Origin of the sequence: Paracoccus onubensis (assembly GCF_003591515.1) — a bacterium.
Taxonomy (GTDB): Bacteria; Pseudomonadota; Alphaproteobacteria; order Rhodobacterales; family Rhodobacteraceae; genus Paracoccus; species Paracoccus onubensis.
In genome coordinates this window covers 1-55,189 of record NZ_QZCG01000003.1, presented here as the reverse complement: position 1 = coordinate 55,189, position 55,189 = coordinate 1, and the positions used below count along the sequence as shown (strand labels likewise).

Annotated in this window: 60 protein-coding genes, 1 tRNA gene and 1 other RNA gene; 8 read left to right on the top strand and 54 right to left on the bottom strand. The window is 59.2% G+C overall.

The features are described from left to right. The first annotated feature begins 93 nt into the window (after positions 1 to 93). Positions 94 to 2,457 (top strand): heavy metal translocating P-type ATPase, encoded by a 2,364-nt coding sequence (locus D3P04_RS05195; protein ID WP_010400325.1) that lies wholly within the window; start codon positions 94 to 96, stop codon positions 2,455 to 2,457. 429 nt (positions 2,458 to 2,886) lie between these two features. Here the strand turns inward: D3P04_RS05195 and D3P04_RS05190 are convergent, their stop codons facing one another. The 49 genes from D3P04_RS05190 to D3P04_RS04965 form a co-directional block, all read right to left on the bottom strand. Beyond that, positions 2,887 to 3,969 carry a S1 family peptidase gene (locus tag D3P04_RS05190; RefSeq protein ID WP_119746643.1) on the bottom strand — a complete coding sequence of 361 codons (1,083 nt, stop codon included), beginning with the start codon at positions 3,967 to 3,969 and terminating at the stop codon, positions 2,887 to 2,889. 90 nt (positions 3,970 to 4,059) lie between these two features. Beyond that, on the bottom strand, positions 4,060 to 5,046 hold the full coding sequence (locus tag D3P04_RS23060; protein ID WP_147391889.1) for a hypothetical protein: 987 nt from the start codon (positions 5,044 to 5,046) through the stop codon (positions 4,060 to 4,062). A 79-nt stretch (positions 5,047 to 5,125) separates the two neighbouring features. After that, on the bottom strand, positions 5,126 to 7,285 hold the full coding sequence (locus D3P04_RS05185) for a sulfatase-like hydrolase/transferase (protein WP_182912743.1): 2,160 nt from the start codon (positions 7,283 to 7,285) through the stop codon (positions 5,126 to 5,128). Beyond that, the gene (locus D3P04_RS05180) at positions 7,278 to 8,066 is read right to left on the bottom strand and encodes a hypothetical protein (RefSeq protein ID WP_119746639.1); all 789 of its coding nucleotides are present in this window, start codon (positions 8,064 to 8,066) and stop codon (positions 7,278 to 7,280) included. Before D3P04_RS05180 ends, D3P04_RS05185 begins: the two co-directional genes overlap by 8 nt. A 10-nt stretch (positions 8,067 to 8,076) precedes the next feature. Continuing rightward, positions 8,077 to 10,680, bottom strand: coding sequence for a hypothetical protein (locus D3P04_RS05175; RefSeq protein WP_119746637.1), 2,604 nt, complete (start codon positions 10,678 to 10,680; stop codon positions 8,077 to 8,079). Further along, positions 10,680 to 14,018 (bottom strand): host specificity factor TipJ family phage tail protein, encoded by a 3,339-nt coding sequence (locus tag D3P04_RS05170; protein WP_182912742.1) that lies wholly within the window; start codon positions 14,016 to 14,018, stop codon positions 10,680 to 10,682. Before D3P04_RS05170 ends, D3P04_RS05175 begins: the two co-directional genes overlap by 1 nt. Further along, positions 14,015 to 14,461 carry an NlpC/P60 family protein gene (locus D3P04_RS05165; protein ID WP_119746635.1) on the bottom strand — a complete coding sequence of 149 codons (447 nt, stop codon included), beginning with the start codon at positions 14,459 to 14,461 and terminating at the stop codon, positions 14,015 to 14,017. Before D3P04_RS05165 ends, D3P04_RS05170 begins: the two co-directional genes overlap by 4 nt. Further along, a complete protein-coding gene (locus tag D3P04_RS05160; RefSeq protein WP_119746633.1) occupies positions 14,458 to 14,982 on the bottom strand; it encodes a hypothetical protein in 525 nt (174 codons plus the stop codon). The genes D3P04_RS05165 and D3P04_RS05160 overlap by 4 nt, the downstream gene beginning before the upstream one ends. Beyond that, entirely contained in the window at positions 14,979 to 15,404 is a 426-nt protein-coding gene (locus tag D3P04_RS05155; protein ID WP_119746631.1) for a hypothetical protein, read from the bottom strand. The genes D3P04_RS05160 and D3P04_RS05155 overlap by 4 nt, the downstream gene beginning before the upstream one ends. After that, complete coding sequence (locus tag D3P04_RS05150; RefSeq protein ID WP_119746629.1) at positions 15,401 to 18,508, bottom strand: phage tail tape measure C-terminal domain-containing protein; 3,108 nt, start codon at positions 18,506 to 18,508, stop codon at positions 15,401 to 15,403. Before D3P04_RS05150 ends, D3P04_RS05155 begins: the two co-directional genes overlap by 4 nt. Next, the gene (locus D3P04_RS05145) at positions 18,505 to 18,792 is read right to left on the bottom strand and encodes a hypothetical protein (RefSeq protein ID WP_147391888.1); all 288 of its coding nucleotides are present in this window, start codon (positions 18,790 to 18,792) and stop codon (positions 18,505 to 18,507) included. Before D3P04_RS05145 ends, D3P04_RS05150 begins: the two co-directional genes overlap by 4 nt. Positions 18,793 to 18,866: 74 nt before the next feature. Further along, positions 18,867 to 19,217, bottom strand: coding sequence for a hypothetical protein (locus D3P04_RS05140; protein ID WP_119746625.1), 351 nt, complete (start codon positions 19,215 to 19,217; stop codon positions 18,867 to 18,869). Between the two features lie 21 nt (positions 19,218 to 19,238). Next, positions 19,239 to 20,168 carry a phage tail tube protein gene (locus tag D3P04_RS05135; RefSeq protein WP_119746623.1) on the bottom strand — a complete coding sequence of 310 codons (930 nt, stop codon included), beginning with the start codon at positions 20,166 to 20,168 and terminating at the stop codon, positions 19,239 to 19,241. An 11-nt stretch (positions 20,169 to 20,179) separates the two neighbouring features. Then, on the bottom strand, positions 20,180 to 20,626 hold the full coding sequence (locus D3P04_RS05130; protein ID WP_119746621.1) for a phage tail terminator protein: 447 nt from the start codon (positions 20,624 to 20,626) through the stop codon (positions 20,180 to 20,182). Then, positions 20,626 to 21,135 carry a phage virion morphogenesis protein gene (locus D3P04_RS05125; RefSeq protein ID WP_119746619.1) on the bottom strand — a complete coding sequence of 170 codons (510 nt, stop codon included), beginning with the start codon at positions 21,133 to 21,135 and terminating at the stop codon, positions 20,626 to 20,628. The genes D3P04_RS05130 and D3P04_RS05125 overlap by 1 nt, the downstream gene beginning before the upstream one ends. Position 21,136: 1 nt before the next feature. Then, positions 21,137 to 21,565, bottom strand: a complete 429-nt coding sequence (locus D3P04_RS05120) for a gp436 family protein (RefSeq protein ID WP_182912741.1) — start codon at positions 21,563 to 21,565, stop codon at positions 21,137 to 21,139. A 5-nt stretch (positions 21,566 to 21,570) separates the two neighbouring features. Further along, positions 21,571 to 22,113: a hypothetical protein gene (locus D3P04_RS23275; RefSeq protein ID WP_182912740.1), complete on the bottom strand. Its 543-nt coding sequence runs from the start codon at positions 22,111 to 22,113 to the stop codon at positions 21,571 to 21,573. A 62-nt stretch (positions 22,114 to 22,175) separates the two neighbouring features. Next, positions 22,176 to 23,075 carry a Mu-like prophage major head subunit gpT family protein gene (locus D3P04_RS05115; protein ID WP_119746615.1) on the bottom strand — a complete coding sequence of 300 codons (900 nt, stop codon included), beginning with the start codon at positions 23,073 to 23,075 and terminating at the stop codon, positions 22,176 to 22,178. A gap of 13 nt (positions 23,076 to 23,088) precedes the next feature. After that, positions 23,089 to 23,478: a hypothetical protein gene (locus D3P04_RS05110; protein ID WP_119746613.1), complete on the bottom strand. Its 390-nt coding sequence runs from the start codon at positions 23,476 to 23,478 to the stop codon at positions 23,089 to 23,091. A 3-nt stretch (positions 23,479 to 23,481) separates the two neighbouring features. Next, the gene (locus D3P04_RS05105) at positions 23,482 to 24,513 is read right to left on the bottom strand and encodes a phage protease (RefSeq protein WP_119746611.1); all 1,032 of its coding nucleotides are present in this window, start codon (positions 24,511 to 24,513) and stop codon (positions 23,482 to 23,484) included. 341 nt (positions 24,514 to 24,854) lie between these two features. After that, complete coding sequence (locus tag D3P04_RS05100; RefSeq protein WP_119746609.1) at positions 24,855 to 26,147, bottom strand: phage head morphogenesis protein; 1,293 nt, start codon at positions 26,145 to 26,147, stop codon at positions 24,855 to 24,857. Between the two features lie 2 nt (positions 26,148 to 26,149). After that, on the bottom strand, positions 26,150 to 27,733 hold the full coding sequence (locus D3P04_RS05095) for a DUF935 domain-containing protein (RefSeq protein ID WP_182912739.1): 1,584 nt from the start codon (positions 27,731 to 27,733) through the stop codon (positions 26,150 to 26,152). Further along, positions 27,733 to 29,193 carry a phage terminase large subunit family protein gene (locus tag D3P04_RS05090; RefSeq protein WP_119746605.1) on the bottom strand — a complete coding sequence of 487 codons (1,461 nt, stop codon included), beginning with the start codon at positions 29,191 to 29,193 and terminating at the stop codon, positions 27,733 to 27,735. The genes D3P04_RS05095 and D3P04_RS05090 overlap by 1 nt, the downstream gene beginning before the upstream one ends. Continuing rightward, positions 29,190 to 29,354, bottom strand: coding sequence for a hypothetical protein (locus D3P04_RS23270; protein WP_182912738.1), 165 nt, complete (start codon positions 29,352 to 29,354; stop codon positions 29,190 to 29,192). Before D3P04_RS23270 ends, D3P04_RS05090 begins: the two co-directional genes overlap by 4 nt. Before the next feature lie 100 nt (positions 29,355 to 29,454). Then, complete coding sequence (locus D3P04_RS05085) at positions 29,455 to 29,994, bottom strand: phage protein Gp27 family protein (RefSeq protein ID WP_119746603.1); 540 nt, start codon at positions 29,992 to 29,994, stop codon at positions 29,455 to 29,457. A gap of 1 nt (position 29,995) precedes the next feature. Continuing rightward, the gene (locus tag D3P04_RS05080) at positions 29,996 to 30,292 is read right to left on the bottom strand and encodes a VpaChn25_0724 family phage protein (RefSeq protein ID WP_119746601.1); all 297 of its coding nucleotides are present in this window, start codon (positions 30,290 to 30,292) and stop codon (positions 29,996 to 29,998) included. A 3-nt stretch (positions 30,293 to 30,295) separates the two neighbouring features. Further along, the gene (locus tag D3P04_RS05075) at positions 30,296 to 30,631 is read right to left on the bottom strand and encodes a DUF2730 family protein (protein WP_119746599.1); all 336 of its coding nucleotides are present in this window, start codon (positions 30,629 to 30,631) and stop codon (positions 30,296 to 30,298) included. Continuing rightward, positions 30,628 to 30,978 (bottom strand): hypothetical protein, encoded by a 351-nt coding sequence (locus D3P04_RS05070; RefSeq protein ID WP_119746597.1) that lies wholly within the window; start codon positions 30,976 to 30,978, stop codon positions 30,628 to 30,630. The genes D3P04_RS05075 and D3P04_RS05070 overlap by 4 nt, the downstream gene beginning before the upstream one ends. 9 nt (positions 30,979 to 30,987) lie before the next feature. Next, positions 30,988 to 31,842 carry an N-acetylmuramoyl-L-alanine amidase gene (locus D3P04_RS05065; RefSeq protein WP_119746595.1) on the bottom strand — a complete coding sequence of 285 codons (855 nt, stop codon included), beginning with the start codon at positions 31,840 to 31,842 and terminating at the stop codon, positions 30,988 to 30,990. 94 nt (positions 31,843 to 31,936) lie between these two features. Beyond that, positions 31,937 to 32,554 carry a hypothetical protein gene (locus tag D3P04_RS05060; protein WP_232844893.1) on the bottom strand — a complete coding sequence of 206 codons (618 nt, stop codon included), beginning with the start codon at positions 32,552 to 32,554 and terminating at the stop codon, positions 31,937 to 31,939. Between the two features lie 82 nt (positions 32,555 to 32,636). Beyond that, positions 32,637 to 33,155 (bottom strand): DUF488 domain-containing protein, encoded by a 519-nt coding sequence (locus D3P04_RS05055; protein WP_119746593.1) that lies wholly within the window; start codon positions 33,153 to 33,155, stop codon positions 32,637 to 32,639. Positions 33,156 to 33,264: 109 nt separating this feature from the next. Further along, positions 33,265 to 33,705 carry a hypothetical protein gene (locus D3P04_RS05050; protein ID WP_119746591.1) on the bottom strand — a complete coding sequence of 147 codons (441 nt, stop codon included), beginning with the start codon at positions 33,703 to 33,705 and terminating at the stop codon, positions 33,265 to 33,267. Beyond that, complete coding sequence (locus tag D3P04_RS05045) at positions 33,702 to 34,298, bottom strand: MT-A70 family methyltransferase (RefSeq protein WP_220475271.1); 597 nt, start codon at positions 34,296 to 34,298, stop codon at positions 33,702 to 33,704. The genes D3P04_RS05050 and D3P04_RS05045 overlap by 4 nt, the downstream gene beginning before the upstream one ends. Continuing rightward, positions 34,295 to 34,555, bottom strand: a complete 261-nt coding sequence (locus D3P04_RS05040) for a hypothetical protein (protein ID WP_119746589.1) — start codon at positions 34,553 to 34,555, stop codon at positions 34,295 to 34,297. The genes D3P04_RS05045 and D3P04_RS05040 overlap by 4 nt, the downstream gene beginning before the upstream one ends. After that, positions 34,552 to 35,001, bottom strand: a complete 450-nt coding sequence (locus D3P04_RS05035) for a regulatory protein GemA (RefSeq protein ID WP_119746587.1) — start codon at positions 34,999 to 35,001, stop codon at positions 34,552 to 34,554. Before D3P04_RS05035 ends, D3P04_RS05040 begins: the two co-directional genes overlap by 4 nt. Next, positions 34,998 to 35,216 (bottom strand): hypothetical protein, encoded by a 219-nt coding sequence (locus D3P04_RS05030; protein ID WP_119746585.1) that lies wholly within the window; start codon positions 35,214 to 35,216, stop codon positions 34,998 to 35,000. The genes D3P04_RS05035 and D3P04_RS05030 overlap by 4 nt, the downstream gene beginning before the upstream one ends. 7 nt (positions 35,217 to 35,223) lie before the next feature. Continuing rightward, positions 35,224 to 35,297: hammerhead ribozyme type II (locus D3P04_RS05025), an RNA gene on the bottom strand. A gap of 1 nt (position 35,298) precedes the next feature. Beyond that, positions 35,299 to 35,925: a DUF3164 family protein gene (locus tag D3P04_RS05020; protein ID WP_119746583.1), complete on the bottom strand. Its 627-nt coding sequence runs from the start codon at positions 35,923 to 35,925 to the stop codon at positions 35,299 to 35,301. Then, the gene (locus tag D3P04_RS05015) at positions 35,922 to 36,128 is read right to left on the bottom strand and encodes a hypothetical protein (RefSeq protein WP_119746581.1); all 207 of its coding nucleotides are present in this window, start codon (positions 36,126 to 36,128) and stop codon (positions 35,922 to 35,924) included. Before D3P04_RS05015 ends, D3P04_RS05020 begins: the two co-directional genes overlap by 4 nt. Beyond that, positions 36,109 to 36,621: a helix-turn-helix domain-containing protein gene (locus tag D3P04_RS05010; RefSeq protein ID WP_119746579.1), complete on the bottom strand. Its 513-nt coding sequence runs from the start codon at positions 36,619 to 36,621 to the stop codon at positions 36,109 to 36,111. Before D3P04_RS05010 ends, D3P04_RS05015 begins: the two co-directional genes overlap by 20 nt. Continuing rightward, the gene (locus D3P04_RS05005; RefSeq protein WP_119746577.1) at positions 36,618 to 36,863 is read right to left on the bottom strand and encodes a hypothetical protein; all 246 of its coding nucleotides are present in this window, start codon (positions 36,861 to 36,863) and stop codon (positions 36,618 to 36,620) included. The genes D3P04_RS05010 and D3P04_RS05005 overlap by 4 nt, the downstream gene beginning before the upstream one ends. Continuing rightward, a complete protein-coding gene (locus D3P04_RS05000) occupies positions 36,856 to 37,227 on the bottom strand; it encodes a hypothetical protein (RefSeq protein WP_119746575.1) in 372 nt (123 codons plus the stop codon). The genes D3P04_RS05005 and D3P04_RS05000 overlap by 8 nt, the downstream gene beginning before the upstream one ends. After that, on the bottom strand, positions 37,224 to 37,799 hold the full coding sequence (locus tag D3P04_RS04995) for an MDR/zinc-dependent alcohol dehydrogenase-like family protein (protein ID WP_182912737.1): 576 nt from the start codon (positions 37,797 to 37,799) through the stop codon (positions 37,224 to 37,226). Before D3P04_RS04995 ends, D3P04_RS05000 begins: the two co-directional genes overlap by 4 nt. Continuing rightward, positions 37,796 to 38,539, bottom strand: a complete 744-nt coding sequence (locus D3P04_RS04990; RefSeq protein WP_119746573.1) for an AAA family ATPase — start codon at positions 38,537 to 38,539, stop codon at positions 37,796 to 37,798. The genes D3P04_RS04995 and D3P04_RS04990 overlap by 4 nt, the downstream gene beginning before the upstream one ends. A gap of 58 nt (positions 38,540 to 38,597) precedes the next feature. Further along, entirely contained in the window at positions 38,598 to 40,736 is a 2,139-nt protein-coding gene (locus tag D3P04_RS04985; RefSeq protein ID WP_119746571.1) for a transposase domain-containing protein, read from the bottom strand. Further along, complete coding sequence (locus tag D3P04_RS04980) at positions 40,733 to 41,644, bottom strand: ParB/RepB/Spo0J family partition protein (RefSeq protein WP_119746569.1); 912 nt, start codon at positions 41,642 to 41,644, stop codon at positions 40,733 to 40,735. Before D3P04_RS04980 ends, D3P04_RS04985 begins: the two co-directional genes overlap by 4 nt. Before the next feature lie 28 nt (positions 41,645 to 41,672). Then, complete coding sequence (locus tag D3P04_RS23265; RefSeq protein ID WP_182912736.1) at positions 41,673 to 42,017, bottom strand: hypothetical protein; 345 nt, start codon at positions 42,015 to 42,017, stop codon at positions 41,673 to 41,675. A gap of 87 nt (positions 42,018 to 42,104) precedes the next feature. Then, on the bottom strand, positions 42,105 to 42,590 hold the full coding sequence (locus D3P04_RS04970; protein WP_119746565.1) for a hypothetical protein: 486 nt from the start codon (positions 42,588 to 42,590) through the stop codon (positions 42,105 to 42,107). Beyond that, the gene (locus D3P04_RS04965; protein ID WP_119746563.1) at positions 42,590 to 42,832 is read right to left on the bottom strand and encodes a hypothetical protein; all 243 of its coding nucleotides are present in this window, start codon (positions 42,830 to 42,832) and stop codon (positions 42,590 to 42,592) included. Before D3P04_RS04965 ends, D3P04_RS04970 begins: the two co-directional genes overlap by 1 nt. A gap of 49 nt (positions 42,833 to 42,881) precedes the next feature. Here D3P04_RS04965 and D3P04_RS04960 point away from each other — a divergent pair, with 49 nt between their 5' ends. The 3 genes from D3P04_RS04960 (at position 42,882) to D3P04_RS04950 (ending at position 44,916) form a co-directional block, all read left to right on the top strand. Continuing rightward, positions 42,882 to 43,622, top strand: a complete 741-nt coding sequence (locus D3P04_RS04960) for a S24 family peptidase (RefSeq protein WP_232844892.1) — start codon at positions 42,882 to 42,884, stop codon at positions 43,620 to 43,622. A 24-nt stretch (positions 43,623 to 43,646) separates the two neighbouring features. Further along, positions 43,647 to 44,027: a hypothetical protein gene (locus D3P04_RS04955; RefSeq protein ID WP_119746562.1), complete on the top strand. Its 381-nt coding sequence runs from the start codon at positions 43,647 to 43,649 to the stop codon at positions 44,025 to 44,027. Between the two features lie 85 nt (positions 44,028 to 44,112). Further along, entirely contained in the window at positions 44,113 to 44,916 is an 804-nt protein-coding gene (locus D3P04_RS04950; RefSeq protein WP_119746560.1) for a DNA adenine methylase, read from the top strand. 942 nt (positions 44,917 to 45,858) lie between these two features. Here D3P04_RS04950 and D3P04_RS04945 read toward each other — a convergent pair. From D3P04_RS04945 to D3P04_RS04935, 3 genes are read right to left on the bottom strand one after another with little or no spacing between them, the layout of a single operon-like run. Further along, positions 45,859 to 46,245, bottom strand: a complete 387-nt coding sequence (locus D3P04_RS04945) for a GtrA family protein (protein ID WP_119746558.1) — start codon at positions 46,243 to 46,245, stop codon at positions 45,859 to 45,861. Further along, complete coding sequence (locus D3P04_RS04940) at positions 46,239 to 47,243, bottom strand: glycosyltransferase family 2 protein (protein WP_220475270.1); 1,005 nt, start codon at positions 47,241 to 47,243, stop codon at positions 46,239 to 46,241. Before D3P04_RS04940 ends, D3P04_RS04945 begins: the two co-directional genes overlap by 7 nt. Before the next feature lie 8 nt (positions 47,244 to 47,251). Further along, positions 47,252 to 48,781, bottom strand: coding sequence for an ArnT family glycosyltransferase (locus tag D3P04_RS04935; protein WP_232844891.1), 1,530 nt, complete (start codon positions 48,779 to 48,781; stop codon positions 47,252 to 47,254). Between the two features lie 165 nt (positions 48,782 to 48,946). Between D3P04_RS04935 and D3P04_RS04930 the strand changes: the two genes are divergently transcribed. Together D3P04_RS04930 and D3P04_RS04925 are read left to right on the top strand one after the other, a co-directional pair. Next, positions 48,947 to 49,618 carry a winged helix-turn-helix domain-containing protein gene (locus D3P04_RS04930; RefSeq protein ID WP_119746555.1) on the top strand — a complete coding sequence of 224 codons (672 nt, stop codon included), beginning with the start codon at positions 48,947 to 48,949 and terminating at the stop codon, positions 49,616 to 49,618. 10 nt (positions 49,619 to 49,628) lie between these two features. After that, positions 49,629 to 51,020: a HAMP domain-containing sensor histidine kinase gene (locus tag D3P04_RS04925; protein ID WP_119746553.1), complete on the top strand. Its 1,392-nt coding sequence runs from the start codon at positions 49,629 to 49,631 to the stop codon at positions 51,018 to 51,020. Positions 51,021 to 51,328: 308 nt separating this feature from the next. Here D3P04_RS04925 and D3P04_RS04920 read toward each other — a convergent pair whose 3' ends face one another. After that, positions 51,329 to 52,891, bottom strand: coding sequence for an MFS transporter (locus D3P04_RS04920; protein ID WP_119746551.1), 1,563 nt, complete (start codon positions 52,889 to 52,891; stop codon positions 51,329 to 51,331). A 340-nt stretch (positions 52,892 to 53,231) separates the two neighbouring features. Between D3P04_RS04920 and D3P04_RS04915 the strand changes: the two genes are divergently transcribed. Both D3P04_RS04915 and D3P04_RS04910 read left to right on the top strand, forming a co-directional pair. Next, the gene (locus D3P04_RS04915; RefSeq protein WP_119746549.1) at positions 53,232 to 53,417 is read left to right on the top strand and encodes a hypothetical protein; all 186 of its coding nucleotides are present in this window, start codon (positions 53,232 to 53,234) and stop codon (positions 53,415 to 53,417) included. Between the two features lie 19 nt (positions 53,418 to 53,436). Next, a complete protein-coding gene (locus D3P04_RS04910) occupies positions 53,437 to 55,107 on the top strand; it encodes a recombinase family protein (RefSeq protein ID WP_119747093.1) in 1,671 nt (556 codons plus the stop codon). Here D3P04_RS04910 and D3P04_RS04905 read toward each other — a convergent pair. Continuing rightward, a tRNA-Met gene (locus D3P04_RS04905) sits at positions 55,064 to 55,140 on the bottom strand. The genes D3P04_RS04910 and D3P04_RS04905 overlap by 44 nt on opposite strands. Between the last annotated feature and the right edge of the window lie 49 nt (positions 55,141 to 55,189).

The following is a 55,189-nucleotide window of genomic DNA, read 5'->3' as shown; positions in this document are numbered from 1 at the left end:
TCCGAACTTCAACATCTGAGGCTTGTGCTATACCCTCAAGGGGTATAGAGCAAGTCTGATATACCCCCTATAGGTATTTGCCGGGAGAGAGTCATGGACCACAATCACGATCATTCGCATGGGCATCACGATCACGGGACACACGGTGGTGCACCGGCACAGGCTGATCCCGGCAAGGCCATCGACCCGGTTTGCGGCATGCAGGTGACGATCAAGCCCGAGGCCCGGCACCGCGACTATGAGGGACAGACCTTCTATTTCTGCTCGGACGGTTGCCAGTCGAAGTTCGACGGCGATCCGTGGTTCTACGCCTCGGGCGCGGCGGCCAAGGTCGAAAAATCCGCCCCGGCAGGCACGCAATGGACCTGCCCGATGCATCCCGAAATCGTCCGCGACGAACCCGGCGCCTGCCCGATCTGCGGCATGGCTTTGGAGCCGATGATTCCCTCGGATGAACCCAGCCATGAACTGACTGATTTCACCCGGCGGCTCTGGGTCAGCGTGGCCGCTGCGGTGCCGTTGTTGATCCTGACGATGGGCGAGATGGTGGGCATTCCGGTCCGTGACTGGATCGGGCACCGCACCGCCGTCTGGCTGGAGTTCCTGCTGGCCACGCCCATCGTGCTCTGGGCGGCGCGGCCCTTCTTTCAGCGCGGGTTGGATTCCTTCAAAAACCGCTCACCGAACATGTGGACGCTGATCTCGCTGGGTGTCGGCGCGGCCTATCTCTATTCGCTCTTCGCCACCTTCCTGCCGGGCATCTTTCCCGAGGAATACCGAATGGGCGGCATCGTCGGCACCTATTACGAGGCTGCGGTTGTGATCGTCGCCCTGGTCTTTGTCGGGCAGGTGCTGGAACTGCGGGCGCGGGAGCGCACCGGCGATGCTATCCGGGCGCTGATGGATCTCGCGCCCAAGACCGCTCGGCGCATCCTGCCCGATGGCACGGAATATGACGCGCCGCTGGAAAACATCACGGCAGGCGATCTCTTGCGCGTGCGGCCGGGCGACAGCGTGCCGGTCGATAGCGAGGTGGTCGAGGGCCGTTCTTCCGTCGATGAAAGCATGATCACGGGCGAGCCGGTGCCGGTCGAGAAGGTGCAGGGCGACCGCGTGACCGGCGGCACGATTAATAAGAACGGCACGCTGGCGATCCGCGCCACCGATGTCGGCGCCGATACGGTGCTGTCGCAGATCGTCCAGATGGTCGCCGGCGCGCGACGCTCCAAAGCGCCTATTCAGGGGCTGGCCGACCGGGTTTCGGCGATCTTCGTGCCTGCGGTGGTGGTGATCGCCATTCTGGCCTTTGTCGTCTGGCTGATCTTTGGCCCCAGCCCGTCCTATGTCTTCGCCATTGCCTCGGCGGTTTCGGTGCTGATCATCGCTTGTCCCTGTGCGCTTGGGCTGGCGACGCCGATTTCCATCACCACGGCAGCGGGGCGCGGCGCGCAGGCCGGCGTACTGGTCAAGAATGCTGAGGCACTGGAACTGATGGCCGATGTGGACACGCTGATCGTCGACAAGACCGGCACGCTGACCGAAGGCAAGCCCGCGCTGACCGATGTGACCAGCTTCGGCGACGTGGCCGAGGATGAGTTGCTGGCCGCAGCCGCCGCACTGGAACGCGCATCCGAACACCCGCTGGCCGAGGCGATCGTCGAGGGCGCCAAGGCGCGTGGGCTCAGCCTTGGCAATGGCGAGGAGTTCGAGGCCGTCACCGGCAAGGGTGTGATCGGCAAGGTCGATGGCCGCGATGTGGCGCTTGGCAACAACGCCATGATGACCTCGCTTGGTATCGACTGCGACACCGGCGAGGAGACTGCGGACCGCCTGCGCGGCGATGGCAAGACCGCCATGTTCGTGGCGCTGGATGGCAGGCTGGCGGGGCTGGTCGCCGTGGCCGACCCGATCAAGTCCACCGCCGAGGCGGCGATCCATGACCTGCACGATCTGGGCATCAAGGTGATCATGGCAACCGGCGACAATGAACGCACGGCGCAGGCCGTGGCATCAAGACTGGGCATCGACGAAGTCCGCGCCGGGATGCTGCCCGAGGGCAAGAAGGATCTGGTCGACGGGCTGCGCGCCAATGGCCGCAAGGTCGCCATGGCCGGCGACGGGGTGAATGACGCGCCGGCGCTGGCGGCGGCGGATGTGGGCATCGCCATGGGCACGGGCGCCGATGTGGCGGTCGAAAGCGCCGGGCTGACCCTGCTGGGCGGCGACCTGACCGGCATTGTCCGCGCCCGCAAGCTCGCCGTGGCCACCATGCGCAATATCCGACAGAACCTGTTCTTTGCTTTCATCTATAACGCAGCCGGGATCCCGGTGGCGGCAGGGCTGCTCTATCCGGTCTTTGGCCTGCTGCTATCGCCGATGATCGCGGCGGCGGCGATGTCGCTGTCCTCGGTCTCGGTCATCGCCAATGCGCTGCGGCTGAAACGGGTGAAGCTATAGGGTTGAGGAAGCGGCGTGTGGGTTTGAAGTTTCGGTTTCAGCCCGATCAGGGTAGTCCAAAACAGATGACGCGGCTTTCCATCTGGGCGACGAAATTAATGACGACCGTTGTCAATGTGAGTTTTCTTCTCAGCGAGCCCTCTCTTGCTGGCAACGCATGGGCCGCACTTTTGTTGGCGGACTTACGATGCTGGAAAAATCATCTACCTCAACGCCACCTCAATCCTTGGCTGCAGTTTTCGTGCAGGTTGTTCCGTCGGATGTCGCTCACTGCTGTAGCGTGACGCGAGGTTTTGCAGGCTGTGACAACGGAACTTGCAGCAGATAACGTAGAGCGCAAAGGACGGCACGGAACCCTCAACTGACGGTCGTGCTTTCAGCTACAATGCCTACGGATTATGGAGTGCAACATGTCATTCGCTTATGCAATCAGGCGTTCAATCGGATGTGTTCTCGAGTTCCGGGATTGAAGCTAACAAATCGAATCGCTGAACCGGGAATCTCTTTAATTAAATCTTCACACGCTGATCTTTTTGGCGAGAACAACCGAACTTCGCCATATTTATCGATCACCGCGTATCCAAGAAATCTTCCCGGATTAACAGGATCGACAGTGGGAAATTGCCATTCGGGTATAGTCCAACCGCCAAACCAAGTCGCAGTGCTGACAGAACCCATACCTGCACTAACCAAGCCGATAACGTTCCCAGCTTCATTGAACACTGGCCCGCCGCTCATTCCGCCTGGCCAATCTGCATTGACGTGGAGCTTGGGCCATGGCTGCGAACTATCCCCATTTGCATGGACGATGTCGATGACTTCGCCTAGTGACGCATAAATGCATTGCTTCAATGGCCGGTGATCACCAACGCCCTCTAGATCGAGGTCGAGTCCAGCGTACCCCATCGCCAAGACTCGGTCCCCAATTTGGGGAACCCAAGTCAAATGAGTGCTCAAGAACGGTATCGAGTTGCTGGGAACGGCCGGGGTCAGAACCAGCGAAGTGAGTTCGCTTGCGTTCCATATTTGAGCCTCCTGCAACGGGCGACGTTCTATGCCCGCACACACGGAAGAAATACCGGAAAGTGGCCGCCACCAGTCTTGAGGAATACTTACCTCGCCGAAGATTATAGCCGGCATCTCCAATGCTGCGAGAAAGTTGTCAGGCTCAATTTCTATCGTCGCTCCATCAATAGAAGGCGTGATCAGGTCTTCGATCACATGAAAGGCTGTTGCACAGGTTCCAAATGGGTCAATGCGGAAGCACGTTCCGATCCCTTGCCATCGCTCCTCTGGTGTCGAGCGCTTACCGCCAAATATTGGCAGGATTCTATCTCTAAGAGCTACATCGTCCACCACAGCGAGGTTCTGTCCGTCCGCGAAAAGCTTAATATCGATGGGAAATGGCATTGATTCCGTCTCAGAACCTTCTTCTATTTCACGGTGATCAGTACGGCGTAACTTAGCAACTCCATTTAGCGGTGCGCCAGCTTCTGGACGAGTATATTGCATCGGGATGCTCTGGTGGGGCGCTGATCCTGACAAATTGTGCGCCGTTACAGCACCGATTGAAATCAGGGACTTCTTTGGTGCGGCGATGGATCAACGATACCGTTCTTTAGACGCCACATAAGCGTGGTATGAACACAGGCTGTGATCCTCCCAGTCTACATTTCCAACTCCTAATCGTTCGCCACAAACGCTGCATGCGCCGTCTACTTCGTATCCACAATATAGGCAGGTATTCACCTCGGAGTTAGCGATATAGAGCGAATGTCCGCACTCAGGGCAATCGTAAATTGGTCCGTTTGCTCCATCTCGGGCTGCCCTAAAGGCTTCTCCACCAAACGCGCCTTCCACAAGAACTGCAATCGCCTGATAATCATCTTTCTCGGACCCACACGAGAGGCATCTCAGTTTTATCATGACCGGGTCAGAGTTCGCTGGGTTCTTCTGAGCCACGAGCGCAGACCCACATTCTGGACACTCAGGACGAATCGGCAATGAATTAGGCCAGTCGACCGCTTCGAAGGTCTTTGCGCATCGTGCTGCCTCCTCTTTCTGAAAACTTTCTACGGCCTGCATTGTCTCCCACGCAGCACCTAAATCTTCCAGTGGTGATCGGCCGAGCAACTCAAAAAAACCAAGAACGGTAGGAAAACAGGCAGCGATCGCCTCCTTAACCTGTTGTGGCCCCTGATCCGTGTGAAGGTGCTCAATCGCGTTACGCAGCTTGGTCAGGCGGTCGAGATCACCACGGGGAGCGGGCAAGCCGAAATCCCTAAAACGCTTTTTTAGTTGCTCTACGTCAATTGTAGCAGCGCTAGCTGGTTTAATAACAAACTCGTTGCCTTCGATCACTGGGGAAAATTTCGCGCCTAGCACTGCCATGGGATCTGAATTAGGTGGGGCAGCATTGACAAGACATGCCTTTCCTAGCAAGAGCGTCCCAGCAGCGAAGTTTCGAGCCGCGCTCAGTTGCCGATCAGCATCATTGGATTGATAGTCCTCTACTCCCATACGAAGTGATGCAATCGCATTATGAGTGAGACCCTGCAAAAGATCGGATGTGATTTTTTTGTTCGGCATAGAATACTCTCCAGCAGCCGGCGCTTCTTTCGACAAGACATCGCAGAGGACCAAAAATCAACAACATTGCACCAAGGCGTTACGCCACCGTCGCGCCACTGATCGCTGCAGTCACTGTTGCAGCCGTCACGCCCTGACAAATGATCCGCTCGGGACCATACGTGGCCGAGACGACGACATCGCTACCAGCCTGCACGACAGATACCGGTTGAATGCCGGCCCAGTCAGACAGATCGAGCGTATCGCCGGAAGCAAGATCGGTGATGATCTGACGGTAGCCAGTGCGACGGGCGATAACGGTATCGGCACCTGCTCCGAGCGTGATGGTGTTTTTCCCGGCGCTGATGATGATTGTGTCGGCCCCGGCGCCACCGTTGATGACATTAATGCCCGAGCCGCCATCGATGGTGTCATTGCCGCCGCCACCGGAAATCGTGTCGTTACCGGCATCACCGTGCAATTCATCAGCCGAGCCTGTCCCGGTAATACTGTCGTCACCAGGACCGCCGTGGATCAGGAGCATACGCTGACCGCCTTGGATCGTGTCATTGCCGCGGCCGCCGTGAACAACGGCAACCGTTTTGCCGAGCTTGATCTCATCGTCGCCATCACCAAGGTAAAATGTGGGCCTCCCCCACCATCCCTGCTCTATGAGAACGCGGTTCGGACCGGACCCCATATGTATAGTGGCATTGACCGCAGCCCGCGTCGCCAGAAGAAAGTCATCGATGTGATCAGGGAACTTCACAACCTCATTACTGCTGGTCCGTTCTTTTGGCACCCACAAGGCCCGCTGATAGCCGGGTGATTGCCCCCGTGCATCCATGCTGCCGACAAGCGCCAATGCGCCGGAGGCCGCCCCAACATCAGGGTCCACGCCCAAGTAAGACGCGAGCGGCGACGGCTTGTCCAGTTTCGCGCCTTGCTCAACAAATTTCAGGCCCCATCCCTCACAGATATCAATCAGCTCGGTGCGGTGTGCCTCGTATTGTGCATCCATCCCCGCAAGGTTGACCTGCGCCCACGGATCAGTTGCCAGATCATAATATTCGGATGTCCCGTCCTGATAGAGAATGATCCGGCGATCCCCGATCCGGGCCGATGCCGATCCGTACCAGAATGTCGGAATAGCGCGAGCAGGTACCGCGCCACCCTCAATGACAGGCCGGAGGCTTTCGCCTTGCCAATCAATGGGGGCCTCGCCTCCCGCATAATCGACCAGAGTCCGGGTCAGGTCGATCAGGCTGACAGGCTCGGTGACAACGCGCGGGGCCTGCCCCGGAGCGCGGATCGCCAGAGGAGCGCGCGCGGCTTCATCCCATAGGGTGAACTTGTGCCATTTCTGCCCTCTGTCGCCGAGATGATAGCCGTGATCAGACCAGAAGCACACGACCGTATCATCGGCGAAGGGACTGGCATCCAGAGCCGCCAGAACGCGGCCAAGGTTGTAGTCCAGATACATCACCGATGCGATATAGGCGCGAACGGAATAGCGCCATGTCTCGACCTCAGCCGTACTCCATGTTGCGGGGTCATACAGGCTGGCGTCACCCCCAATGAAATCCATCGCAAAGGTCGGTATCTCCCACGGCTGGCTCCATTCGGTCGGGAAAATGATATCCTCAAGCGGAACCGCGTCAAAGAACCGGTCGGGGTTGGTCCAGGCGCCATGCGGGTGATGGAAGCCCACCTCGTGATACCAGGGGCGTGAATCGCTGTAGGTGTTCAGGAAATTCTGGAAGTCCAGAACGCGGTAGCCGTCATATGAGTTATCTTCGATATCGTCGGGGAAACTGTAGCTGTTGCCCCCATAGGCTGAAGGCCCCTGATCGGTGCGCACATTTTCCGGGATGCCGCCCTGCTGCGTAAACGGCGCGGAATCATAGAGCGCATCATAGACGAAATCGGGCTGTGGCACATAGCCGTGCCACATCTTGCCGGTGGTTCCCATGTAGAACCCGGCCTGCTTGATCCGCCACTGAAGGGATTGCTCCGGCCGCACGAGATCATACCATGCCTCCGCGATATCAAAGAGGCCGCTGTGATAGGGCGATAACCCTGTCAGCACCGAGCAACGGGATGGAGCGCAAACCGCGATAGTCGCCATTGCGGCTTCAAATTTGCAGCCCGAAGCATAGAACGCATCGAGGTTCGGGGTCTGGATGACGTGCCCGAACACCGAGCGGTAACGCTCGATGCTGAACAAGTCATCCGATGCGATATTGAGGATGTTAGGCATTGATCGGCACTCCGAACACGCGGGAAGCATAATTATGCAGCACGGCGCGGGTGGCTGCCTTATCTGCCAAATCACCTTGGAAAAGGATCGTGTCGGCAATGGTGCCGTTCGTGAACGGCTGACTACCAGTGGCTTGACCCATGTGAATCTGGAAAGGATCCGCCTTGGTGATAATCGGCATTTCCGTCAGTGTCCGGGGATTTCCTGCAACACCGTTCAGGTCGATGCGATGATCGCCTGTCTCGAAATTCAAGATTGTTTCCATCAGAAACCACTCGCCAATAGGCAGAGGAGCGGCCGAGTCTCCGGGCCTGAGATCGGTCGAGTTGGCACCTTTTAGCTGCAACTCACAACCACCAGACTTGCAGGCCCACAGAATATATGGGGAATTTCCGCTGACACCCACTCCTTCCAGATGAACGCCGAGCGGTTCGGTGAAATACCCTCCGGCTTGGGCAATCAGCGCGATGGTGACGGTTCCCGTCAGTTCTGGAACAACCCCACGATAGTGCGTTGTCTGTGAGCCACCTTCAAACAACGGGGTTTTGATGGTGCCGCTCGGGATCGCGTATTCCTGGAATTGCGGAACCCCGTTAGGATTTTTCGCCGCCACGTTGCCGTGACGCGGCATCATCGCCATGGCGGCTTCCGCATCGGCCCTTTCAGCCTGCGGGATAAGAGTCCACCAATTCAGCACGTCGCCACCTGCAGTGATGGCATCTGTGGGCATGTAAGGTTGAACGGGCAGGTTCGGGAAGGTTGTGGGAATAGTCAGTGCCATGTCGGCCTCCTTAATTGACGTTGACGCGCGCGGGCAACGCCCAACGCCGGTGGGTGAATGCGGGATCGTGACGGCTGACCTGCGACCACTGATCACTGATCGAGCCTCGGTTTCTCGGTTTGTCGTCAGTGCTGGTTCCGGCTACCGCCCATGCATGGCGCAGTTCCAGCGACCCTTCGGGAGCAATATCGAAGGTGATAATCGCCTCTTTGCCGCTTACGGTTACGGACTGGATGACGGCACCATTCGTGATGGAGGTCCCGAACGTGAGGCCATGCACGGCAGGATCATGCAATGTCAGGTCGCTCATCGCCGCGAACCGGGCAGTTACCACATTGCCCGCCAACTTGGCCTCGACCAGGAGTGGGCAATACCAGTCGCGGCCCGATTGCCGCTCGGCGACGGCGATGGCCTCGATTTCAGAAATCATCAGGGCAGACGCGGCGCTCGGCACTTCCCCTTCAGGATCAAGTTCAAAGGGCCATAGCGGCGTCGCGACGACGAACCCAAGGGTTGGATGATTAATGTCCAGTCGCGCTTCCGCCAACGAAACCGTTTCAAATCGCCCTGTGCGGCCGCCTCCTTTTGGAGAAACGACCGTCAGTGGATAGGCGCCCTGACCGGTTAGCGCGCCAAGTTCGTCGCGTAAGTCCTGTGCCACAGCAGCATAGTGAAAATCAGCCCCCGACTGCGAAACATTCTTTCCTTCAAGCAGGGACAATTTGATCCGGTCGATATGGAGCGTTTTGCTCCAGCCCGCCAGGGCAGTCACGGCCGCCTGCACATCATCTGCAAGGGCGGTGCGGAGCGCGGACCCGGCAAGCGCCTCCGATTCCGTGATGGAGGGTTGCGCCACTGACACTGCTATGGCGGTCGGCATCTTTTTCGCCGCGTTCAGCAATTCGGCACCTGCCGCCTCAGCTGCGCCCTCCTGCTGGATGACGTCGAGATCGGCTCCGCGCATATGGTAGTCGTAATGATCGTCAAGCACCCGCTGGACGGCAACATCGCCACCGCCGAATGCAACCACGCCGACCGCAACGGAGCCTGTTTGTGCGAGGGTTACATTGCCGCGCTGCTCGTATCCAATGGTGCGTTCCGCCCACTGATCGGACATATAGCGCCAGCCATGTTCGGTTTTCCGGGCCATCCAGACATTGCCGGGCGTGTCCGGCGAGCCGTCAGTCGGGTCGTCAGGGTCGACGGTGCCGCCTCCGGAGGTTCCCGGACCGATCCATTCGCCGGTATCCTTGTGGATGCCCCAGATCGTCTTGCCGTCGATATCGCAGAACACCCGATAAAGATCGTCGCCGGTCCAGATTGGAATTGTGAACAGGCCCGGAAAGATCGGTGCGCCGTGGCGATCAAAGCCGAACAAGACATTCCTGTCTTTGTCGACGACGACATGATGCGGGATATCTCCCGTCCATCCGAAATCATCCAGTACGAGATTGGCATGGGTGCCGCCGTCCTTATCCACATGCAACGCGGAGTTTCCGTTCCTGTCTTTCACCATGACCGCATCATCTCCCGTCCAGATAACTGGGGCAGCAGCGTTAAGCCTTTCCTGATCGGATACTGTGAACAGCTTGTAGACATCGGTCTCTCGTTGATCTTCCAGCGAGAAAACGCCCCGCGTCATGCCATCGGGAAGTGTATAAAGGGCGGTGTTGTCGTTGATATCACGTGCAAGGACTGCGGGATCGCCTGCCCAGACAGTGTGATACTCGGCGACATGTGCGGCATCGGCATCTGCACGGGCGGCAGCCTCATCCGCAACGGCTTCCGTTCCACCGGCGACCGCATCTGCGATTGCCTGGTAGATGGCCGTGTGGGCACCGTCCTCAAGGAGTTGCCACCAACGGCCACCTGCATCTCGCTTCTTGTTGTCGGTTTCCAGACCGTCGCCCGGAGCTGCCACATTGGCGGCTGTCCAGAACCGGAATGTCTTGCTCGCGTTATGCACGAAGACGGACAGGACATAATAAGGCGCGATATTCTCGCCGGATGGGTCGATCGAACCGGTTCTGCCGTAGATGGCACCTCCCTTCAGCTTGACCACATCGCTATCTTGCATCCGCCGCCACCATTGGCCGCTGGCATCCCGTTTCAGGTCATCGGTCTCGTCCGCCGGGTCAGGTGCCTGAACCGGCCGCCAGTCGCTTTCCGTATTGGCTGCATTGTTGCGGAGGATCAGAAGCGTGATTCCACGATCCGCAGGGATATCGAGACCGCTTGGTGTGTCGCCGCCAGGCATGGAATAGACCCGGCCACTCCTGACCTCATTCCGCAATTCATCGATCAGGGCGGACTCGACTGCTCCACCAGGCAGATCACCGATCCGCGTCCAGCCCCCCGATCCGACCGGGCCGGTTTTTTTATAGACTCCATTATTCTCACTGTTGGCGGCTGCGTAAACGCGTCCGATCGTGCCGGCCGGCCAGTCGAGATCGGCATCAAGCTCGCCTCGAGTCGCATAGGCCGGGCCGGTCAGCACTAACAGCATCGCCACCAGGCGCTCGATCGAGATGCGGCGTGTCGTGCCCTGGTAATTGCCGATCACGTCATCGACGAAATTGCTCGTTTGCAGGTTGGTGGTGGCAACGCCATCCATCAGATCACCTCTATGGTCAGGGGGCCTGTGACTGGACCGGGCACGCCATCGGTATTCTGTGGCTCGAGCCACAGGTAATGGGTGCCGGCGTCCAGACAGGCGGCGGTTTCGAGATAGGCGACGATCCCGGAAACGGTGCCGTCGAAATCGGAGCTTGCAAGCAGTTCAAACCGGTCATTGCCCGAAGCAGCCCGGATGCGATCGGAATACGCTCCGTCCGCATCTAGCGAATTACCGGTCCGCACTGTCCCGCCCGTGAGACGCGGTGTGACGGTCCCGGCCGAGCGGTCGGACAAGTTGATGCCGATCCGATACCAGCGATCGGGCTGGGCATTGAGCGAATGCGAGATCGCATCGGCCGTACCGGACGTGTGCGTGGCGCTGTCGCCATTCAGGGTCCATCCGGCATCTGCCGTCCAGTTATTGGCGCTGAGCCGGTTGCTGCGGGTCGTGTCGCCGGCCGTGACCGAATAGCTTTGCTGCCGTGAAACCTGTTGCGGCGCGCCGACTGCGTCGGTTTCTCGGTTGAGCGTCGTCGATTGCGAGCGATAAAGCTGAACCTGCGCGAGATTTTCATCATTCCCGGTGGCGAACTGGACGAGCGCTCCACCCAGGAGCGTGGTAACCGTGACGGCATCGGCATCGAGGGCGGCTGGGATAGCGGCATCCTCCGCGCCGATCGTGAGAGGAACGATTCCGCTATATGGCCCCTCGATATCGGCCGAGGAGATCGCCACCGCGCGCAGTTCGATTGCGTCTCCATTGCCGTAGCTGGTGATTGCGCCGCCACCATTTGCGGCAGGGATGGTCACCGAGATCCAGTTTGTGGTTCCCGCCAGCCGATGCTCGATCCGGTACTCCCTGACGCTGATAGGGCTTGAACCCGGTTCTATCAGATATTCGACCCTGTTCCCGAAACCCGTCCCGGATACACCGCTAACGATGCTGACGAAGCGGGGGGCGGCCGGTTGCAACAGGTTGTCATCGATCTCTGCGCCGACTCGGCCGGACCAGGCGGGAATAACATCATTCGCCAGCCTTTCGTCGATCACCGGCGCCGCATCAACCATATGCACGATCGAGGCCATATCCTCGGCCGGCTCGTTCCCGGTCACGACCATGGAGAAGGTCTCCTCGGCCGCCGCCCCGAAATAGACCAGATCACCCGGCTCCGGGACGTCGCCGTCGTCGCCCTCAATCCTCAGCAGGTTCGTTTCACCGGGTTCCGTTACGATATTCCGGACAACCGACGTCCCAATCGTATCATCTTCATTGGTGAAGACCCGGAAGCGGATGCCGTAGGATCGACCGGCTTCGAGCATAACATATTCGTCGATTTCGATTAGCGGCCCGACCACAGCACGGACGCGGGCGGACAGCTGTACGGAGTCCAGGATATAATGGCTGAGCGTTACGCCGTCACCGCGCGTGGCAACACGGGCGGGGCCGTCCTGGGTGACCTGATAGCTATCGGGCCGGTAGATGGCCTCATACATGCGGCGGCGGGTCTCGCGCCAGACCTCGGCCGGATCGGTTTTACCGGGCAGTTCCAATGCTTCGGTCAGGGTGATGTCACCAGCATAGCCGGGCCAGCGCACAAGCCGTTCGGCTGGTTTCCAGTCGTTGGTCGCATCAAGGAACGGCACCCGGAACGCATGCGGTGGGGTGGTGTAGGAACGGCGCGAAGAAAACGCCCAGGAGTTACGCGGACCGATATGATCGACGATCAATTCCTGCGGGCGGTCCACCACCACGCCCCAGCGCATGCCATCATGGCGCGGGCTGGCACGGCCGGCAGCGGCAATCTCGGTCAGGACCTCCTGCAGCGTGCTGCCCGCCTGATCAAGGATGCGATCGTATTTCAGGTCATGGAACCGACAGAACTCATGCCAATCCTCCAACTGCTCGAGGTCGATGCCGGCATCGGAGACTGCGCGAGGATTGGCCGGGCTTTGGAGAGCATAGCGGTAAAGGCTGGCGGGGTTGGAGGTCAGGCGTTCAACCCACGTCCCGCTGTTCCGGTCATAGTCGAGGCAATGGCGCGCGAAGATCGCGTTGACATTGTCGAGGCTGCCGGAGAGCTGATGCGTGGCCTTGATGCGCATCGCAATCAGTGAGAGCGGCCGCCCATAGTTCAGAGGGTATTCCGGTCGCAGGGTCTGTAGCGCCGCCCAGGAGGTCCGGCGCTGGATCTTGCTGTCGGTGGTCTCGCTGGTCATCATGGTCAGGCGAACCTGCCAGCGACCGCGCGACGGAAAGTTCCAGCTATGCTGACGGTAGAAGCCTTCCAGCTTCTTCGCCCGAATCCGGAGCGTGGTGACCTCGTCCCATGTTGTCTCATTAGCTGGCCTTTGCTCGATCCGAACGGCCACTTCTTCGTGTTTCTGGTCGCCGTCATCATCGAAGCGGATCATGCCGGCCGGAAAGGCGAGGATGATAGAGGCCCCGCGCGCATCCGCGCCTGTGGTGCGCACCACAGGCGTTTCAATGGAAGGCTGATTCTTGATCACCTCGCCCCGGTCATCACGCGGCAAGGGACGAGTCAGTTCGACGCCGATAGATTCTTCCGCGATTTGGCGTGGAATGATGGTCTGCGGTGCGTCGGACGCCCGACCCTCGCGGATTTCCACCTCGACTTCATCAAATTCCGTGACGGGCGTCTCGCCGATCCGGATGTCAGAGATGTTGAGAGGGCCTTCACCTGCGGTGAACACCGCCCGGACGTATTGATCGTCGCCGACAACTTCAGAATGGCTCAGCACCGCGAAGGGAGGTGCATAACGTATCCGGCCGAGAATGACGGGAACGGCTCCATCCGGCTCAAGCCGGTTGCGCCAACCGCTGATCGAATAGCGATTCCTCTGCGCTTCGGGGGTGTCCGGCTTGACCGGCGGGACGAGCGCGTTGAGAAGCAGGTTACCGATGATATTGACCCCTGCCGTCAATAATGCGGTGCCGACCGCTCCCGCCGTCGCGCCCGTCAGGCCCAGCATCTGTCCGAACTGAACACCCCATGCCTGACCGGTCGCGATCGCCGCGATTGTGATGACGATCGAGAGAACCGAACGGAGTGCGTTCTTGCCCGCGATGATCCGGATCACCACCCGGACGCCGGGACGCGGCCGTACACGATGCCAGTACCGGCGGTCGATGATTTCGGAACCGGTTTCAGTCACAAGGGCAACACGGGCCTGTTGCAGATCGGCCGGCGTCGCGAAGGGAAGCGCCATAGCCAGATGCTCGGCGATGGTCCGTCCGGCTGGCGCCTCGATCTTGATCCGGCCCATCCCCGGATCGAAATGCGGTGCTGCAAGGATGGGGACAATCGGAGTGCTCATTGATATGCCCTCGCGACCAGTTGAACGGGGCGTTCAACACCTCTTGAAACATGCCTCCAATGCCCCTTCAGACGATTGCCCCATGCGCCGCCGCGATAGTCGGCAAGCTTGGCGCAATCCTCGCCCTGCATATGGATCATCAGCCCGTGACGAATGACGATCCCGACATGTGTGCTGAGCCGGCCGCGCCGAAACACCGCGATGTCGAAGGCAATTGCCGGCCCCTCGACTGGCACCCATAGAGGGGATGTTGCGCCATCTTCGATCAGCGCGGCGATCTCGCCATGTTCCTCGACCGAGGCATAATCGCCCAGGTATTCCGGCAGGCTGATACCCAGCTCCTCGCGATAGATGATACAGGCCAACCCCCAGCAGTCCGCGCCGTCGCGCGAACGGCCGAATTCCTCGTAGGGGATACCGATAAAACGGTTCGACCAACTCATAGATGCAGCCCCGGAAAGCGGTCCCGCGTCATGCGGCCGGATGGAAAGAATTCATTCTCGATCTCCTCGCGGCTGATCGAGAGCTGGATTTCGCCGGCATCGATGTCGGCCGACATGATCAGGAGATCCTCGTATTCGGCCTCGACCTGATTGGGCGAAGAGGCCAGCACCACGGCCATGGCGACATTGGCCGGGCTGGTGAAGCTCCGGACCAGGCGAACCATCTCCTGGTCGAGGTTCTCCAGTGCGACTGTGGCGCTGGCGGGGGTATCATCGAGATCGCCGGGAAGAACGGCCGAGGCGATGACCCAGAGATACGGCTCGGTCAGCGGATTGGCCCCGCGCCAGTTCGACCTTGTGCCGTAGATATGCGGATCCACCTGCAGGCGCTCGGTATTGTCCGTGGACAGCCTGATCGGGGCGGGAAGTTCCGGATGCGTGATCTCGAACAAGACCACGTATAGCTCGCTCGTAACTGATGCATCCTGCATCTGGCGGGCATTGAGGGACAGGCGTCTCATGGCAGCACCCAGACATTGAAGCTCTTGCGGAAACGGACCTGCCCGACAATCGACTCGGATGGCGGGGTATCGCCCCAGGTACACAACCAGCGTTCGGCAATCAGAAGCGGCACACCGTTTTCAACCAGCATCCCTTCCTCTTCATGAGTGAGAAGCTGCCAGCCATGGGTGGTGGGATCGGGCATCCAGAACTCCCGCGCGCCATGCGCGCAGTCCTGCTCGTAAAAACGATCGAAGATCTCCTTCTCGTTCCGGGTCAGCACGATGGACAGACTGACGCCCTTGGCGATGCTGCTGAAGCGGCGGCGATAGCTGGGCGGCCCCGCGTCATTGCTACGCTTCTGGCGGCCATCCTGTGCCTGAACCTGCCATCCGGAACGCTCGAAGCGATCAAGTTCATTCGGCCAGACGGGGATCGTCATCGCGCAATCCCCCTCTTCCTGACGTTATATTTACTCTCGATCGCCTTGCCGGCCGGGTTGCCCGATTGACGGATAACGCTGCCGACCTGACGGCCGAGCGTCATGGTCAGGGTGGGATTGCCCCGGTTGTCTGTGGATTCCTCGGCGCTGAAACCATCCTTGGAGTAGTCGTTCACGATCAGGTTGATGCCGCTGGATTGCGGCGCGATGATCGTGGGTGATGACGGCTGCGAGGCAATGGCCGACAGGTTGGAGATCAGCGCGCCGGCATTCTCGAGGGCGCGTGAGGTCATGATCTCCTCGCCATCGCGGATCATCGCCAGACGTTCATCCTGCCGCATCCGGTCGCCATACCCGCCCAGCGCATAGCTGCGCATGACGCCGGGCGAACCGGTGTGATTGGTGCTGATGGAGGGCGCGGCACCGCTGCCACCCGGAAGAAACCCACCAATCCAGCTGACCGCCGAATCCAGCAAGGTATTCAGTCCCGGCGCGATATTCTGCTGGAACGCGAGACGCAGAAACTGCTCGAGCGCGAAATCGACCAGATCGCCGATCGACGCCTTGCCGGTCTGGCCGAATTTGACAAAGGCATCCTCCGCGCCTTCCGCCCAGCCGGTGACAAGGTTCTCGGCGGTATCGGCCCAACTGCCCAGTTCATCCTCGACCTGCAGCAAGCCGCGCTCGACGCCAGCCGCCCAATCATCGCGGCGTTTCAGGTCGTCTTCATAGGCTTCGCGGAGCTTCTCCTGATAAACCCGTTCGACATCATCCGCGAATTCCGCAAAGCCCGTCTTGGTCCTGTTGAGGTTTTCCAGCGCCTTTTCCCGCCATGCATCGGCGGCCGCGATATCGTTCTCCAAAGTGGGTTGCAGACGGGCGAGTTCATTGATGATCGAGGCTCCGGCGGCCGTTCCGGAACGGTTTCTGCCCCGACCGCCGCCACGCCCTCCGGATGCCGCCCGTGCGGCCTGACGGTTCATTTCGGTGATTGCGGCGCGATCACGCGCGGCCTGCTCGGCTGTTTCCCGAACCTGGTCAAGACCAGCATTGCGCAGGGCGGGGTTGGTCAACCCGTCATTCACTCGTGCCTGGCGTTCCCGCATGACGGCGAGTTCACCCTCGATCGCGACACGGCTCTTGCCCGCCTCGATCATCTCGCGTTCGGTCCGGAGAAGATCGGCCTGCTGATTGGCCGTGATCTGCCGGCTGCCTAACTGCCCAAGCGTATTCCAGAGCGCGGATGCCTGGTTGACCAGACCGGATATCTTGCCCGACAGGGTATCCGCACCGGCAATCAGGTCGCCAAAGCTGGTTCCGCCGATGACGGATTGCAGGGCCGATGCCGCCCGCTCGGCAACACCGATACCCTCTTCGAGATCATAAGCCTCCGTCGCTGCGCGGCGGATTTCATCGGCAACTTCGCCTGTGATCGATCGCTCGGACAAAAGTGCGTTGACGGATTCAAGATGCGCATCGCGTTTCAACAGCGCGACCGCGATACTATCCTCGCCATGGCGATTGATGGCGCGCGCCAGCTCGGCTTCCTGCAGGTAGCTATTCCGGAGTTCTTCTGCGATTTCTACCCGGCGCTCTTCAGCCGTGGTGCCTTTGGCGGAGAGATTTACGACCTCTTCCAGTTTCTTCGCTGCTTCGACAATCGGGCCGGACATCTGCCCGCTTTCTGCCGTCATGGTCTGCAGCGCCTTGAGTGCCTCATCGGCATTGTCACGAAACGCGGTCATGCCATCTGAATTTTTCAAGGCTTCGATTGAGCTATGCAGTTCCTTTGCCTGTTCCGGCAGAAGATCAAGCGGCGCTGCGGCCTCCTCCGCACCGAGCCGGAACAGATCCATGGCCTCCTTGGCCAGAAGCACCTGTTCAGGACCGATACCGAACGCTCCTGCCGCGCTATCACGCTGTGTCTGCTCATAACGCTCGCGCGCGGCCGCGAAGTCATCAAAGGCATCTGCCGCATCCTTGATCTGCGCCGAGATATTAAAGTCCGGGGACTCGAGGGCGTTCAGGGCATCCGAAACTGCAACTTCCGTCATGAAGTCCGCAATTTCCTTCATGCGGCCGGCAAAAGACCCGAAATCCTGCTCCAGAAGTGCGGTGGATTTTCCTGCCTGATCGGTAAAGCGATTAAAGTCCTGAAGCGCTGAACTCAGCCGATCAACCTGTTTGCCGGCGTCTTCGGAATTGGCACCAAGTCCGAAGATTGCGGCTGTGGCCGGAACGGCCAGCGCGGCCGCGAGACCGAGTGCGGCTCCGATCGCACCAAAACCGCCCAGCAACTGCGGCAGCTGTTGAGTAAGCGCCACGGTGGCGGACTGGCCGGATTGCACCTGGACGATAAAATCCGTCAGCTGGAAGCTGACATTCTGGATTCCCATGCCCATGGCACCAGAGAACCGCCCGACGGCCTGTTGCCGTTCGCCCAGCAAACCGGCAACGCGCGTCGCCTCCTCCTGTGTAATGATATTCAGGCGTACCGCGCGGTTCAGCTGATCCTGCGCTCGCTTCATTTCATCGGCGGCCCGCGCAGCCGGATCGACGGCCAGCGTCAACTGACGAACAGCGCGTTCCTCCGCCTCAAAAGCCTGCTCCATGGCACGGGCGCTTTGCACGGCCGGGTTATGGGCGGCGACAAAGGACCGGTAGCGCTGCTCCAGCTGCTGGAGGGTGCGATCGGACTGCGTATTGGTGATCTGCCCCTGTTGGAGCGCCCGGTTGACGATCTCCTGTTGCTGGGCGAGTTCTCGCTCAGCCCGGATCAGAGGATCAATACTGTTTTCCAACGCCTGATAGGCGCGCGCTGCCTGCTGGGCCTGTTCCTGCTGAAAAGCCTCATATTCGCGGCTGGCTTCGAATACCCCGAAACTGTCTCGGGCGGATTTACTGCCAGCCCCGAAGCTGCTGAAGGTCTGGTTGAGCTGCTGGACCATCCGGCCCTGTTCGCTGGCCGCGAATTCCGCAGCCTTCGCAGCCGCTTCGGTCTCGCGCCGCATCTCACGCAGCCCCTCACTACCACGGCGCATCTCTGCGGCCAGCGAACTGGCATCGGCCGTTACCGTGAGCTGGGCGCGCATATCCGCGGTCATTGATCCTTCCTCATCAGCTTCAGTGCCTCGCGTTCGATAATGGCGAGACCTTCGAGCAGCCGGGCATCGGGAGTGATGCCCAACCAGCGGGCGGTGACATCGACGGCCACCATGTCGAGCGCGATGGGGCGCATACCGCCGAGGCCAACCGGCCCCATCCGCCACTGACCGGCGACGGCAAGGGCCAGGCGGATCAATGGGCGCTCGGAGGCGGGCAGGATCACGCTGTCAGCCTCAAGCCCCATCATCTCGCGGGCACCGGCGACGGCTTCCTTGCGAGACATGCCCTCCGCCATCAGGTCCGCCACCAGGTCGTCGGAGATCGCCGCGCCGCCCCAGATGGCCTGCGCGGCGCTGGTCAGTTTTTTTCACGGATCCCGAGAACAGCTTCGGTCAGCGCCCGATCGACGGCGATCCGGACCGCACGCTGACGTAAAAGATTGTCACGATTTTCCGCGCTGAAGGGCAGATCGCCGCCGCCCTGAACCTTGATGCCGGTCCAGCCAATCCAGTATTTTGCGAGCCGGACACGGATATGCTTGATCAGTTCATTGCTGGTCATCCCGCCGGTATCGGTCCCGAAAATTTCCAGCTCGTCTTCGGGCATGACGAAACGGCCGGTGAATTCCTGAATCTCCTCGCCGTCATCAGCGGGCAGTTTGACCTGGACGGGCCAGTCGAATTCGTAGCGGTCGGTATAGGTAAACATGTCGGATGATCCTGGTCAGGGTTACGAATAGCGGATTTCAAGTTCGTCATTGCCGACGCCGGTCGCCTGGAAGACGAGATCCAGAGTGATGCCGAGGTCGCCGTTGATGTTCTGCTCGCCGGCATATTTGATCTGCACCTTGGGGGCGCTGATCTGGATGGTCTGGCCGACGGTTTTCCCAAGGGTCCAGATCAGAGGCTCGGTGACGCCGTTCTTGATCTGAGTCAGAAGATCCTTGGTCGCGAGCGCAGGCCATTTCACGGTCATCGAGCCGGTAAAACGGCGCGGACCGAGCGTGGTGCCCTCACAATTCATATAGGCGTCGACCTGCGGCTGCCGGCCATCATTGAAGGTGAAGCTGGATACGCAGAGCTTCTGCCCACCAAGGGTAAAGGCGAACATGTTCTCGGGCGTGCAGGTCAATGCTCGGGGCCAGGCGCTGAAATCATGCGCCGAGGCCACAAAATCCACCGGGGCGACATATTTGCCGCGACGATTGAAGCGGAAGAACGGCTTGCGGCCGGTCTCGGCCGTAAACGCCATGCTGCCCCGGATGCCGACAACATTCTGCATCAATGCACCATTGCGCAACTGCATGGTCGTGGTCGGGATCACCTCGGATTCCGCCAGGGGCGTGAACCAGGTATCGGTCGTATCCGACTCCATGGCAAAGCCGCTCGACTGCAGCAAATGGGCATAGATCGGCGGCGTGGCAGCCTCGGCGGGTGAAGAGGCTTCGACATCGTATTCCGCGCCGGCATGGACATTATAGATATCCTCGGGCTGCGCGCCCTCGGTGCCGATCGCGAAATCCTGTTGCTGGTATTCGGCCTCGAGATTTCGAAGCGTGACATTGCGGGCGAGGATAGCGTCGGCCGCCGTGGTCTCTTCGGCGGTGCCGGCTTCGGCCTCGAGCTTTTCCCGGATCAGGCGCTGCGCGTAGCGGGCCATATGTGTCTCCTTCAGCTGATCTGGATGCGCCGGTCAAAGCGCAGCGTGTATTCGTCCTGCCAGAACATTCCGCCTTTCGCGTCGACGCCGCTTAGCAACTGTCCACGCGAAAAGCGGAACGCCTGATCGGCGTCCTGGGGAATGTGGCGGCACATGCCGAGCAGCACGGCCTCACGGATGGGTTTCAGGTTTTCGCGGGCACGGGCGCCGGTACGATCGGCAATGTCGCGAACCGCCATGATCACGGCCACGCGCGCGGTGACGGCCTGTTCAATGGCATCGTCATATTCGTAGCGGATTTCGCTGGCGGACTCGCCCAGCAGGATGACCCATGCCGACGGATAGCGAATGGTGTTGCGATTGACCGCACCCAGATCGCGCGCCAACCCCACGCTGACGAAAAGCGGGACCGTTTCTCGAAGATGGTTGGCCAAGGCCTGAACATCGAGCTGCAACATCACTGTGGCACCCCTTCGAGCAGATCGGTGAAATACGCGACGGTGAGATCGGCGATATCTTCCTCTTCAGCATCCGAGATGCCGAGGTAAGGCCGACGGGGAACCCAGACTTCGCCAACGACAACTTCCTCGCCATCGGCCAGCATGAAGAACAGCCCTTTGGCCGTCTTGGCGCGGATAACCGCTCCTTCCTGATGAACACCGGCATAGATCAGGTTCGACCCGACGGTGACCTGCCGCGATTCCGGAGCCGAGACGATCGAGCGCATCAGGTTGCCGGTGGCATGGAGTGTCGGCCCGCCAAAGACCTCGGCCCTGAAGCTTTGCGGCCAGGGCACCCCGTCAGGATCCACATTCGTCACGCCGATCCGCTCGACCGCGCCATTAACCAGGACACGGCCGATCGCGTCCATCAGCGGGAACATGTCTTCGCTGGCGGCCGCCGCCTGATCGAAGGCGGACACGGCCCCCAAGTCATGGAGATCGAACTGGTAGGAAACGCCCGCCATCTCAATACCCCCGCAAGCTGTCGCGGGTCAGGTGACGGGGCGGGCCATCTGTCATTGCTACGCCGGGCGAGGTCAGCTGGTCGGGACCATTGCCATCATCGCCGATCGATGACTCGCCGCTCTGAATGGATTTCAGCGTTTCTATCCAGTTCTTGCGCACCTTGTCGAGCGAGGTCATGTCATGGCCGAGGTTCAGATAGAGCCGGTGCATGGCAAGATCCCGGCAGATAACTGTGAGGAGATGCGGCGGCTCATTCAGCGGAAGGTGCACGACCTTGCCGATATAGCTGTTGATCTCGGAGGTCGCGTCGGTCAGCGCCCGTTCGAGGCGGGTATCGGACGCTTCGCCCTCACGCTCGAAATCCGTGAGGAGTTCGAGATCGCGGACCGGGATGACCTCCTTCAGTTGAATGACCGACGCATAAGTCACAGGGATCAGTCCTTCTCGATCGGAAGAACAGTGAATTGCGGATCGCCGCGCAACTGGGCGAGTGCGTAATCGCTCAGATCGGCAGAGACGATATTGGTCTTGCCCTCTTTCCAGCGCAGGCCCGCGCGACGACGGCCGCCCTTGCGGTGACAGATCACGGTCAGATCGGCCTGCGGCTCGTTATCGGAAGAGGTGGCGGGAAGGACCGACCTTTCCTCCCCGCCTGTCTGCCCCTGGTCATCCGTGGCAGGGGCATGAGCGGGGGCATCGGCGGTTGTACCTGCCGTGTTGGCCCCCCAGTTATCTGTGTCGCCTGCCGCCGGTTTCAGGTCTGCGGCAGTGATATTGGTGCTTGCGGCAACCGTGCCGTCACTCTTCGCCTCGGCTGCAGCCGATTGCGTGGCCGTGCTGCTGGTATCGCCAGATGCGGGTTTGGTCCCGGTTGCGGCGGCCGCATCCTTGGCGGTCGTGGATTCGGAGTTCGTCTGGGCGAGGTTGGACTTGTCCTCGGCCGCCGGTTTCGTCTGTGCAGGTTTGCGCGCCATCATGGCCTCCTTGTCAGCTTATCGATGGGGGCGCAGTCTGCGCCCCCACGGGAAGATGACCGCCGTCAGATCAGCGTGAGCCGGTTTTCGACATGCAGGGTTGCAGTGCCTTTCCAGACATTGTCCGCACCGGCCGCGTTGCGACCCGCATTCAGCAACTCGAGTCCGGCCTCTTCCAACGTGCCAGGCACGACCAACAATTTCGGGCGGAGGTTCAGTTTGCGCCCACCATGACCACGCATCGTCATCATGGCCGCGCGGGCGGCAGCATAGTTTTCCGAGGTCAGCGGCTGGCGGGATGCATAGATCAGCTGCCACGCACCGAAACCGGAGGCGCAACGGCGTTTTGCTCCCCAGACGAACTCATCCTGCCAGAATACATTGTCGTCGTTCAGGTTGGTTTTGGGAGTGATCTTCGGGGCCTCGCGGTCCTGAAAGATCATCGGCTTGATCGAACGGCTGTCATCGATCAGGTACCAGGCCGCGCCTGCGCCGCCCTGAAAATTCGAGACGGAGGTTTCTGCCCCATCTTTACCAACCACGGGATGATCGGTGTCGAAGAACATCTGACCATCGTAATGCTCGGTCGTGAAACCCGCTTCCAGTTGCTCCCAGACCAGATCATCGGGAAGCTCGGCTGCAACCTGTCCCATATCGTTGACGATCGGGGTGAACAGCCCGATCTGATCATCGCTGATGTCGTCGGCCGCGACGGCGATGGTCTTTTCGAACTTCCGGTTGGTGATGGTGAAGCCGTCGCGCTCGAGACGCTCGACATAGCGTTCACCGATCCATTCCCGCATCGGCCCCAGCTCGCTGAGCTTGGGATAGGCCTGGTGGCGGGTCGAGGACGGCACCGTCATGGCGATGCGTCCATAGGTGGTTTCCGTCCCGGTGAGACGGGTATTGAAGGCGGTTGTGAACGCGGTGTTCAAAGCCGCCAATGAAGCTTGGGTGATGTCCATTGCGGAACTCCGATCAGAGGATTTCGACGACAACGCCCTCGGGCGTCACGTCCAGGCATTTACCGGCGACAAGCGTGCCTTCCGCCCCGACCGTGTTGTCATCGATGACGAACACATCGGTGCCTATATGCGTGCGGTCGATCGAGCCGTCATTGGCGATCAGGAACGGGCCACGATCGATATCCACGAAGCTGTCGCCATCCGCGCCGGTTTCATTATCGGCTTCGGTGAGCGCGACACCGCGCAGGACGGTTTCCGCGCCCGTGGTCGGAACGGCAAAACCGGTGGCATTGAGCGCCACCAGGGCGCCGGAATAGATCGTGGCGGCTGCGGCCACCGGATCACGGAACCTGCGGCCTTCGCCGACACGGGTACGGGGTGCGTTTTTTGCAAGTGCCGTCATCGATCAGGCCTCCTCTGCGGCTGCGTTGCGGGTGGCGAGGAAAGCCTCCTCGCTGACGCCGAGGGCCGAGGCCATCTGGCGTTCGACGGCATCCAGCTTGTCGGTCTTGACCTTGGGCGGCACTCGACCCGCCAGCTTGCGTTCGCCCAGGTTGACCCGGACGGGAGCCGCTTCCTGCCATGCCTCGAATTCGGCCAGGTCCTTGGAGGCAAGCTTCGTGGCCCAGTCTTCCATATCAGGCGTCAGCTTGCCTGCCTCGCGGGCACGCTCGAGCGCGGTTTCCACCCTGTCCTTGTTCACATCGGCCTGCAGCGATGCGAATTGCGTCTGCAGATCGGTGAAGGATTCAATCGGCACGAATTTCGCGGGATCGGGGTCTTCCGCTTCCGTTTCCGAAAGCCGTGCGCAGATCTGCGTGACGGCATCATCACCAGCAATGCCAGCCGCTTTCGTGATCGATGCGAGCTGGGTCTCGGCCGCGACGAGCGCGGTCACGCGCGTCACGATGTCTTCGGGCTTGTCGGCCGACAGACCGAGTGCGCCCGCGATCTGTTCGATCGGGTCCATGTCAGATGTTTCCTTTGAAGCAAGTTGACGAAGCTGGGGGAGTGCCGGGATGTTGACGAGGCCCGCACCCTCGATCAGCACAACGCGACCGTCTTTCCGGTTCTTGAACACCGGCGATAGGAAGCGATAGGCGCGGGTTTCCAGTGCTTGCCTGCCATCCGGCGTCCATTCCACCGAGGCCATAATCCGATCGCCATCGACGCGCAGCCCGGTAATCCATCCGGCCGCACGGCTGTCCTGTTCGCCCTGTTTGGCAAAGGAACGATGATCAAAGTCGATCGGCAGAACACCTCCCGCAGCCGATGCAAGGCTGGTGGCGATGACCGAGGCGGCATCGTCCAGCCGCAGCGGATCAACGCCGCGACGATCGCCAAGACGGAATTCGCCCACCGGCATCAACTCGATCCAATCGGCTGGCTCGGCAGGTAACGCCACGGCGGCGCAGATATTTCGGATCAGGTCGGTCATGAGCCGGAGATGCCATGACCGTTTCTAAAAAGGCCGGGGGATGTAGTTTCGGGGGTAAGTTCTGCCCGGTCGTGCGAAGTGCAGGGGAGGATCAGAACGGAGGGGTATTCAAATCAGCCGGAGCGCGTTCAAAAATGCCCATGTCCAATTTTCCGGGGGCGTTGCCCGATCCGGAACCTCAACGGGCCTGTGCGGGCAAATTTTCGAGGTCATCCCGAATGAACTGAATATGCGTCTCCGTATCCTCAATGAGCATATCCCTTCCGACACCGGGAGGTTCTGATCGGAGCACGGCCAGCAGTCCCCGCCATGCCGAAAGATCGAACAAACAAGATTGCATTCTAAGGGCGGCCATAAACCAGCCTCTCGATCAAATCGGCATTGGCATCCATGATCTGGCGCATCCGTTCCGTCATGCGCCAAGAGTACGAGACGGCCCCCCGTTCATCAAGCCATAGTAACCGGGCATGCGTGAAGATCTCGTCACCATAGCCCGTGGCCTGTAACTCGTCCGCGAATTCCGGTTGAATGGAGTCAAAGGACGCGAGCAGGGGCTGAAGGCTTTGATCGGATATGCGCACCGCCCGCCAGACTGAGCCGCCCGCCCCAATCGCCGTGGCAGCATATCCTCCGTGATCGGACAATCGAGCCAGGTCCGGCCTGGACAGGTTCTGGTCCGCCTCACGGCTATAAAGGAAACTGGCCTGATCCGGTACCCGGCGCGGGTCCAGTAAAACATCCGTCGGCGTGACGAGGTAATCAACCGGCAGCGAATTCGTATCGGTGACGATCATGGTATCTCGGCCATCGGAAAGCCGCCGCAACCGCAACCCCTCGATTAACCCACGTTCGGTCGCGCGGCGCTCGGATGACAGGTCTGGCGTCATGCCTTCCCAGTCATCCGTGATGTCCAGCCAGACGGCACCGGGATTGGTATCGAAACCCGGCGTGATGCCGCGCGGAATCATATGAACCTCGCCGGAGCGTTTATGGGTCCATTCCTCCTCGTCGAGATCGATCGGATCATCCACTACCCGGCCATTGCGCTTCATCCAGCCTTCGGTGCGCTGGATGACGGTACAGCCGCAGAAATATCCGTTCGGCGGATAGATTCGCAGCCAGATCGGATCGTCAACTCCCCAGATCTTGTTATGAAAGCGCGCATGGTCATGCCGTTTCGTCGGGCGCTGGATCTGGATGTACTGAAGGTAGGGGAAGGCGCGTTTCGTGCGCTGGATCGATGCCCAGTGACCGGCAGCATGAGCGGTGCGCATATTGGTATCGAAGATCACGCGCAGGCGATTCATCGACCCCAACTGAACTTCCTCCGTCTCTCCCGTCACCGGGTCTTCCATCATGGACTTGCCCCACCAGCCCATCTCCCGCAGCCGTGGCGCGAGGTCGACCTGGAACTGATCAACTGTCCGACCCTCGGAGAATGCCCGGTCGAACTCCGCGCGTATCGCCTGGGAGATATCGTCGCGCATCGCCTTGGCGACGACCCAGTTGCGGGCATGTTCCTCGCGGAAATGATCGAGGTGATGGAAGCGCTGCAGCTGATGGGCATAGCCCCTGGACCGGAAATATTCGATCGCCTCGCGATGCGGCAGCGGTTCAAGTACGATCTGCGCCATGTTCAGTCCCTGGTCTCGGCCCCGACCTCACCAGTAAGCCGGGCCGCGAAGGTGGAGCGGGTCAGCAGATCATGAACCTGGCTGGGCGCGGAATTGCCGAATGCATTGAGAATATCCCGAATCTCATCCATGTCCCTCGCGTTTTGTAGCGCCTCGATCAATGCGCCGATCTCGCCATCGAGGGCGCGCTGCATCTCGCCGCCGGAAATCAACTCGTCGACCAGGGCATCAATGCTATCCCGGCCCGGACCATCATGTGCACGGGCGGCCGTAACGCGCGCGGCGTCTTTTTCCGGATCGGGATCGGCAGGAATGTCAGGAATGACGGCCGGGGGTGGCGGTGCCGGATCCTCAAGCAACTCGTCATCATCATCGGGTTTGCGTAAGTTGAATGCCCGATAAACATCCGAGGTGGCGATCTTCAGGCCCTTGGGGCGCTTCTCCATCAGTTGCAGGAGCAGAGCGGGATCCACCTCGGCCTTCAGTTCGAAGCGGATATGCGGCAGCGGCACCCGGACATCCTGCCCGAAACCCACCCGCCGGATCGCGCCGGCGATATCGCGCTGGAGTGTTGCCGCCAGCTGCTCGGCATCCGCATCCCGGATGTCATCGCGAACATTCTCGTGGATCTTGCCGACCGCGTGACCACCGGCAATGGCGTCCGTGGTGGCAACCTGACCCAGGACGCCTTTCGAGAGCTGCTCGTCCCACCAGCGGCCCTTGCCCTCATAGAGCTTTTCCGCACCCGTGGAGGTGGCGGAAACGATCTCGACCTCCATGCTCTTGGGGACGATCGCGGCCATATCGACGCCGATCTGTCGAACGGCGCGCAGCAAGGTGCTGCGATCGGCCGGGGTAGCAGAAGTATCGTATTTGCCCAGGCGAAGCGGGTGCCCGTAGGCCTCGCAGAAGATCGCCCAATCCTTCACCGTGAAGTTCTTGAACATATAGGCCCAGGCGGCGAGCCGCGCGAGACCGCCCCGGATCGGCAGGCCGGACTTGGCCTTGGCCATATGGATGACATAGCTGTCCGGCCGTAACGGCTGCGGTCCGTCATTGTCGCGCAGGTAGAGATATCGGCCATTCTCGCGATCGAATTCGAACCACCGGGGGTCAACCCAATCCAGATCGGCGATGGTGAGCAACTTGCCCTGCCGTTCCCAGATAATTTCGCAGACGGAATAACCCTTTCCGATCGCATCCATCATATCGATCAGCGTGGTCCGGATCGCCGAAGACTGCAAAATATCGCGGGTCATTTCCGCCAACTCGCCTGCCGCCGCGCTGTCATCACCGGGATCGACATGCAGTTCGAGCGACCGTATCGCGCGTTTCCTGACGCCGAGGACGGCCGAGTAATGGAGATCCTTCTCCTCCATCTGCTCGGCCAGTTCCAAATACGCGGTTGCGTCGCCAACCTCCGCCTCGCGCAAAATCCCGGCAAGGCGCACCGGGGTCAGACCGTCTGCAGGATGCCCGGACTGGATCTGGCGCACCGATCCGAGTGAGGCGACAGCCTGCCGTTCGAGAAGCTCCGTCTCGGGTACCACCTGTATCGGCCGGCCAAACTGATCAAGGATCGCCATTACCATGTCCCTCCGCCATTGCCCCAGCGTCCGCCGGCGGCTGCTTCGTCGTCATCATCGTCATCCGGGGCGGCATAGCGGGAACGTGTCCCGCTGACGCCCTGGTATTCGTAAACAGCCTCGCCCATCTCGGCGGCCGAGATGCCGAGCGCACCTGCCCAGAACCGGTCCGCGTGCCCATCGCTGTCCCCGTCGGCGATCAAGCGGCGAATGCCGGTAACGCCCACCTGCGACTTGATGGAATGAAGATCGGCGCGCAGCACGGGATCACCGGCCGGGATCCGGACATGGCGGTCCTGGAACCGCTCCTTCATGGTCGTAGCCATATCGAGTTTGGACGCGGCACTGAACAACACGCCCTCGACACGATCCTCGCCGTGGCGGCGCTTCGCGTCTTCGACAGGCTTTTCGCCCATACCGGTCTGGTCCATCCGGACCCGCACAACGCGATATTGCCGCATGACCCGCGCCAGCAGCTCATCCTGCTCGGCAAAGCTGATCCGCTTCTTCGCGATAATCTCGCGGGTGACCAGAACATCGCCGACCAGTTCAAATACCCAGATCACGAACAGGTCGTTGCGAGCGGCGATATCGACACCGACAAAGCACGGCCCGCCCATATAGAGTTCCGGGATGCCGGCCGAGTTACCCTCACAGGATGAAATCAGATCGTAATCCAGCCAGGAACTCGCCTCATCCAGCCATGCCAGTTCGAATTCCTGTGCCCAGGCATCCTGATCCGCCATGCCAGATTTGAGCTCATCGATATCGACATCGAGGCCCTGCCGCACGGCCTCATAGATATCGACAAGGTGCTTGGACCAGCCGTTGTCCTGGGTGGTCATCAGCTCGTAGAATTTATTGCCTTTTCCATTCGGCGTACTGATGACGCGGATCTTGTGGCCGCCGCGCGCCGCGACCGGAAAGGCCGAACCCCAGATCCTGCGGCTGTCGGCATGGAAGGCGAATTCGTCGAGCAGCAGGTTGCCGCCGAAACCCCGCGCGGCATCCGGGCTGGCAGATAGCGCGACGACGCGCGAGCCACCAGGGAAGTGGACCTCCTGTGTCTTGTAGCGCGCTTCCGGCACCTCGATCATGAAGCTGCTATCACCCTGGCGAACTTCTTTCGCATGCGCCGGGACATGGAATTCGTCCTGAACAAATTCCGGCGATCCGCGCTTCGCCAGTTCCGAAACCACCGCGTAATAAGCCCGCGTCATGGGTTTCAAGGCGTCTTCAAGGGCCTCTTTCGCGGTGTTTTCCGAGCGTGACAGGATCGTCCAGCGTACCTTCCGCCGATCGATTTCCGCTGACAGGCAGTCATTGACGATCTCGCCACAACTGCCAAAGGTCTTGCCGCCCCGGCGAGTGAACATGCCGATCTTGAAACGGCTGTCATCCTCGATCCATGCCTTCTGATAGGGCAGGAAATCGATGACGGGGCGAAAGGGCGCGCTCATTCCGCTTCCACCGGGATCTCTGCGAAGGCGCGCAGGAGATGGAGTTCGTCCAGTAGTCGCTCCAGCTCATCCGCACCACGCAGCATGCTACGCGCGACTGGCCCATTGGCGGTACGGGAATAAGTACGCAGATCGTTGATGATATACCGCGTGGAAAACATTACCGCTCAATCCACCAAATCAGGACGATCGCTGCGACCGCCCCGATAACCGGGGTAAACAGCAGAACGATCGCCTGCCAATCGGTGAGGTCGGCACACATCACGAAAAGCCCATGATCTCGCGTGCCTTCTGCGCGATATCGGCGGTCAGTTCGCCGGATTCCACGGCGGCATCCAGTTTCTCCGCCTGTTGCTTACGCTCGGCCGCCAGCATGGATTGCCGGATCCCGGCCGAGGCCATGATGTCCTTCAGCATCCGGCCGATGAAATGCAGTTCTTTGGGATCGATCTCATCCCCTTCCTTGCCCATTTTCGCCTCCATGGCCTTGAAGGCGAGCGCGGTGACCATCTGGAACAACACGTTGTGGCGCTTGGCTTCTTCCTCCAGACCGTTTTCCGTCATCCAGTCCTGTGCCCAGGCACTGGCGGTTTCCTGCGTCCGCACGAAGGCATGATACTCCTGACCGAAACGATGAACTGTGGCATGGTGAAAACTGACGACCTTGCCCGCCTCGACGAGCTTGTCATTCAACTCGTCCGTGATCGCGACATAGTCAGAAAAACCACGCTCGCGCAGGGTCTGCTGAAGCCAATCCCGGATCTCGGGTGGCAATTGATCAACTTTCCGGGGCGGAGGCATCTCAACGCCTCGGCCGGGGGCGTTGAACGCCGGGATGGGTGGCAAGGCCCTTCGCAATATCGACACCGCGTCGAGTTGCCGTAACGACCAGGAACGGGGTATCTGGATCGAATTCGACAAAACTTTGCTCGCGCAGCCAGTGCAGTTCCGTCTGCAACGCGTCATAGGAGACCGGCAGACCGAGCCGGTTCAGCACATCCTGCAGGATCGAGGCATTGCTGACATATTCCGGCACATCGGCCAGATGTCGCAAAACCGCCAGACGGCGGTGGCGGCTGACATCTTCGGCATAGCTCATTTTCTACCTCTTCAGCAGATGGTCTTCATGGCGGGTGACAATGGTTTCCAGCCGCTCCATGATCCTGTTGTTACCCTCCATGACGGCGCGCATTTCGCGCATCTCGCCCCGCATCTCCGATATCGACATCGACAGACCGTGCATCTCATCCTTGCCAGGCATGGTTTGCAGCGTCTGTTGAACCGAACCGAGCCGCACTTCCTGCCGGTCCAGCCGGTCGTTGCAGTCGTCGATACGCTTGTCGATCGCGGCATGCCGCATCCGGAACCAGCCAATGAACGCCAGCACGACCGTGACGATCACCCCGAGGGTGACCGTCAGATCGAAATTGAACGTCATCTCGGCGCATCCTTCCCGAGAAGCTCGTTGAGTTTCGCCTCGGCGATTCCGGCAAGGACGCCTGGACCAGGCGCGAGCTTGCGGATCGCATCGGGAACGCTGATACTCGCATGTTCCAATGCGGCGCTGATGACGGCTTGACCTGTCAGTCCGCGTGTCAAGGCGGACCGGATGCCGGACATGATGGCGGAATGCAGCGCCTCGCGGTGCCGCGCCTCGATCTCGATTCCCCAGCGCTCACTGGCAACGGTGGCAGCGCGGTTCATTAGAACGGTGAGCGCCGTGCCGACGATTGCCACGACGGCAGGGACTGCGGCGGCGGCGATTTCAGACAGAATAGAATCCATTGGAAGGCCTCATGCGGGTTGGGTGTAACTGTTCACGATCCAGCCTTCCCGGCCGTCATACTGGACAAGGCTCCAGCTTCGGCCGTCGAAAACGCCGGATCGCAAGGCAGGCACGGCTGTGCCATTCGGAATCGAGGTGATGACGTTGGGATTGAAGCTCGGCCAGCGGCGCATGTTCAGGCCGGAGCCGGACGTCGCGACGCGCAACATGGTTGCGGTGGGTTCTTCTGTGGAGGACTCTTCGGCCTCGATCACAGCCGGATCGTCACGACCGAGAACAAGGGCGCGGACCTGTGCCAGCGGAAACAGCGGGTTGGTATCCACCTTCCGACCGGGACTGATATACCAATGCGTGGTAATATCCTCCAGCGTCGGAATGTCGCGGAACAAAGTCTCGAGCAGATTGCAGACGGCGGCAATTTGCTCAGGCGTATAGGTCATCCAGACACCTGGACCATGTTCGGGAGTCTGGCGGTGAAGTATTTCGTGCTTGCCATCATTGTGAAAGACTTGGCCCCACCATGCGAGCGCTTCGCCGTGCCCACCTGCTTCCATCTTGCCCGGATTGACGATCTCGATACCGATCGAGAAATCATTGCAACCGTGACGCCCATGGAAACTTGACTGGCCGGCATGGTTGGCGCGGCGATTGGTCGGGACGAGTTGCGTAATCGTGCCGTCCCGCTCTATGACGAAATGCACCGAGACCTTGGCGTCATTGTCGGCAAGATAACGGGCAGAATTGCCCTTTTCCAACCGGCCCGCCGTATCGTGCAACACGACGATTTCAGGGGTGATAGTTCCCCCGGTCCAGCGGGCGGGCACGAAATCGATACCTTCAAGCCTGTGATTGGTGATGCGCATGGTCGGTCTCCGTTGCGGGAGCCTTGCGGTCCCGATCATGATCGGGAGTGCCATGCAAAACGGCTTATGGGCCGGGGGATGTAGTTTCGGGGGGCTAGAAAAGACCGTCTTGAAGGGGGTAGTCCACTCTTAAAACTCCAAGCAATTGCCAAGTTTGCGGACGTTTTGCCATATTGCCAAGTGCAAACATCATGCCTTTTCGTGGATACTCATCGTTGAATTTCCCGGAAAGAAAATCGAGAGCCTGCGTTTCCGATGTAAGCTTTCGATGACGGAAAAAAGTTGCGTGAGCTTCCCAATCCGCACAACTATAACGATGTTTTCCATTGCCGTCTTCAAAACTGAACTGAAAATGATATGGCGTTGGCTCTAACGCATCCAATGCTTCATCAAACATGGAGATCTGGCGAGCCGCCTTAATATACGCCTCGCGTTCTCCCTCAATTTCAGTCGACGATTTTTTCTTCCAATAAAATTTCGTATTTTGTGGGCGAATTATGCCAAGGGATTTCCCCTGATTAGCAAGATGCAAAGCTGAGGAGGCTACCAAGGGGTTAAGCACTCCCTCTCGTTCTCTCTTCTTCAACTGACGCCCGGTCTTTTTTATCGTTTCTTCCGCCACATGACAGCTCTCGCTGCGGATATCGCTTCTTGGACGCCCATAACTGAATTCGACTTCATCCCATCTGCCAAACGCTGCATTCTCCTTCAACTGCCGAAATCTAACAGGGTAAAGTCGTCGAAACTCGCCATATGCGGTTATGCCGGCGCAGCAGACTGTTTCACTATGCTTACTACTGGGCCGCGGCAACGCTTTCACGAGGATAAAAACGCGGCAGGTCTTTAGCGTTACGGACATATCTAACCGGATCATCTGCATATAGGTGCTGTACGTTACATCCTATATCGGCTGACAATTCATCTGCAATCATTCTTCTATGGCACGTACTTGGGTCGCGTTCAAAACAGAGCAGACAAGTGGCTTTGAGAGACACGGCCTCGATCAAACGTTTTAACGCAGCTTGAGCCTGATCAGATTTCAGGTGCTTTCCATAAATTTTTCGAAATTCATCATACCTGCCGGCCCTTGCTGCCTCGCGGCCGGGTTTGGGGTCTCCAAGATCAACAAAATGCAAATAAGAGATGCCTTCAGCTTCAAGACGTTCCGCAAGCCCTCGTTTCGAAAACCCCTTCTTTCTCGACTGGGCAACCGCACGAACGTCGGCAATTTGCTTGATGCCAGCAGCTTTCATTGTTCGCACGAAGCGTTCGATATCTGTGGCTTCGTATCCTACCGTAAAAACAACGCTCATCGCCTTCTCCTGTATCGACCAATCGCCCGCATGGGCTATTCCCCCAAGCTCTCTTAGGTGGAATATCGTCAAAGGATGTCAGGAAAAACCCCAAATGGCCACATGTGGTTCATTCTGGCCGACAAGATGTGCCACCGAAAAACGGTAGGGAAATCTGGTTGTCCTCACCATATTCCCGCCGCATCTGGCTGCGCAGTTTATGGACATATGCAGCGGTAACGCCGAACTCGGCCGCGATTACATTGGCTGAGCGTTTCGGATCCGTCAATCCGGCTTCGAGAATGGCCGCGCGCAATCGGCTGGCCCGAGCCTGCCGGTCACGTCCGTACTTGCTGGGGATATCGACGGCGGTGCCGCCGAACCGGGCACTGAGCCACCGAACCACACCGAGACCGACCTCGTTTGCAGGCTTCGATCCCTCCGGACGCTTGGGAATATCCCGACGCTGACCACCCGCATTTGCCAGCAACCGCAAGGCGGCTGCCTGCCCCAGATCGTGTTCCAACTCGTCGATCCAGGCATCTTGTGGGAGATCGGCCCGGATATTCATGCCAGAACCTCGAATTTACCCGCCTCATTGCCCCAGACCTCGCGCCCGTCCCATGCCTCACGGGCGAACAACTCGCAGCCCCAGACATCTGGTAACAGGCGATCGATCATCTGCCGCATTTCCGGGGGCTTGCGGCTATGTTCGCGCCGGATGCCCTCGATCTGATCCGGGATTTCCTCGGGCGATACGATGACATTGCGCTCCGATCTCGAGCGAACCTTGGGATGCCCGATCTTGCCGACCAGGAAAGGTTCGCTGGCCGAGCGTAGAACATAGCCCGTCCCCATGTTCACGGCCCAGTTCTTCGTCCGCTTCGTCCATGATCCACCGGTCACATAAGCGAAGCCCCACATATCCATGACATAAAGTGCATCGGTCAGATGTGGCCATGTGGACCACATGAACAAAAGGCAATCAGGGCCAGCGAGATGCCCAACGGGCAGCGCCGCAATCTCTTCGATCGGCATGGTGCCGTAATGCGCTTCCGGTGATTTCTCATGTCCCTTGTCCGACCACATCGCATAGGACCACGGAGGATCGGCCAGGATCGTGCCGTATTTCATCGGAATGAGGGGATCGAAGGGCCAGTTCACCGTTTGCGCTCCGCAAAATACGGACGTCCCTGACGCCCCTGGCCAGACGCTGGCAGCACGGTGACAACCGAGGAGCCAGCGTCGTTATGGGCAAACACATAGGCATGACCGTCGATGACGACGGCACCGGCACCGGAATCCGCATATGGCTGCAACTTTGCGGCCATATCCGCACGCAAGCGCTCAATCTCGAAACCACCAACCCGTTCAAGATAGCGGATCAGCGCATGATCGGAGACACCCAGGCGACGGCTCATTTTACGTGTACCCCGGCGCGGCGGCACATATCTTTCAAGGCCCGCGTCACGTCATTGATCTGTCCGGCTTCGCGCAGCGCGTCGATATCGATCGGCACCGATTGCCACTTGCCTTCAAATCGGGATCGGATGAACGCATTGAGACCGTCGCGGCCGGGACGCTTCAGGGCACCGGCATCGCCGAGCAGCTTCCACAGCACATGAATAAAGCGCAGATCGGCGCGTGACGCTGGCGCGCGGCGGCCCTTTTTCGAGTCGCTGAAACCCGCCTTGAAGCCCCGCTTTTTCAGGGCTTCAATCATGCTGAGCAGGTCAGCCTCCGACATGTCGCGCATGGAGGTCTTACCTGTCACAAGCAGCTGGAGATCGTGACGGGTGGTATCGTCTAGGCCGAGTTGCTTGCAGCCGACATGGATCATGCGTTGGAGATTGCGGGCCGCAGTCATGGCAACAGCACCTCCAATTCGCGGGCAAGGGTGTGAAGCGAATAGGCAGTGCGCGTATCGCTAAACGGAGCTTCGATCACAAAGACATGTATGGCTTCGCCCGGACCGAAACTTCCCACGGACATTTCCGGTCCGCGATCCAACACCTTTTCCAGCGCCTCTTCGATCATCTGGATGCGTTGCGCGATGCAGGCAGTAGCGAATGACTGTCTCATGGGATTTCTCCGGCTGCTCATCAGGACCGGGCCACCACGCCCGACCGACCGCGTCCGGGCTGACCCGGACGGGTTTCGCATGTCACAGGGAACTGAAATCCAGCGCGATCTGCTCCATGCCGTTGGTGCGGGCATTACGACGATAGAAGCGGATATAGGTGGCGGTCTGATCGACGATCAGCGCGTCGGAAATCGCGTCCATGGCGCGCGCCCAACGCTGATCGGGATTGCCGTCGGCATCCTTCATCTTCAGTTTGCGCAACCCGAGAATCCGCTTGGTATCGAGCCGGCCGGCCTTGTTGACCTGAAAGGCATCCTCGACCAGCGTACGGATATTGTCATTCGCGCCTTCCGACCAGGATTCGATACATTCGTCGATCAACGCCTTGGCTGCCTGCAGTTCCGGCCCGAAGACGATGCGGTCAGCGACAGAAACCTCGGCCATGGTGTTGCCGTCGAAGCTGCGGATCGAGAACCCGCCCTTGGGCCCGCCGATTGGAACGCCATACTGTTCGAAGAGCAGTTCCTTGGCGCTGCCCATCTCATCCAGCGCCCGTTGCTTGAAGGCGCGGATCTGTTCCTGCAACCCCTCGGCCTCATCGGCAAGGCGGCTGGCCAGTTCATCCTTCATGCGATCGGCAGGCGTTACCATGCTGTCCGGGACGGTACGCCCCTGCGGATCGGTCCATTTTCTTTGTTCGGGGGTCATTGATTAACTCCGGTTTCGATATGATTGATGGCCTGCTGGAGGCGCCCGATAACCGCGAGTCCGTCGATCAGATCGCGATGAATGCGCTCGAGCGCTATCCGGGCTGTGGATGTGTCACGTAAATCGGTGATGGATACCGCTTCGGTCGCCGCATGATCGCAGGTCACACAAAGGGTATTCAGATCAGATACCAGGCTGGTCATTGCATTTTCCTCCGGCAAGATGGATGCGGGTCGCCTTCCGGGCGTCCCGGTCATTGAGGTTCATGTTTCGGTTGGCTGCCGAGATCGCCATCAGGCCAAAGGCCATGCGAACGATGTCGCCACGCGTGATGCTGGATGGATCCCTGATGACCCGCTCGGCGATATCGCTCGGATATTCTGATGCGGTGCTGACCGGTTCTGGCTGATTGCGCAGGTTGATCTTCGTGAGCAGTTCCGCCAGTTCATTCCGATAATCGAGATCACCGTCGCGGCGGCTCTGAACTGCATGAACACCTGACCGAATGGTCGTGTGATCCCGACCGAGAATGCGGCCGATCGCGTGGAATGACAGGCTCGTGTAAAGCCTGATGGCCCAATATGCCTCCTGTCGCGCCCAAGCGATGCTGGAACTGCGATCGGTCCCGAGCAGTTCTTCAGTGTCTATCGACCGAAAGGCCGCGACCTCGTTAAAGATGGTTTTGGCGGAAATCATGAGTGCAGTACCTTTCCTGCCTGGACAAACTGAAAAGCGGAGCGGACGTTGTCGGCATGCTCCGCGAGAACGGTCGCAATAGCCTCATCTGGATCATCCTGATCGGAGGCCAAAATTGCCTGCAGCGTGGCGCATGCCCTGAGCAGTGCGTAACCACATTCCCAATCTGTAAGTGCCGACTCCACGAGGCTTTGCGCCACGATCGTCACATTGTCATCGTTGATATGCTCGACATCAGCCATTGGATTTCCCCCTGAAACGCGGGCAGGCATTGCATGCGCGATACATGCGAACTCGCATGGAGTTGACGTTGACGAACCGAACCGCCTTGACCTGCCAGTCGCGGCATTCATTGGCTGGAATCGTTCCAAGTGATGGGCAGTTGGTCACGGCCTTCTCGAAAACGCCGCGATAGATCTCCTCGACGGCCTCAAGGCTGCCTTTGTACTTGTTACGCAGTACGGCCGAGACCAGCGAGGCGCTGCGATTCATCCGCTGCGCGACCTTGTTTTGAGAGCTGGCCTCACACTCTCTGGCGAGACCTGCGATCCAGTCCGGCATGGCTTCGCCCCATGCGGCATGTGCAATGGCGACGGGACCGGTCATACCTCTCCCCCCGGCACATGCACCTGCTGTGTATTCGGGTCGTAAACGTGCTTGACGCGCTGGATCTGCGGCGGCTTCGGACCGGTATTCCGGATCAGACGGTAAATCGCCTGTTTGCCGCGCATTGGCGATGCCTTGCGCTCTACCCGGAGAAAGCCCGTCTTGAGCAACATGCCGCAGTAAGCCTTGGCAGTCGCTTCACTGACCGAGACGTCTGGTGTTGTGGAATGGATCGCCAGATCTTGTGGGCTGAATACCGCAAGGCCGCGCATGGACCGCCACATGTTCTCGGTCCCGGCACCCTGCGTCACAGGCTTGCCCTGGCGATTGAGGCGCGGTGCATGAAAACCACGATCCTCAACCAAATCATACCGGTCATCCTCGCACTGGACGATAATGCCGCCGGGAACGAGGCAACGCAGGTAATCCGAGATCGTTTTGCGGTTGGCGCAGCTATGATCGATCAGGTCATCGACGTTAAAGCCGGTCCGCAACTTTCGGATCGCTTCCCAGATTTCCTGACGACCAGGCGTGGTCGATGTTGCGGGGCGGCGACCTGCTTTACCCGTCATGCCGAGATCCTCCGCGGTGCGGGCGCATGGCCAGTAAAGAACCCATCCTTCGGAACGTCCTTGCGGGTAATCCTAGACAAGCCTTTGGTCAGCGCGATTTCGCGGATGCGGTCGAGATTAATGCTGATCCGCCGGATCGAGGCATTCGATTCCTTCAGCAGAAGCGCCTGCACCTCTTCATCCAACGTGATTCCGCCGCAATAAAGCTTGGCCAGGTGGCGAACATCGTTGAGATCGCCGGGCTGAGCGCCAACCCAATCGAGCATACGGCCGTGGACGCGTTCCCATTTCTGGAGTTTTTGGGGGAGGAGTTCTTCGCCGATCAGGATGATCGTCGCGCCCGAACTTTCATAGATATCGCGAACGATCTCGATCATGTTGCGGGAAACAAGGTGATCGGCTTCGTCAATGATCAGCGGACGGCCAGATTTGGCGATTTCATCCGACACCTGGTCAATCATATCGGCAATCGTGCGGGCCGGGGCCAATCCGAGATCCTGCAGGATCGCAGAACAAAGCTTCTTCGCCGTCCAGGCGGATTTAACCTGCACGGAATAGGCATTGTACCGGTTGGCCGCATAAACCGCAGCTGTGGTCTTTCCATAGCCTGACGGACCATAGAAGGTTGCCATGCCCGGGAGACCGAAACCTCGGTTCTGGACGCGGGCGATCAACTCGACAAGCGCGCCGACATTCCGAAGTGGCGCAACATTGTTGTAAAGCGCTCTTTCCTCTGTCATCTTTGCCTCACTTTCCGTTAATTGCCGCCGGAGGAGGGCCATCCTTCGGCGGTTCTTTTCACCGCAGAGCGGATTCTCCAAAGTCATCAAGGAACATGCGCTGCCGCGTATATTCCGGCGTGTTGCTATAGATTGCGTGCCAGCGAGCCTCGGCCTCCCCGACTGGTTGACCGGCTTCAGAGCGGGCCTCGATATCAAGAGCGCGACGGAATCGGTCCTTCGCGGTTTCCTCGTTCTGTTTCGGAGCTTCGGCGTCCCGCTCGGCACGACGGAATTCCATAACGAGGGCTTCGCGTTGCCGATCGGATGCCTCGCTGGCATCAGGTACCGGCATTTCGCGGTGGATCAGGCCCTTCTGACGGCGAGCGGGGGCAATTTCGACAACCTTGGCCTCCACAAGCGGTGTGTCGGGGCGCGGTGCAGCATCCAACTCCGCAGCAAAGTCCTCAACGGAAACCGGGCGCATTGCATCCAGCAGTTGTTTTTCTGCCTTGCGGCGCTGGCGCTCACGCTTGGCATGCAGTTTTGCCCCGACCAGATCGAAGAACCCAACTTTTTCTCGGCAATCGGCAGTACCGAGAAATTCGCCATCCAGCGCGTAGATATAAACGCCTTCGTGCAGATCTTCGGGATTGAACCGAGCAACGACACGCTCACCGGCATATTCGTTCATCCAGTCGGCCCAATAGCCATTCTTGTGCAGGGTCAGTCCGCCGTGATTGCTATGCAGCTTGCGAACTTCCTGACCCATCAGCCAGAGCCGATGCTGTTCTGCGGTGGCCTTGCGGATCGGCGCCTCGGCATAGCTTTCGGCAAATGTTTCATCAAAGCTGCGACCCCTGGCGTTCGAACTCAGTCGACCTTGCCGGGCATTGTGAGCTTGAATGCCTTCATTCAGCACTCTCAGGAAATCCTCGAGCGGGACGGCGCGGGAACCGTAATTCTCCGGCTTCGCATCCGGCCTGTTGCCGACATAGGCGCCGGCAAAACGAGGATCTTTTGCGATATGATCGGCAAGATCGCGGAAACCACGTTCAATCGGCTTCGCTTGACCATGAGCGGGTGTCGCCCAATGGACCTGGATATCCAACATCGGCAGAACACCAAGCGGATCATCGTCACGCATCTTGAAGCGAAACCGGGTTGGCGCTCCGCCTGTCAGCCATTTATTGGCAAATTCCCGGCCGTTATCGAACAAGCAATGTTTCGGAATGCCCCATGTCTCAATGAGTTCGCCAAAGGCGCTCATCACCGCGACCTTGTTCGGATCGAGATCAACACGCCATGCAAGAACCTTGTTTGAATAGAGGTCCTGGAAAGCGACTATCTGCGGCCGGACGGGCTTCTCGATACCTGGCCATTGTACGAACACGTCGATCTTGTGGCAGTCCGCGTTGACGGCTTCCATTGCCGTCAGATTGTTGCGATCCCGGATCTGCGGCGGAAAGCATTTAGACAGGCCGGCTTCACCGAGGCGGGCAAAAACCTGCGTCACGCGTGGAATATTCTGATCTATCCAGCGGCGTGCCGTGCGTGGCTGAAGAACGCTCAAACCGCGCTTTTCGCATAGATCGGCGACACGGGCATAGCAGCTGTTGAAGCTGGGTTCACCGAGGCGTAGATAATCAGCCCTGAGCCAGTTCAGGAATTCCTGACTGCACTCGGCCTTCTTGCGCTTGGGCCTTGATGCACGATGGCGCGGGGCAAGATATGGAAGACGATCCGCCCGCTCGATGCCTTCGATCATCTCGAACCAGTACCAGATTGTGCGGGGTGCACTGTTCACGCGCCGCCCAACCATCTCGACCGCCATGTGACGACCGCCAACCGCTCCCTCCAACTCCTCGACGAACTGGATGGTTTTGAGCCGATCGCGCGCCTTGGCCTTCACCTTTTCAGGAAGGCCATCGAACCAAGCCCACGCCTCGCCTCGGTCCATTTGGGACTCAGACTCGCCGGTATCCACCTGGGCAGCTTTCAACAATGCCGCCTGGGCGCGTTGCGGAAACAGCTTCCAGTGATACTCCCAGCCGCCACCACGGCCTGCGCGACGACGGGCGAATTTGGGATATGCCCGCCAGTTGAGACGATCAACGGTCATGTTGATACCACGCTTGGTCGCCGGCATGTCAGGCAACCCGCTTGAAGCGAGTTCATCTGCTGTCCACCATTCCTGATCGGGAACCAGTCGAGTCATTCCGCAGCCACCTCCGTCAACGCCGTGCGAAGGGAAGCGATATCGAGTTCGTCACGGGTTTCGGCTTCATCGACGACGAGCGGGGACAGATCGCTGAAGTGTTCCGTGACAAACTTCCGGCGTGCGACCATGCTCGCCCGTGACCATGCTTTCGCAAGGGCTGCAAACTGATCTTCAACGGGGTCTTTATCGGGGTTGTCATTGGCAGGTTGCGCCCCCTTCAGGGCGGCAGCGACATTCTTGACGCGGCCCTCAGCCAACGCATCGACGACATCATACCTCTGGACGGTGTTATCGATTCGGGAAATGTCCTGTAGATCCTTCAACGTGATCTGGCGCGGGGCAGAGCGAAGCTTTGCTATTTCGTCAGGACCAAGCGAAGCGCCCGCTGCAGCCAGACGCCGCACATGGCGCTCTGACATGACAAGCTTCTCGGCAGTAGCTTTGACAAATGCGACGGACATCGTGTCCGTTGCATCGGCCCACCGAGCGGCAGCGCCGGCTGCACCAGCCTTTGTCTCAGGATGCATGCGTTCGTAAACCGCTTTGCGGGTGGCGAGGAAAACGACCGTGTCGAGCGGGTTCAGCTCCGCCCCGGACAGATTGCCGTCGATTTCCATGATCCGGGCCTGATCATCGGTGCATTCGAAGATCCGGACAGGGATCTCGGTCCAGCCCAGTTCGGTTGCGGCGGCGAGACGATGTGCGCCATCCAGCACCTGCCATTTGACTTCGCCCTTGCGTCGTTTCTGACGGACGGTAATCGGGCTGGTCAATTGGCCGATCTCTTTCAGCGACGCAATGATCGTTGCAACACCTGCCTCGCTGACAGGGCGAAGGCGGTCGCTGACGTCGATCTGATCAATCGGCAGGCTTGTCTTGGTCTGGATCAGGGTCGGTTCAGTCATGTTCACTGTCCATGCGTTGTGGGGTCGGTCAGGGCGTCACGATCAAAAAGAGGAAGACGATCAGGGCGATACAGACGAGGCCGATCGCATCGCCCAGGAGGCTGTCCGACACGCGGTCGTAACCAGCCTTGAGTCTCCGCCAGCCCGCGCGCCGGGTGAGTGGAGGAGTGCGCGGGCTGGCAGGCTCACGCGCTTCAACAGCAGCAGCAACTGGAGCGCGGAGACATTCGCCACCCCGACCGGATGCGTTTTCCGCTTGGGTCGGTTCGGGGTGGCCCCTACCATCGGGAAAGCCAAAAACCGGATGGAGGGATTCGATGGATGAACTGGAAGCGCGCGTTGCAAGCCTTGAAACGGAGTTGGAGGCGTTCAAGCGGCTCGTTCTTGCATTGGCGACCGGTATTTCGGAAGCCGACACAAAGGCCTGTGTTATATTCGAGGGATATATTGCCATCGCCATTCACCGTTTAGAGAGTGAGGGGCGGGAGACATTGGCATCCCGGTTGCGTGCGCTGTCCGACGGTGTTTTGGACCGATCCAACAAGTGATCTTCGTGATAACAAACTATACGTTCAAGCTTGGTTTCCTGATCCGCGCATCGCTTGACACCTCGACGCTCACGGATGAGGACGGCTGATTTTTTCGCTCCTTCAAGGTCGAAGAAACCGAGGCACTCGCACGGGTCACCGGCACAATTCACCGCGTGGAAACGCCTGTGCACCGACCGAATATTTCCGATTTCAGCCGAATCTAGCGGATACCGCTCATCAATCAGCTGCTCGATGCGCAGGGTGACAATGTTCCGTGCGTGGGCCATCAGATGCAGAGCATCGTCGCCATTGATCTCCACCAGCATCTCGGTAAGCAGGTCTGCGCGCACCTTCGGCGGCATATCGCCGAGGGCGGCGCGCGCAATCTCACGCAGGTCGTAGCGCTTCTCAGGCATTACGCAGCATCCTTCGATTTCTGAGGGCGGGGGATGGACCGGGGCCATTCGAGGTCGGACGGCCAATTGTCGGAAAACCAAGAGAGAATCTTGCGCGCCGTGCGGAGTGTGCAGCCACCTCCAGCATCGATGCGCATGAAGAATTTCCCATCATTCGCGGCATAAACCGCGACCGTGTTCAGGCTCAAATTGCGATGCCCAGCAAATGCTGTTGCCAACTGAAGTAGGTCACTTGCCTGCATTTTGCCCTCTTGGTTATTTACCCAAATTTATAATTGGGTAATTTACCAGTTGTCAACAGATACGTTGTTGGGCATTTTCCCAAAAATGGAACCTGTCGTTCGCCCATTTCACGAGATTGTCCAAGCTCGACTCGACGAGTTGGGTGAAAACCCGTTTGCGATGGCAAACAAGGCGAGCATTTCTTATGACAAACTGCGCAGCGTATTGCGTAATGATGGGCGCAGAACAGATCCTAAGCTTGAAAAAGCGCGCGAAATTTGCGCGGCGTTAGGGTTGGAACTTTACATCGGTCCACCACGCGAAACCGGACCTGTCGAGCGCGTTGAAATCGCAGGCGAAGAGTTCGCGCACATCCCTCTGCATCAAGCCATGCTGTCGGCAGGGGCCGGCGCATATAATGGCCAGGAAGAGGTCATCGACCATCTCGCATTCCGTAAGGACTGGCTAACCCGAATGGGATTGGCAGCTTCAATGGCGGGGCTGGCACGTGTTCACGGTGACAGCATGCAGCCAACTCTTTGGCCAGGTGATATGGTCCTGATTGATACGCGGATTACTGAACCGAAAATTCGCAAGAAGGATAGGCGCGATCAACGGCGCGCACCGGTATATGCTATAATCGATGGCGGTGAAGCTCGCGTGAAGCGTATCGAACGGCCATCGGAGGATGTATTGATGCTGATCAGTGACAATCCAGATTATTCTCCCGAGTTCCGGCAAGGAGACGATCTCAAAAATATTCGAGTCGTCGGGAAGGTTGTCTGGTGGGGACATACAGTTAAGGAGTGATTTGTTTTGAAATGCTTACAGATCATGCTTGTCGTGTTTGCACTGACCGGATGGAACAGTGAAAGCATATCCGCGCAGTCCTATCGGGATCTGTACGAGCTGACTGCTGAGGATCAGCGCAGTATGGAAGAAAAATTTTCGGAGGTGTGGGATAGCGTTCGCACCTCAGAAGTATTCGCTGCACGTGGCGGTGAAGGTGAAGGCCTTATTTTCGTCTGTGGAAAAATTGAGGCTAGGTACAAGGGACAATACGTAGCCCCGACCTGGTTCGTTGGTGCTTTAGGAAGGCAGGATCCACAGGAGCCAAAATTTCACTTGCTAGAAGTGTCGGATCGTTCTCAGTCTGATGATATGAAAATCCTGACATTTTGTCTGGATAAGGCCGTTCAAAAAGCCAACAGCTGATCGCCTTCACGAGAGACATGGTGAGGGTGACAATCCCAAATGTTCCCTATATGTTCCTGCGTATTGCCAATAGTAGGAATATCCCGTGCTTTCCCCGATCTCTCCAACATCACCCGTTGCCCCGTGGCTCGGTGGCAAACGTAATCTCGCGAAACGCATCTGCGCGCGCATCGATAGCTTGCCTTGTGTGACCTACGCAGAACCATTTGTTGGCATGGGCGGAATCTTCTTACGCAGATCGTCCCGACCGAAAGCTGAGGTCATCAATGACCGTTCACGGGACATCGCCAATCTCTTCAGGATTCTTCAGCGCCATTACATCCAATTCCTGGATGTGCTGAAATTTGGCCTGACAACCAGGAGCGAGTTCGAGCGCCTAGGCCAGGTCGATCCAAGCACACTGACCGACCTCGAGCGTGCTGCCCGCTTTCTGTACCTGCAGAGGACGGCATTCGGCGGTAAGGTATCGGGAAGGAATTTCGGAGTCTCTAAAGATCGACCCGCCCGGTTCAACTTGACCACGCTCGAGCCGATGCTCGAAGACCTGCATAGCCGACTAGCCGGCGTGGTAATCGAATGTCTGGACTGGTCGAGTTTTATCCCGCGCTATGATGGGGCAGACACATTATTTTATGTGGACCCGCCCTACTGGGGCTGTGAAAATGATTATGGAAAGGCGATGTTCGAACGCGACGATTTCCAGCGCCTGGCCGATCTACTCGGTCGGATTCGCGGGCGGTTTATCCTGTCGCTGAATGACGTTCCGGAAGTGCGCGAGATGTTCGCGGGCTTTATAATTGAGGAGGTCAAGACGACTTACACCATTGGCGCGAAGCGAAACGACCCAGTTGGCAGCAGGTCAGAGCTATTAATCAGCAACGTGCTCTAATAAACGAAAATCGCTTCCCAGTTCCAGACACCGCGCCACACGACCCAAGGCCATGTACATGATTGAAATTACTAGGAACTATTTAAACTGGGAAGAGACCTCCTAACTGGGAAGCATATTTCCCAGTTCCGGCTGGTCACTTATCTTCCTTGCCATCAACACGGATCCATAAATCACCCTGAATTCGTTGGATTTATTCGCATTAGTCGCCGTCTCGTAGGCAGCTTCTCACATTCGTTTCAACCGGTCTTCAAGGCCCAATTTTCAGCCTCTGTGCAAGACATGACGCGATCGCCGCCGGAGCGTCTCTCTGCACCTATTTTAGCCTTGTTTTACTAGGCTTTCGCAGGTCTTCGCATCTCTTCGGAGGTCTTCGCAGTTCCCTGCAGATATCTCTGTCACATTACAACTGCAGTTGAGCGTCGACGTGGAAATCGCAATAAATCAATCGATTGTCGCGTAACATTCTGAAATTACGGGGTTCCCGAATTTCGCCTCTGATCTGCTCATATCCTGAAGGTCGTAGGTTCAAATCCCGCCCGACCAGTAGCTCGTGCCGGTCTCTCGTGATCTTGCCCCTGAATGTCGGCTTATTTTACAGATTGTTGCCAATGCTGCGCCGCACTGCCGCAAGTCGGCTCTCCGCCGGCGGGTCGTTCACTTCGCAAGTGCGAACATTTACGTGCTGCGGTCGCGAACGGCCGGTTTGTCCCGCATTGCTGCCGCCCGCCTCACGAAAATGCTGCACCAGCGGTCGAACGGCCGGTTCGGTGAAAGCAACATTGCGGCATCCCGAAATCGCGAAGGGCAGGATTGGGCCGGACTTACACCGCTGAATGTTGAAGATATTCAAGGCGACGCTCGACTTGTATCAGTCGCCGCGTGATCTCGCGACGCCGTTGATCCTGCCATCACCAATGCCCCTGGCAGGCGCGGCGTGGCCTATCGTGCGTGACCGCTCCCTGCAAACGCCCAAGTGCGCGACAGGATGAACGTACAGGCAGCCGCAAAGGCGGTCGAGATCAGAACGGCAGCTTCGAGACGAAACAAGCCGATGCCCTGCAATAGGAACAGGACAATTTCATTTGCTAGAAATCCGATTGCCGCCACCATAGCGAATCGTCCGAAAGTCTGGGTCGCGGACGAACCATGTCCGGCGAAGGTGAACAGATGGTGACCAGAGAAACTGACCATGAAGGCAATCAGGAAAGCAACAGTGTTGCTGATCAGCGGAAGCATGCCAAACCAGACAAGGCCGATCGCGACGCCCAGATGGACAAGGGTCGCCAGGCCCCCGGTCAGGGCGAACCGCGCGACCGCGCCTAGCATTCGGATGACGCGGCAATCGTGACATCCTCGGCGATCAGATAGCCGGGGCGACCTTTCACCTCGCTGAAGACCCGCGCCAGATATTCGCCCAACACACCGATGGACATCAACTGGATGCCACTGAAAAAGAAGATCGCCACTGCCAGCGTGGACCAGCCGGGCACAGCATGGCCGAGCAGCAGCGTGCGGCCGGCTAGAAACAGCCCGTAGAAGATCGACAGCATGGCAAGGATCATTCCGATGCCGGTCCACATGCGCAACGGCCAGTCGGTGAAAGCGGTCAGCCCGGTCATGCCCAGTCTCAGCAGTTCGCGGAAGCGGAACTTGGTGCTACCCCCGCCGCGTGGCTGCAACTCGACCGGGATGGCAAGCGAGCGGAAACCGACCCAGGCATAAAGCCCCTTCATGAAGCGATTGCTTTCGGGCAGCGCGCAAAGCGCATCGACCACCTTTCGATCCATCAGCCGGAAGTCCCGCGCTCCGGCAGGCATTGACACCTCGCTGCCGATATTCAGGAAGCGGTAAAAAGCGGCGGTACAGCGGCGCTTCAACCAGCTTTCATCATCACGATGGGCGCGGACGGCGTAGACAATCTCATAGCCTTCTCGGTAGCGCTCCAGCATCGTATCGACATAGCGCAAAGGCTCTTGCAGGTCGGCGTCGAGAATTACCACGGCTTTGCCCGTCGCATGACGCAGCCCAGCCATGATCGCCTGTTCCTTGCCGAAATTGCGCGACAGACGCAGCAGGCGAACCGGCAGGTCCCATTGGCCGGATGTGACCAGTTCCAGCGTTTCGTCGCTGCTGCCGTCATCGACGACAACGATCTCGGAATGCGGCACCAGCCTGTACGCCTTGCGCGACACCCGTGTCAGCGTTTCCTCGATTGTTTCTGCCTCGTTATATGCCGGAATGACAAAGGATAGATCGGGCGCCAATGGCCCTGAATCGAGCATGCGTGGCGTCATGTTTGCCGTTTCGCGAGTGATATCCTGCATGCGGCCCATCATTTCACCTCGTTCGTCGGCTGGGTGACAAACAGGACATGCCGCCCATATTTGCCCAGATTTTCAAGACCCAATGTCGCCGCCTCCGACGCCATGTCCGGAGGCACCGAGAAAGCCACCGGTGCACCGCTGCCGGCCAGTCGCGCGAAGTCTTCGGGATCGATGGCACGCGCTTTGCCCCGCGAATAGAATTCGGCCGAGTAGCTGCGCCCGCCGAGGGTATAAAGTGGCGCACCGGGCATCGCTGAGCTGGCGGCCGCGACGAGAGCCTTGTCGGATTTCAGCCGGATCTTCTGCGGCGCGAAAACCGCGCCCGAGGTCAGTGCCAGGAAAAGCGCGAAGATCGCCAATGTCGCGATGGCAAACCCTGTTCGGGCTGCGCGGCTCGGTTGGTCCTCGAACATCTGCGTGAACAGCACCACCAGTAAGACAGCTGCAGCCGGCAGGCCGGGCAGGACATAGGCGGCGAGAATATTGGATGCAGGCGTGAATAGCAGCAAAGGTGACAATGCCCAGAGCAACAGATAAACCAGCCAGGCCGAGCGATCCTGTCGGAACATTGTGACCAGTTTGCCGGGGCGGGTCAGTAGCAAGGCTGCAACCAAGCTCCATGGCAGGGCTGCCATCAGCCAGAACAACCAGATCATGCCCTTGGCCTCCCGATGGCCAGACCCGTACAGATCGCCCTGCCAGCCAGGGGTCAGGAAACGCTGAACATGCTCTCCGATCAGGAAGTAGCGCAGGAATCCGGGCGTGGCGATTTCGGCGGCGACATACCAAGGCGCGACCAGCACCGTCAGCAATGCCATGCCGCGCGCCCATGGCAGCAGGCGCAACAGGTGCCAGTTCCATGTCAGGGCCAGCCACAGCATCAAGGGAATGCCGCTCAGCACGACCGCCACCGGCCCCTTGGCCAGCATTCCAATTGCCAGCCCTAGAAACACGCCATAACCCCAACGACTGTTGCCACCTCCGACCGCCTGCCAGAACCCGACCATGACCAGCGTCGTGGAAAGAACCATTGGCATGTCGGTCATCACGAAACCCGAAGCGCCAAAGAACATCGCCATCGTCGCCAGCACCGCCATGGCAACCAACGCCGTATTGCGCCCGACGGTATCACGCACCCACAGCCAGACGAGAAACAGAACCGCCAGCGCGGTCAGCAGGATCGGCAACCGAGCGGCCACTTCGTTCACGCCGAACAACTGCATCCCCCCTGCCGACAGCCAGGTATGCAGCGGCGGCTTGCCCCAGAACGGCACGCCATAGTCGAATTGCGGTGTCAGCCAGTTCCCGGTTTCAACCATCTTGCGGGCGATTTCGCCGTAACGGGCCTCGGTCGTGTCGGTGAAAGGTACGGCAAACATTGCCCAGAGCCGCAGGAGCCCGAATCCCGTCAGAACTGCCACCAGAAACCGGCGGGTCGCGCCATCCAACTGCATATCACGCAGCGTCGGTCGCACATTTGGGCGGGTTCGGGCCACTGCCGCGTGGAGGGGCACATGGGCCTCATCTATTATTGTCATTTTGTCCTGCTCGATAGGCTGACGGTTCGTGTCAGCCGCCATCTATCAAGAACGATCTGTCAGGGGTGTTGCCGGAACTATACCAATCCGTAATGTCCCGACGTCTTGACCCAAACGCACAGCGGGCTATCCCTGCGGGCAGACAAGATATGGAAAGCAGCAGCCATGCGCGTCCTTGTGGTCGAGGACCATGCCGAAACGGCCGACTACATCGCCTCCAGCCTCCGGGCGCAGGGGCATCTGGTCGATCATTGCGACAATGGCCGCGAAGGTTTCCTGTCGGCGCTGGACAACAGTTATGACGTGATGATCTTTGACCGCATGTTGCCAGGTCTGGATGGGCTGACCCTGATCAAATCCGTGCGCGGCGCAGGAGTCGAGACGCCGATCCTGATCCTTTCGGCGATGGACGGGATCGACGACCGGGTCGAGGGGCTTGAGGCGGGATCGGACGACTATCTCGTCAAGCCATTCTCGTTTCAGGAACTATCAGCGCGGCTGGCGGCGCTGACTCGCAGGCCGCCACTGAAAGCCGAGGAAACCGTCTTACAGGTGGCCGACCTGGAAATGAACCTGATCCGCCGTACGGTCACGCGGGCGGGCATTTCTCTGGACCTGCAACCACGCGAGTTCCGCCTGCTGGAATATCTGATGCGCAATGCCGGCCGGGTACTGACCCGCACGATGCTGCTGGAATCGGTCTGGGATTTCCATTTCGATCCCAAGACCAACGTCGTCGAGACCCATATCAGTCGATTGCGTAACAAAGTGGACAGGCCCTTCGAGATCGAGTTGATCCATACCGTCCGCGGTGCCGGGTATAGCCTGCATGGCTAGGGCCGGCGGCATGTCTCGCTTCCTGCGCTCGACCTCGGCGCGGTTGTCTCTGCGTTTTGCCGCACTTTACGCCATCATCACTGCCCTCGTCTTTGGTCTGACCTACCACTTCGCGGATCGCGAAATCAGCGAATGGGTACTAGACCAACTTGCGGACGATTCAGCCGGTTTTGCCAATCTTTACGAAAGCGAAGGTCTGAACGCGGTTCAGGCAAAGCTTGGCGGATTTGCCGGGTTCAATTTCGAGGATTATCGGATCTATCTGCTTCAGGACGCGGATGGCAACGTTCTGACCGGAAATGTCGATGCCATCGACTGGCAGGGCAGCAGCGGCTACGTCCCGGTCAATGCAATCCAAGCCGAAAAGCCCCGTTATGACGATGTGACAGGCTACCTGCTTCATTCGGCGCAGCTCGGCCCGAACCGGCTGACATTGGGCACAAGCACCTATTTTCTTGAAGAGCTGCGCGAGGTTTTAGGTCGCGGATTCCTTGCAGGTTTTATCCTCTTGCTGCTTACCGGTTTACTGGCCGGGGTCATTGTCGGCCGCAGAACCGAACGGCGGCTGACCCGGATCTCCACGACGCTGAAATCAGTGGCATTGGGGCAATTGGATCGACGCGTCCCCGTCACTGGCAGCGATGGCGATGACCTTGCCCGTATGGCAGATGAAATCAACCGCACCATCGCACAGCTTCAGCAGATGGTCGAAAGCCAGAAACAGATTTCGGCCGATATCGCCCATGACCTTCGCACGCCCATGCAACGCCTGCGACAACGGCTGGATGTGCTTCTGAATGCGCCCGACCTGACTTCCGAGATCAGGGAAGATGCGGAACAAGCCGTGGAGATCGCCGACGATCTGATCGAGACATTCCACGCCCTGCTGCGGATCGGGCAGATCGAATCCGGTCAGCGGTCAGGTCGGTTTACCGCAGCCCCGCTTGCCCCGATCCTCGCCCGGATCGAAGACGCCTACGGCCCCGTCGCCGAAGAAAACGGTCAAACGCTGAGGTTTGACATCGAAGATCAGGACGCGATGGTTCAGGGCGATCAGCAACTCCTGACCCAGATGATCGCAAATCTCGTTGAAAACGCCCTGCGTCACTGTCCATCAGGTACGCGGATCGAGGTAACGCTGTCGAGGGTGGATGACAGCGCCCTGCTTCAGGTTTCCGACAATGGTCCGGGCATCCCCACAGCAGAACGCGACAAGGTTTTCCGCCGTTTCTATCGCCTCGAGAAGAGTCGCACGACCCCGGGCAATGGCTTGGGACTCAGCATGGTCAGGGCGATTGCCGAATTGCATGGCGCGGTGTTGACACTGAACGATAATCATCCGGGCCTGCGCGTTCTGGTCTCGTTTCCGCCTATTGCTCGCGAAGATTACGAACCCCGCTGATTTCTATCGTTTTTGGGTTCGCTGTTATGCTACGGCTGCGAATGGCAGGATGCATCCGAACAATGCCGCACTTGATGCGTTGCACCGCCGACCTCCGCACCTCCCCCGACCTTCTTCAGCCCTCGCAACCGCTGTGCTGATTCCGCACCCGCGACGAGCGGTATCAAGGTCACAGATCAATGACTTCCACCGGCCAAGAATTGCTGCGACGAACATGAATGGCTGGTTTGGTGACGCCACATAGTGGCGCCGAGACTATATCGAATGGCAGTAAAGGGCCGTTACCGATTAAATGCCCGGGGAGCAGTTTACTCCCGAGCCGTCGTTACCTTGGCACCCTTGTCTGATGCCGGTTGCGTGATCCAGGAAAGACCTGCTGACAGCACACACAGGGCTGCCGTCACCCAGGCAATCGCCGAGAATGCGGCGTCACTTGCAGCAAGGCGTGCGGCTTCCAGCATTGGGGAAAGTTCGCCCGAAGGTTCGCCAAAGCCGGGGATGGAGGCAGTCTTGTCGCCCAGCATGGAGGTATAGCGATAAGCGGCGAGACTCCCCATGGCTGCGACCGCGATCAAGCCTGCCACGCGGGAAATCGCATTGTTGATTCCCGACGCCGCCCCAGTGTCCTCGTCTTCAACCGAGGTCATCACCGCTGTCGAAAGCGGTGACACTACCAGAGCCATGCCTAGCCCCATCACGATCATCGATGGAAATACCGCGAACCAGAAACTGTGCATACCCGAATCGACCACGGCAGCTAGGCCCGCAAAGGCCGCGGCCACGATCATGCTGCCGACAGTCATGGGTAGGCGTGGTCCAAGACGATCCGACAAATGCCCGACCGGGCCAGACAGGACCGCAATGGCCAGCGACAAGGGTAGGAAGAGGACGCCGACCGTCGCCTCGGCCAGACCCCAACCGGCAATAAGCAACATGGGTAGATAAAAGAGGATGCCCGACAAGGCGAAATAGAGAAAGAAGGTCGCCGCGTTGGCGCCGGAAAAAGCCTTGATCCTGAACAATGACAGGTCGATCATCGGGGCTTTCTGAAATGCCTCCCAGATGATGAACCCGAAAAGTACGATCAAACCCCCGATCATGAAGATCGCCGTCGCGCCGGATGCAGGCTGATCGGCCTCGGCAGCCGGCGCGGTAAGAGCGTAAGCCAGGGAACCGAATGCGACGATCGCGAGAACGGCCCCGACCAGGTCGAGCTTGCGCTGCCCCGTCGCCTCATCCGGTGGAACTTTCAGCAAGAGCAGGATGGCGGCACCGCCAAGCGGCAGGTTGATTGCAAATATCGCGCGCCAGATACTGTCGTCAAAGGCGGATAATAGAAAGCCCCCCAATACCGGACCAAGCGCGGTCGTCAGGGCCGAAGAGGCCGCCCAGATCCCGATTGCCCTGCCTCGCTCGTCTTTCGGATAAGCCTTGGCAATGATTGCAAGGCTTGCGGGAACCATGAATGCCGCGCCCGCGCCTTGAGCGGCCCGGGCCAGGATCAGGTAACTCACATCCGGCGCGATCGCGCACACAAGTGACGCCACGATGAACAGGATGATCCCGGTAATGAAGATGCGCCGAAGGCCGAACTTGTCACCCGCGCTTCCACCAACGAGAATCAGAGCCGATAGTGTCAGGGCATAGGCGTTGGAAATCCACTGCGCATCGGCGAGAGACGCGCCAATATCGCTGCGAATTGCCGGGATCGCAATCGAAACGACCGATCCATCGATAAATCCGAGCGCGGAAGCAAGTATGGCCGCGATCAGGACAAGACGCCGCCGCGCCCGAGGACAAAATGAACCGTCCCCTCCGGGAGGAGAGGAAAGAGGTATCGGATCCGGGCTGGCCTCGCACGGGGAATGCATATGAACAAATCTAGCTGCAGCTTACGTTTCTGACAATGAAGACGCCGCCAATCGTAGAGTTGGTCTTGCTGTGTGTATTGCAACTGCCACTCCTTCGGCGCTAGACTGATCTCAGGACATGGCTGGAACGTCGTGCTGTGCGAGCAGATGTTCGAATTCCTTGGCGAGCCGCAAATTCGCACAGTGTCGTGCCAGTATTTTCGCGACGCCGCGCTGCTCAGGAATACGCCGATGCCCGATGCTTCCCTCTATTACCACCCGTACGACGCCGGGTGCTTCCCTGTAACCATTTGGAATTGCTTCGTAGTCTTGATGCAGGATATCAGGACTTGGCACGAGAATGGCGCAGCAACCCGACATCAGCGGCAAGACGGAAGCGAAACTCGGCAAGCCCGAACTGAGCCTTTCGGCGGCGTCAGGTACTGGTCCCGATCCTCGGCTCGTCTCCCTGGCCCGGCTCCTCGCTCGACGGGCAGCGCGTGGCCTCTACGAGCAGCAGAAGGATCGTTCCGCACCACGCGCGTAATCCCTGAGGAGGCCCGGACATGAAGGTTGCCGTCTACGCGCGTTATTCCTCGGACAACCAGCGTGAGGCATCCATCGCCGACCAGTTCCGCATGTGCCGGCTACGCGCCGAGAAGGAAGGCTGGACCGTCATCGAGGAATATTCCGACCAGGCCATCTCCGGCTCCAGCATGATCCAGCGCCCCGGCATCCAGGCGCTGATCATGGACTCCGCGCGGGGCCGCTTCGATCTGATCCTGTCGGAAGCGCTGGATCGGATCAGCCGGGACCAGGAGGACATCGCCGGCATCTTCAAACGCATGACCTATGCTGGCGTAAGGATGTTCACTCTGTCCGAAGGCGAGATCAGCGAGATGCATATCGGCCTCAAGGGCACGATGAACGCGCTGTTCCTCAAGGACCTCGCCGACAAGACCCGTCGCGGCCAGCGTGGCCGAGTCGAAGCCGGAAAGTCCGGTGGCGGCAATTCCTACGGCTATGACGTGGTCAAAAAGCTTGATGCCAATGGCGAGCCGATCAGAGGCGACCGGACCATTAACCCTGTCCAAGCCGAAGTCATCCGCCGCATCTTCCGCGATTATGCCGCAGGGAAGTCGGCCAAACGGATTGCGGCCGAGTTGAACCACAACGGGGTGGAGGCTCCATCCGGCGGCGCCTGGGGCTTCAGCACCATCAATGGCAACCGGAAGCGCGGCAACGGCATCCTCAACAACGAGATGTATATCGGCAAGATCGTCTGGAACCGACAGCGCTTCGTCAAGGATCCCGACACCGGCAAGCGCCAGGCGCGGCCCAACCCGGAAGAGGAATGGGTGGTCCAGGAGGCGCCCGAGCTGCGCATTATCGAGGATGATCTCTGGAATGCCGCCAAGGAACGACAGAAGTCGATCAAGCACGAACGGCGGGATGATGGCAAAGGGGTCGAGAACCATTTCCGCGACCGGCGGCGGCCGAAGTATCTGCTTTCCGGGCTGACCAGATGCGGCTGCTGTGGTGGTGGCTACTCAATGATCTCCGCTCAGTTGCTCGGCTGCTCGACCAGGCGGAACAAGGGCACCTGCCAGAACAACACAAACATCCGACGAGACGCACTGGAGACCCGCGTGCTGAACGCGTTGCGCCATAACCTGATGCAGCCCGAGCTGTTCCAGGAGTTCTGCGACGAGTTCACCCGCGAGATGAATCGGCTGCGGATGGAAGGCCGGGCCTCGATCGACGCCGCCGAGGCGGAGATCAAGAAGATCGAGCGGGAGCTCGACAAACTGATGAAGCTCATCCTCGCATCGGGCAGTGACGATGCGCCCACGCGAATGATGAAGCGAATGAAGGAGCTTGAAACGCGTCAGAGAGATTTGCGGGCATTCCTGCATGAGGCTGATAAGCCCCCTCCCCTGCTGCACCCGAACATGGCACACCATTACCGCGCCCAGGTCGAAGAACTCTATGCCGCGCTTCAGGAAGCTTCCGAGGCAAGGCGGATGGAGGCAACGGATGTGCTGAGGTCACTGGTCGACGAGATCGTGCTGACCCCAGATGCAGATAGCGGCAAGCTTCGGATCGAGGTGCGGGGCGATCTAGCCGGAATCCTTGCGATCTCGCTGGAACGCAAAAAGCCCGCCGGAGGGGCGGGCGGATCGCAATTTGAGTTGGTTGCGGGGGTAGGATTTGAACCTACGACCTTCAGGTTATGAGCCTGACGAGCTACCGGGCTGCTCTACCCCGCGCCGGTTGCAGCGCTTTTGTCTGCGTTGCTTGTTTTCATCGTTTCAGAGA

What these genes read in the sequence shown, in the direction of transcription:
- D3P04_RS05195 (WP_010400325.1), top strand. Translation starts at nt 94, where the DNA reads ATGGACCACAATCACGATCATTCGCATGGGCATCACGATCACGGGACA.
- D3P04_RS05190 (WP_119746643.1), bottom strand. Translation starts at nt 3,969, where the DNA reads ATGCAATATACTCGTCCAGAAGCTGGCGCACCGCTAAATGGAGTTGCT.
- D3P04_RS23060 (WP_147391889.1), bottom strand. Translation starts at nt 5,046, where the DNA reads ATGCCGAACAAAAAAATCACATCCGATCTTTTGCAGGGTCTCACTCAT.
- D3P04_RS05185 (WP_182912743.1), bottom strand. Translation starts at nt 7,285, where the DNA reads ATGCCTAACATCCTCAATATCGCATCGGATGACTTGTTCAGCATCGAG.
- D3P04_RS05180 (WP_119746639.1), bottom strand. Translation starts at nt 8,066, where the DNA reads ATGGCACTGACTATTCCCACAACCTTCCCGAACCTGCCCGTTCAACCT.
- D3P04_RS05175 (WP_119746637.1), bottom strand. Translation starts at nt 10,680, where the DNA reads ATGGATGGCGTTGCCACCACCAACCTGCAAACGAGCAATTTCGTCGAT.
- D3P04_RS05170 (WP_182912742.1), bottom strand. Translation starts at nt 14,018, where the DNA reads ATGAGCACTCCGATTGTCCCCATCCTTGCAGCACCGCATTTCGATCCG.
- D3P04_RS05165 (WP_119746635.1), bottom strand. Translation starts at nt 14,461, where the DNA reads ATGAGTTGGTCGAACCGTTTTATCGGTATCCCCTACGAGGAATTCGGC.
- D3P04_RS05160 (WP_119746633.1), bottom strand. Translation starts at nt 14,982, where the DNA reads ATGAGACGCCTGTCCCTCAATGCCCGCCAGATGCAGGATGCATCAGTT.
- D3P04_RS05155 (WP_119746631.1), bottom strand. Translation starts at nt 15,404, where the DNA reads ATGACGATCCCCGTCTGGCCGAATGAACTTGATCGCTTCGAGCGTTCC.
- D3P04_RS05150 (WP_119746629.1), bottom strand. Translation starts at nt 18,508, where the DNA reads ATGACCGCGGATATGCGCGCCCAGCTCACGGTAACGGCCGATGCCAGT.
- D3P04_RS05145 (WP_147391888.1), bottom strand. Translation starts at nt 18,792, where the DNA reads ATGTCTCGCAAGGAAGCCGTCGCCGGTGCCCGCGAGATGATGGGGCTT.
- D3P04_RS05140 (WP_119746625.1), bottom strand. Translation starts at nt 19,217, where the DNA reads ATGTTTACCTATACCGACCGCTACGAATTCGACTGGCCCGTCCAGGTC.
- D3P04_RS05135 (WP_119746623.1), bottom strand. Translation starts at nt 20,168, where the DNA reads ATGGCCCGCTACGCGCAGCGCCTGATCCGGGAAAAGCTCGAGGCCGAA.
- D3P04_RS05130 (WP_119746621.1), bottom strand. Translation starts at nt 20,626, where the DNA reads ATGTTGCAGCTCGATGTTCAGGCCTTGGCCAACCATCTTCGAGAAACG.
- D3P04_RS05125 (WP_119746619.1), bottom strand. Translation starts at nt 21,135, where the DNA reads ATGGCGGGCGTTTCCTACCAGTTCGATCTCCATGACTTGGGGGCCGTG.
- D3P04_RS23275 (WP_182912740.1), bottom strand. Translation starts at nt 22,113, where the DNA reads ATGATGGCGCGCAAACCTGCACAGACGAAACCGGCGGCCGAGGACAAG.
- D3P04_RS05115 (WP_119746615.1), bottom strand. Translation starts at nt 23,075, where the DNA reads ATGGACATCACCCAAGCTTCATTGGCGGCTTTGAACACCGCGTTCACA.
- D3P04_RS05110 (WP_119746613.1), bottom strand. Translation starts at nt 23,478, where the DNA reads ATGACGGCACTTGCAAAAAACGCACCCCGTACCCGTGTCGGCGAAGGC.
- D3P04_RS05105 (WP_119746611.1), bottom strand. Translation starts at nt 24,513, where the DNA reads ATGACCGACCTGATCCGAAATATCTGCGCCGCCGTGGCGTTACCTGCC.
- D3P04_RS05100 (WP_119746609.1), bottom strand. Translation starts at nt 26,147, where the DNA reads ATGGCGCAGATCGTACTTGAACCGCTGCCGCATCGCGAGGCGATCGAA.
- D3P04_RS05095 (WP_182912739.1), bottom strand. Translation starts at nt 27,733, where the DNA reads ATGGCGATCCTTGATCAGTTTGGCCGGCCGATACAGGTGGTACCCGAG.
- D3P04_RS05090 (WP_119746605.1), bottom strand. Translation starts at nt 29,193, where the DNA reads ATGAGCGCGCCCTTTCGCCCCGTCATCGATTTCCTGCCCTATCAGAAG.
- D3P04_RS23270 (WP_182912738.1), bottom strand. Translation starts at nt 29,354, where the DNA reads ATGTTTTCCACGCGGTATATCATCAACGATCTGCGTACTTATTCCCGT.
- D3P04_RS05085 (WP_119746603.1), bottom strand. Translation starts at nt 29,994, where the DNA reads ATGCCTCCGCCCCGGAAAGTTGATCAATTGCCACCCGAGATCCGGGAT.
- D3P04_RS05080 (WP_119746601.1), bottom strand. Translation starts at nt 30,292, where the DNA reads ATGAGCTATGCCGAAGATGTCAGCCGCCACCGCCGTCTGGCGGTTTTG.
- D3P04_RS05075 (WP_119746599.1), bottom strand. Translation starts at nt 30,631, where the DNA reads ATGACGTTCAATTTCGATCTGACGGTCACCCTCGGGGTGATCGTCACG.
- D3P04_RS05070 (WP_119746597.1), bottom strand. Translation starts at nt 30,978, where the DNA reads ATGGATTCTATTCTGTCTGAAATCGCCGCCGCCGCAGTCCCTGCCGTC.
- D3P04_RS05065 (WP_119746595.1), bottom strand. Translation starts at nt 31,842, where the DNA reads ATGCGCATCACCAATCACAGGCTTGAAGGTATCGATTTCGTGCCCGCC.
- D3P04_RS05055 (WP_119746593.1), bottom strand. Translation starts at nt 33,155, where the DNA reads ATGAGCGTTGTTTTTACGGTAGGATACGAAGCCACAGATATCGAACGC.
- D3P04_RS05050 (WP_119746591.1), bottom strand. Translation starts at nt 33,705, where the DNA reads ATGAATATCCGGGCCGATCTCCCACAAGATGCCTGGATCGACGAGTTG.
- D3P04_RS05040 (WP_119746589.1), bottom strand. Translation starts at nt 34,555, where the DNA reads ATGAGCCGTCGCCTGGGTGTCTCCGATCATGCGCTGATCCGCTATCTT.
- D3P04_RS05035 (WP_119746587.1), bottom strand. Translation starts at nt 35,001, where the DNA reads ATGACTGCGGCCCGCAATCTCCAACGCATGATCCATGTCGGCTGCAAG.
- D3P04_RS05030 (WP_119746585.1), bottom strand. Translation starts at nt 35,216, where the DNA reads ATGAGACAGTCATTCGCTACTGCCTGCATCGCGCAACGCATCCAGATG.
- D3P04_RS05020 (WP_119746583.1), bottom strand. Translation starts at nt 35,925, where the DNA reads ATGACCCCCGAACAAAGAAAATGGACCGATCCGCAGGGGCGTACCGTC.
- D3P04_RS05015 (WP_119746581.1), bottom strand. Translation starts at nt 36,128, where the DNA reads ATGACCAGCCTGGTATCTGATCTGAATACCCTTTGTGTGACCTGCGAT.
- D3P04_RS05010 (WP_119746579.1), bottom strand. Translation starts at nt 36,621, where the DNA reads ATGATTTCCGCCAAAACCATCTTTAACGAGGTCGCGGCCTTTCGGTCG.
- D3P04_RS05005 (WP_119746577.1), bottom strand. Translation starts at nt 36,863, where the DNA reads ATGGCTGATGTCGAGCATATCAACGATGACAATGTGACGATCGTGGCG.
- D3P04_RS05000 (WP_119746575.1), bottom strand. Translation starts at nt 37,227, where the DNA reads ATGACCGGTCCCGTCGCCATTGCACATGCCGCATGGGGCGAAGCCATG.
- D3P04_RS04995 (WP_182912737.1), bottom strand. Translation starts at nt 37,799, where the DNA reads ATGACGGGTAAAGCAGGTCGCCGCCCCGCAACATCGACCACGCCTGGT.
- D3P04_RS04990 (WP_119746573.1), bottom strand. Translation starts at nt 38,539, where the DNA reads ATGACAGAGGAAAGAGCGCTTTACAACAATGTTGCGCCACTTCGGAAT.
- D3P04_RS04985 (WP_119746571.1), bottom strand. Translation starts at nt 40,736, where the DNA reads ATGACTCGACTGGTTCCCGATCAGGAATGGTGGACAGCAGATGAACTC.
- D3P04_RS04980 (WP_119746569.1), bottom strand. Translation starts at nt 41,644, where the DNA reads ATGACTGAACCGACCCTGATCCAGACCAAGACAAGCCTGCCGATTGAT.
- D3P04_RS04970 (WP_119746565.1), bottom strand. Translation starts at nt 42,590, where the DNA reads ATGCCTGAGAAGCGCTACGACCTGCGTGAGATTGCGCGCGCCGCCCTC.
- D3P04_RS04965 (WP_119746563.1), bottom strand. Translation starts at nt 42,832, where the DNA reads ATGCAGGCAAGTGACCTACTTCAGTTGGCAACAGCATTTGCTGGGCAT.
- D3P04_RS04955 (WP_119746562.1), top strand. Translation starts at nt 43,647, where the DNA reads ATGCTTGTCGTGTTTGCACTGACCGGATGGAACAGTGAAAGCATATCC.
- D3P04_RS04945 (WP_119746558.1), bottom strand. Translation starts at nt 46,245, where the DNA reads ATGCTAGGCGCGGTCGCGCGGTTCGCCCTGACCGGGGGCCTGGCGACC.
- D3P04_RS04940 (WP_220475270.1), bottom strand. Translation starts at nt 47,243, where the DNA reads ATGCAGGATATCACTCGCGAAACGGCAAACATGACGCCACGCATGCTC.
- D3P04_RS04935 (WP_232844891.1), bottom strand. Translation starts at nt 48,781, where the DNA reads ATGACAATAATAGATGAGGCCCATGTGCCCCTCCACGCGGCAGTGGCC.
- D3P04_RS04930 (WP_119746555.1), top strand. Translation starts at nt 48,947, where the DNA reads ATGCGCGTCCTTGTGGTCGAGGACCATGCCGAAACGGCCGACTACATC.
- D3P04_RS04925 (WP_119746553.1), top strand. Translation starts at nt 49,629, where the DNA reads ATGTCTCGCTTCCTGCGCTCGACCTCGGCGCGGTTGTCTCTGCGTTTT.
- D3P04_RS04920 (WP_119746551.1), bottom strand. Translation starts at nt 52,891, where the DNA reads ATGCATTCCCCGTGCGAGGCCAGCCCGGATCCGATACCTCTTTCCTCT.
- D3P04_RS04915 (WP_119746549.1), top strand. Translation starts at nt 53,232, where the DNA reads ATGGCGCAGCAACCCGACATCAGCGGCAAGACGGAAGCGAAACTCGGC.
- D3P04_RS04910 (WP_119747093.1), top strand. Translation starts at nt 53,437, where the DNA reads ATGAAGGTTGCCGTCTACGCGCGTTATTCCTCGGACAACCAGCGTGAG.